We start from the raw sequence: 55,989 nt of genomic DNA, 5'->3' as shown, positions 1-55,989 counted from the left end.
CGGTGCTGGCCAGGGAATTTCACGTGCTGGCCGTCGATCAGCCCGGGTTCGGGCAGTCCGACAAGCCGACCGAGCACCCGCAGTACTTCGTGCACAGCTCCTCGGCGCTGAAGGATCTGCTCGATCACCTCGGCATCACCGAACGCGTGCACCTGCTGGGCAATTCGCTCGGCGGCGGCGCGGCCACCCGTTTCGCGCTGGACTACCCGGATCGCGCGGGCAAACTGGTGCTGATGGGTCCCGGCGGGTTGTCCACCAACCTGTTCGCGCCCGACCCCACCGAGGGCGTGAAGCTGTTGTCCAAGTTCAACTTCGAACCCACGAAGGAGAACCTGGAGGCGTTCCTGCGGATCATGGTGTTCGATCAGTCGCTGATCACGCCGGAACTGGTCGAGGAGCGCTTCGCCTCGGCGTCGCAGCCGGAGTCGCTGGCCGCCACCCGCGCCATGGGCAAATCGTTCGCGGGCGCGGACTTCGCCAAGGGCATGATCTGGCGGGACGCGTTCAAGCTGCGGCAGCCGGTGCTGATGATCTGGGGCCGCGAAGATCGGGTGAACCCGATCGACGGCGCGCTCGTAGCCTTGAAGATGGTCCCGCGCGTGCAGCTGCACGTGTTCGGCGGCTGCGGGCACTGGGCGCAGTTGGAGAAGTTCGACGAATTCAACCGCCTGGCAACCGACTTCCTGCTCGGCGTCAAGGAGAAGTGACGATGGGGATCAAGGCCCTCGGCTATATGCGCATCGAGGCCACCGATATGGCGGCCTGGCGCGAGTACGGCCTGAAGGTGCTCGGCATGATGGAGGGCTCGGGCAACAATCCCGACGCGCTCTACCTGCGGATGGACGATTTCGCCGCCCGCCTGGTGATCGTGCCCGGCGAAAAGGACCGGCTGCTGGTCTCCGGCTGGGAGGTCACCGACGCGCCTGCGCTGCAGGACCTTCGGGACACCCTGTCCAAGGCGGGCGTCTCCTTCGTCGAGGGCACCAAAGAGGAGAAGCTCGAGCGTCGCGTCGAGGGCCTGATCCGTTTCGAGGATCCCTCCGGCAATACGCTCGAGGCGTTCCACGGTGCGCAGTACCTGGGCCGGCGTTTCGTCAGCCCGTACGGCCACAAGTTCGTGACCGCCGAACAGGGTCTCGGGCACGTCGTGCTCACTTGCACGGATGATGCTGCGGCACAAGCCTTCTACCAGGACGTGCTCGGCTTCCGCCTGCGCGACTCCATGCGCCTGCCCCCGCAGATGGTGGGCCGGCCCGCCGACGGTGATCCGGCCTGGCTGCGCTTCTACGGCTGCAATCCGCGCCATCACGCGCTGGCGTTCCTGCCGCTGCCCAACCCGACCGGCATCGTGCATCTCATGGTCGAGGTGGAGAACTCCGACGACGTCGGCCTCTGCCTGGATCGCGCCAATCGCAAGAAGGTCAAGATGTCGGCCACCCTGGGCCGCCACATCAACGACAAGATGCTCTCCTTCTACATGAAGACGCCGGGCGGGTTCGATATCGAATTCGGTTGCGAGGGACTCGAAGTCGAGGACGAGTCCTGGATCGCGCGCGAATCCACGGCCGTCAGCCTGTGGGGGCACGACTTCACCGTCGGATTCAAGTAATGAGCGACAGGGTGGACATGACCACTGACGAATACCCCGCCATCGACGGGCGGCAGTTCCGGAACGTGCTGGGCAGCTTCTGCACCGGCATCACCGTGATCACCACCTTCGACGACGACGCCGAGGGCGGCCCCGCCCCCATCGGCTTCGCCTGCCAGTCCTTCGCCGCCCTGTCCCTCGACCCGCCGCTGGTCCTCTTCTGCCCCACCAAGGCCTCCCGCTCCTGGGCGGCCATCGAGAAGTCCGGCATGTTCTGCGTCAATATCCTCGCCGAGGAACAGCAGCCCGTCTGCGCCCGCTTCGGCTCCCGCGAACCCGACAAGTTCGCAGGAGTCGCCTGGCACGCATCGGATCTGCGACTCCCGGTCCTGGACGGCGCGCTGGCCACGATCCAGTGCAAAGTGGACAGCGTGCTGGACGGCGGCGATCACTACATCGTGATCGGCCGCGTCCTGGCCCTGTCGGAGTCCACCGGCTCCGACAGGCCACTCCTCTTCTACCGCGGCCAATACACCGCGATCGAACCCGAGAAGTCCACCCCCGCCCCCTGGCGAGCCGACCTCGAACACTTCCTTACCACAACCACCCTCGACACCTGGTTGTGAGGTAGCAGCGGTACGAAAAGGCCCCGTGAGTTCGACTCACGGGGCCTTTTCGTGCGTACCCGAGTCCGGGAACGAGACTGGGCCGCTACCGAATTCGGTAGCGGCCCAGCGTTGTCACCCCCAGAGTTGGTTGTCCCTCCGAGCTCAGGCGGTGACGGTCTGCTGTTCGCGCTGGAGTTCCAGGGCGATATCGATGAGCTGGTCTTCCTGGCCGCCGACGAGCTTGCGCTGGCCGGCCCGGACGAGCATTTCGGCGGCGGAGACGCCGTAGCGCTCGGCCTGGCGTTCGGCGTGGCGCAGGAAGGACGAGTAGACGCCCGCGTAGCCCATCATGAGGGCCTGGCGGTCCAGCAGGCACTCCGACGGCATGGTCGGGCGGACAACGTCTTCCGCGGCGTCGGTGACGGCGAAGAAGTCGACGCCGGTCTTGATGTCGAGCTTGTCGCAGACGCCGATGAAGGCTTCGACGGGGAGGTTGCCGGCGCCGGCGCCGAAGCGGCGGGCCGAACCGTCGATCTGGGTGGCGCCGGCGCGCACGGCGTAGACCGAGTTGGCCACGGCCAGGCCGAGGTTCTCGTGGCCGTGGAAGCCGACCTGGGCGTCGTCACCGAGTTCGGCGACCAGCGCGGAGACGCGGTCCGAGACCTGCTCCAGCACAAGGGCGCCCGCGGAGTCGACCACGTACACGCACTGGCAGCCCGCGTCGGCCATGATGCGCGCCTGCTTGGCCAGCTTCTCCGGGGTGGTGGAGTGCGCCATCATCAGGAAGCCCACGGTCTCCAGGCCCAGGTCCCGGGCGAGCCCGAAGTGCTGGATGGAGACGTCGGCCTCGGTGCAGTGGGTGGCGATGCGGCAGATGCTCGCGCCATTGTCCTGCGAGATCTTGATGTCTTCCTTGACGCCCACGCCGGGCAGCATCAGGAAGGCGATCTTGGCCTGCTTGGCGGTCTCGGCCGCGACCTTGATCAGTTCCTGCTCAGGGGTTTTCGAGAACCCGTAGTTGAACGAGGAACCGCCCAGGCCGTCACCGTGGGTGACCTCCAGGACCGGCACGCCGGAAGCGTCCAGGGCCGCAACCACATTGCGCACCTCGTCCACCGTGAACTGGTGGCGCTTGTGGTGCGAACCGTCACGCAGGCTGGTGTCGGTGACGCGGATGTCGAGATCCGCCGAGAACTTCTTGAGAACGTTCGGATTGCTCACTGTCGGAACTCCTTACACCCGAGTCGAGAGGATCTGGGACGCCATCACGTCGCCGACCTTGGTGGCGGCGGCCGTCATGATGTCGAGGTTGCCCGCGTACGGCGGCAGGAAGTCGCCCGCGCCCTCGACCTCGACGAAGATCGAAACCTTCGCCATGCCACCGGAAATCACCGACGGCGCGTCGAACTGCGGCTCGTTGAGCAGGCGGTAACCGGGCACGTACTCCTGGATCGACTTCTCCATGCGGTAGATGGAGTCGGCGATGGCATCGTGATCGGCATCCTCGGGGATGGCGCAGAAGATGGTGTCGCGCATGATCATCGGCGGCTCGGCCGGGTTCAGGATGATGATGGCCTTGCCACGCTTCGCCCCGCCGATGGTCTCGACGCCTTTGGAGGTGGTCTTGGTGAATTCGTCGATATTGGCGCGGGTTCCGGGCCCGGCCGACTCCGAGGACACCGAAGCCACGATCTCGGCGTACTCCACCGGGACGACGCGCGACACGGCAGCTACCATCGGGATCGTCGCCTGACCACCACAGGTGATCATGTTGACGTTCGGAGCGTCGGACAGCGAATCCAGGTTCACCGGCGGGATGACGGCCGGGCCGACAGCGGCGGGGGTGAGGTCGACGGCGCGGATACCCGCCTCCGCGTACTTGGGCGCGTACGCCCGGTGCACATACGCCGAGGTCGCCTCGAACAGCAGATCCGGCTTCTCGTCCAGCGCCAGCAGCCAATCGGCGCCCTCCGCGGAGGTTTCCAGGCCCAGGCCCCGGGCGCGCTTGAGCCCCTCGGAGTCCGGATCGATACCGATCATCCAGCGCGGTTCGATCTTGTCCGAACGCAGCAGCTTGTACAGCAGATCGGTACTGATATTGCCGGACCCGACGATCGCGGCGGTGACTTTGCTTGCGGTCACGGCTTTCTCCTACTCGGTGAGCTCAGCTGAAAGACAGGTGGACGGAGCCGAGCCCGGTGAACTCGGCGATGAACTCGTCACCCGGACGGGCGTCGATGGCGCGGGTGCAGGATCCGGGCAGGATGATGTCGCCCGCCTTGAGCCGCACGCCGAAGGAAGCGACCTTGCGGGCCAGCCACGCCACGGCAATCGTGGGATCGCCGAGCACGGCATCGGAGCGGCCCTCGGCGATGCGCTCGCCATTGCGGGTCAGCACGGCGTCGATCGCCTTGATATCCAGCTGATCCGGCACGACACGCTCCTTGCCGAGGACGAACCCGGCGGAGGAAGCGTTATCGGCGATGGTGTCGCACAGGCCGATCTTCCAGTCCTTGATGCGGGTATCGATCAACTCGATCGAAGGCGCGTATGCCACAGTCGCTTTCAGCACGTCTTCTTCGGTGCAGTCCTCGCCCGGCAGATCCGCGCCCAGAATGAAGCCAACCTCGACCTCGACGCGCGGGTACAGGTACTTGGAGGTATCGACCGGAACGTCTTCGTAGACTTCCATTTCCGCGAGCAGATGCCCGTAGTCCGGTTCGTCGACGCCCATCATCTGCTGCATGGCCTTGGACGAGAGCCCCACCTTGTGGCCTACCACTTTGGCTCCGCCCGCGAACCGCCGGCGCATATTGATCAGCTGGATCTCGTAGGCATCGACCACGTCGATGTCGGGATGCCGCACGACCAATGGGTCGAGGGCCACGCGATCCCGCTCTGCGACGGCGAGCTCTTCCGCCAGTTCCTTCCGTAGCGCGTCGGTCAGCACGCTGTGTTCCTTCCATCGGGGGTACCGGCCGGTGGCCAAGACCTTACGAGACTAGAAACTGAAACGAGTTTTTGTGAAGAACATCGCTTCAGCAGTCCCATCTGCCAGACCAACATAGACCAAACCAGGATTGATTCTATAACGTGTTCTACATGACTGATCGGGATTACGACGTGGTGGTGGTCGGCAGCGGTGCCGCCGGAATGACCGCCGCCCTCACCGCCGCGCACCGCGGTCTCCGCACGGTGCTCATCGAAAAGGCCGCTCATTACGGCGGTTCTACCGCGCGCTCGGGTGGTGGCGTCTGGATTCCCGGAAACAAAGTGCTCAAGGCCGCGGGCAAGGGCGACGACCTCGACGAGGCGCGCACCTACCTGTACAGCATCATCGGCGACGTGGTGCCCAAGGAGAAGATCGACACCTACCTCGACCGCGGGGCCGAGGCGTTCGACTTCGTGCTGGAGAACTCGCCGCTGAAGATGACCTGGGTGCCGGGCTACTCCGATTACTACCCGGAGGCACCGGGCGGCAAGGCGGACGGCCGCAGCTGCGAGCCCAAGCCGTTCAACACCAAGATCCTCGGCGACGAGCGTTTCAAGCTGGAGCCGCCCTACTCCAAGGCGCCGCTGAACGTGGTCGTCATGCAGGCGGACTTCAAGAAGCTCAACCTGATTCGCCGCCACCCCGTCGGCATGGCCCGGGTGCTGCGGGTCGGCACGCGCTGGGCGTGGGGCAAGGTCACCGGCAAGGCCCTGGTCGGCATGGGCCAGGCCATCATCGCGGGCCTGCGCAAGGGGCTCATGGACGCGAACGTGCCCGTGCTGCTGAACACCCCGCTCACCGGACTGGTCGTGGAGAACGGCGTGGTCACCGGCGTCGAGGCCACCCAGGACGGCGAGGCCGTGCGGTTCAACGCCAAGTACGGCGTGGTGCTGGCCGCGGGCGGGTTCGAGCACAACGCGGAGATGCGGCACAAGTACCAGCGGGAGCCCATCACCACCGAGTGGACCACCGGCGCCAAGGCCAATGAGGGCGACGGCATCCAGGCCGGTATCGCGGTCGGCGCCGATATCGACTTCATGGAGGACGCCTGGTGGGGCCCCACCACCTTCAAGGGCGCGGGCAAGCCGTGGTTCGCGCTGGCGGAGCGCAATCTGCCCGGCAGCATCATGATCAACAACGCAGGTGCGCGATTCGGTAATGAGTCCGCTCCTTACGTCGAAGCTGTGCACACCATGTACGGCGGCGAATACGGGCAGGGTGAAGGTCCGGGCGAGAACGTGCCGTGCTGGCTGGTTTTCGATAATCGCTACCGGAGTCGCTACATCTTCGCCGGTTTGCAGCCTGGCCAGCGGATTCCGTCCCGCTGGATGGAAAACGACCTGATCGTCGTCGCCCCCACCGTGGCCGAGCTGGCCGAGAAGATCGGTGTGCCGGCCGATAACCTGGCCGCCACCATCGAGCGCTTCAACGGGTTCGCCGAGACCGGCAAGGACCTCGACTACAAGCGTGGCGACAGCGCCTACGACCGGTATTACGGCGACCCGACCATCAAGCCGAATCCGTGCCTGAACAAGCTCGAGGTCGGGCCGTTCTACGCGGTCAAGATGGTGCCCGGCGATCTCGGCACCAAGGGCGGCCTGGTCACCGACAACGACGGCCGCGTGCTGCGCGCCGACGGGTCGGTCATCGAGGGCCTGTACGCGGCGGGCAACAACTCCGCGCCGGTGATGGGCCACACCTATGCCGGGCCCGGCGCGACCATCGGCCCCGCGATCACCTTCGGCTACCTGTCCGCGCTCGATATCGCCGCCAAGGCGAAGAACGGTGCGCCGGTGGCCTCGGAAAAGGCGTCCTGAACCGTCCCAACCCGGTTCAGGATCGGGTTGGGCGCGAGTCCGGGTCACGTCGGAACCCGCGCCCAACCCACCCCGCGCCATCGGAGCTCTCACCCGGTGGCGCGGATCCGCACAACTGAATAATCACACTGCACGGGGGCGGTGGGATCCCCTGTTCCCACCGCCCGCGTGGCTATCCCGGGGGTGCGGACCGTGTCCCGCCGAGCGGACGCGCTGCTTGCGCGGGCCGCGCGCCACGCCGCACCATCGGAACCGAGTGCGCGCCGCACCATCGGACCCGGATTTCAGCGCGGTGGGTTCGCGCCCACCGATCACGAGGAGACTTCATGGCCATCGATCCGAATATCGCGCTCGGCGCGCAGCTGCCCTCCGTGGAATTCAGCTGGACGCCAACCGATGTGCAGCACTATCACCTGGCGCTGGGCGCGGGCGCGCGCTGGACCGATCCGGCCGAACTGCGTTACCTCGACGACCGTGAACCGCAGGTGCTGCCCACCTTCGCCACCGTCGCCCCCTTCTTCCACGAGACCGAACCGCCCAAGGTGCAGTTCCCCGGCATCGATATCGACCTGGCCAAGGTCGTGCACGGCAGCCAGGAGATCGTGGTGCACCGCCCGATTCCCGCCTCCGGCAAGGCCACCTTCGAGCGCCGCATCTCCGAGATCTGGGACAAGGGCTCGGCCGCCGTCATCTGGCAGGAGCACACCGCCACCAGCTCCGACGGCGAACTCCTGTGGACCGCACGCTCTTCCATCTTCGCCAAGGGCGAGGGCGGCTTCGGCGGCGACCGCGGCCCCAGCTCCAAGACCGAACTCCCCGACCGCGCACCGGATTTCGAGGTCCTGACCCCCACGCTCCCCCAGCAGGCCCTGCTCTACCGCATGTGCGGCGACCGCAACCCCCTGCACTCCGACCCCGAATTCGCCCGCAACGCCGGCTTCCCCAACCCGATCATGCACGGCCTCGGCACCTACGGCCTGGTCTGCAAGGCCGCCACCGACACGGTGCTCGATTCGGACGCCTCCCGCGTCAAGGGCATCCGCACCCGCTTCGCGGGCGTCCTCTACCCCGGCGAAACCCTCCGCTCCCGCATCTGGCAGCAGAACGGCGAACTCCTCATCGCCGTCACCGCCGTAGAACGCGACGACGCCCCGGTCCTGGCCGACGTGGTCCTCACCTACGCCTGATCGCTCCCCATGCACGCCTTCGGGCCGCAACCACACCGGTTGCGGCCCGATTCGCGTATATGGGACCGGCGGCTATGCTGGCCTCGCTTTATCGTTCGCGGGGAGGGGTTTTCGGTGGGAGACGTTCGATCGGTATGGCTAGGGGTGGATTTCGGCCGGACCGAAACCACGGCGGCATTGCTGGCCCCCACCGGCGGCTCGTGGCCACTGCGTCTGACCGACCAGGCGGCGGGTATTCCGTCCGCCAGTCTGCTCTCGCCGACCGCGAGCCTCGAAGTCGGTGCGATCGCCTCCCTGCTGCGCACCGCCATCGCACGAGCGCAGACCGAATGCGGCGGGCAACTGCCCGAGGGGCTGGTGTTGTCCCATCCGAGCTGGTGGACGGTTGATCTGACCCAGCCGTTGGTGGCCGCCGCGGGCGAAGCCGGATATCCGCCCGAGCGCGTCCGGCTGATACCCAAGGCCATCGAGAGCGTTTCCGCCGCAACGACCTTCGAGCCTGTCCACACCACGGTACCGACGCCTGCCGATGCTCCGGCGGTGGGAGGATCCTCGGCTCGGGCCTGGCTGATCGTCGCCGCCGTCATCGTGCTGATCGGTTCCGCGATCGTCGGCGCGGCGGTACTGCAAACGCGGGATTCCGCCGATGCCGCTGCCGCGCAACCGAAGACCATCGAAGCCGGAAGTTCACAGGGAGTCGGATACACGGCCGTCGATCCGGACAACCATCGGCTCTACACCTCCGACACCCTCGATTACACCATCTCGGTCATCGACACGGCGGCCGAGAAGCGCGTCAAGACACTGCCTTTCGCCTCCGTGACCGGGATGGCGATGGATCCGGCGATCCGCGCCCTCTGGGTGCTCGGCAAAGTGCAGAAGACGGACACCGTGTCGCTGATCAGGGTCGACACCCGAACCGACACTGTCGTCGGCAGCGTATCGATACCCACGAACACGCGCACCATCGCCGTCCACCCCACTACCCACGACGTGTACAGCAGCCAAGCCAACGGCGACGTGGTCGACAAATCGACCGGCGCCAAGGTCGTGGCCACCGTCGTCGATGCCCTCACCATGCGGGTCAGCGCCTCCATCACCGCGCCCGGCCACGGCGTCGATATCGCCGTCAATCCGGTAACCGGCCTCGTCTATCTCAATGCGGGCGGCAGCTTGCGTGTCATCGATCCGATGACCAAAGCACTGCTGGGACTCATCGATTCGCCGGTCGGCGGCGAACTGCTGGCGGTGGATTCGCGCACCAACACCGCCTACCTCTCCTCCGGAACCACAGTCTCGGCCTTCGATCTCGCCAAAGGGACATTCCTACAGTCCATCGACATCGGCTATCAGTTCTACTGGATCGCAAGCGATTCCGGCCTCGGCTACATCTACGCACCGGAATCCGGCGCCGACGGCACCCCCCGGCTGAGCGTGATCGACACCGCCACCCGCACCGTCGTGAAAGTAATCGACATGGCCGCCTCGGCCGAAGGAATCACCGCGGACCCGCTGACCCACCGCGTCTACGTACGCCCCCTGCGCGACTACGTCCAGGTCATCGACATCTGCGCCGAAGTCGGCTGCAACTGACAACTCCGAAGCAGGCACGTCGGCTCCTGATTCAGGGGAGATCAGTTATCCGCATGGCACCGGTCGCGAACGCGCAGGGGGGCGTGGATGACTCCGTCAGCGCTTGGGCCGGCGTCGATACCGGTACCGGGTGCTTGCCGCTGGGGTGATACTTCCAGTCTTCGTAGGTATACGGATGGATAAAAACGGGAGACTGTAGGCTATTCATCGTCTTGCTGATGCTGCTTAACGTTGTTGTTGTTCGGTTCGGCAGAGGGCCGGTGACGGAGCGTTCAGGAGGAGAAGACGATGCGTGCGGTGATTCAGAAGTCGTTCGGCGGGCCCGAGGTGCTGGAGGTGGCCGAGGTGGAGAAGCCTCGGTTGCTGTCCGGGGAGGTGCTGGTGCGGGTGCGTGCCAGTGCGGTCAATCCGGTGGATGTGGCGGTTCGGTCCGGGGCGTTTCCGTTGCTCGGGCAGCCGCCGTTCGGGGTGGGGTGGGATATCTCGGGGGTGGTCGAGGAAGTCGGGCCGGGTGCGCGGTATGAGGTGGGGGACGAGGTGTACGGGATGCCGTTCTTTCCGCGTGCCGCAACGGGTTACGCGGAGTACGTCGCTACGCCGTCCCGTCAGGTTGCTCGAAAGCCGAAGTCGCTCAGTCATATCGAGGCTGCCGCGCTGCCGCTGGCCGTGCTCACCGCTTGGCAGGGGCTGGTGGATCGGGCCGGGGTGAAGGAAGGCGATCGCGTGCTGATTCATCGTGCTGCGGGCGGTGTCGGGCATCTGGCCGTGCAGATCGCGAAGGCGCGCGGCGCGTATGTGATCGCGCTGGCCAGTGCGGCCAAGCACGACTACGTGAAGAGCCTCGGCGCGGACGAGGTGATCGATTATCAGGCAGTCGATTTCACCGAGGTCGTGCGGGACGTCGATATCGTCTTCGATTCGGTGGCCGATGCCGAGAACAATCTGAAGGTGCTGAAGCCGGGCGGGGTGCTGGTCAGCATTCTGGAGCATATGAAGCCGGAGGTGGCCGCCGCCGTGAACGCCGCGGGGCGCCGGTTCGCCGGGGTTTCGGTCGAGCCGGATTACGCTGCGCTGGAGGCTATCTCGGAGCTCGTCGACGCGGGCAAGCTGCGGCCCACCGTCGCGAACACGCTGCCTTTGGAAGAGGCCGGCAAGGCGCACGATCTGGTCGCCTCGGGGCAGACCATCGGCAAGGTAGTACTCACCGTCAACTGACCACTGCCACAAGGAGATCGGCATGGACGTCCTCAGCGAGGCCCTGGCCTCGATGCGCACCGCCGCACCCAGCTCGGTGCGCACCGAAGGCCGGGCCCCCTGGGCCATGCGCCTGCCGGACGTCCTCGGCGCGGGCTTCCACGTCGTGCTGCACGGCAACTGCTGGTTCTTCCCCGCCGCCGGATCCGACCCGATCCCGCTCAATCAGGGCGATGTGATCTTCCTCCGGCACGGGGCCGGTCATGTGCTCGCCGACCATCCCGACACCCCGGCCGAAGTCCCGCGCCCCGACCAATACGACCGCTGCCCGCCGGTGGGCGCGGTCCGGCTGGGCGCTGCCGGCGCGCCGACCACCGCCCTGCTCTGCGGCAACTACCACCTCGACGGCCAGCGCCCCCACCCGCTGCTCCGGCAGCTCCCGGAGGTCATCCACCTCCCCGCCCGCCCGGGCCGCCACCCCGAACTGCACGCCGCCATCCAGCTCCTGGCCGCCGAACTCGACAACCCGCGCATCGGCTCGCACGGCATCGTGCCCGCCCTCATCGACGCCCTCCTGCTCTACATCCTGCGCGCCTGGATAGAAGACCGGCCCCAGTCCGAAGCGGTGGGATGGGCTGCGGCCCTGCGCGATCCGGTGGTAGCCCCCGCCCTCGAAGCCATGCACACCGACCCGGGCGCTGCCTGGACCGTCCAATCCCTGGCCGACCACGCCGGCCTCTCCCGAGCCGCCTTCGCCCGCAAATTCACCACCATGGTCGGCGAACCCCCACTCGCCTACCTCACCCGCTGGCGCCTCACCACCGCCGCCCGCCTGCTGCGTGAGGACGACCTCCCCATCGAAAAGGTGGCCGCCCGCGCCGGTTACAGCTCCGAATTCGCCTTCGGCAAAGCCTTCAAACGCGAATACGGGCAGGCGCCGGGACAATACCGCCGCCTGGCCCGCGCCGCCGCCTGACGATCCGCGCCCGATCTCTCAGCGGCGGTGTCCGGCCATCCAGCCGCCCGACGTGATGCCGCTGTGGCGCAGCGCGGGCGCTGGGACGGCGCCGCGGCGCCTGCTGTCCGTGGCGCCCAAGGTCGCGTACTCGAGCGCGGCGGCGATGTCCTCCGGTTCCAGCTCCGGATGGTCGGCGAGGATCTCGGCGGTGGGGATGCCGGCGGCCAGCAGGCCGAGCAACAGATCGACCGGGAAGCGGCGACCGCGCAGGACCGGCACGCCCTGGCAGATGGCTGGGTCATGGGTGATGCGGTCCAGGTGGGGCATACCGGCAACGCTACGAGGGGAGTGTGGTCGGCGGGTGTGGGGTTTTTGGCGGGCGTCTGTGGATCGCGGGATCTCTCGGGCAAACCGGACACTCGGCACCGTGATCAGCGGAAATCCGGGGTGTGGCAGAGTCGGGCGAATGGACGAGAACGTGCGGATGTACGGGGCGGACTGGTGCGGCGATTGCCGGCGCGCGAAGACCTGGCTGCGGGAGCAGGGCGTGGCGTTCACCGAGATCGACGTGGAGCACGACGAGGCGGCGCGGAACGAGGCGATCCGGCTGGCGGGCGGGCGGAAGAACATTCCGGTGATCGTGGTGCCGAGCGGTGCGGTGCTGGTGGAGCCGACGAATGCGGACCTGGCGGCGGCGCTCGGGCGCTGATGCCGCGGCTCGCCCCCGGTCATTCCGGCGAGAGTGTGGCCCGGGCGTCAGTTGCGGGCTGAGAGGCGGCCGCGGTTCGCGCGGGCGAACTGGCCCGGGGACTGGCCTTTCCACGAGCGGAAGGCGGAGGTGAAGGCGGACACGCTGGCGTAGCCGAGACGGGTCGCGGCCTGTTCCACGGTCATTCCGGTGACGAGGAGTTCCTCGGCGAGCAAACCGACTGTCTCGGTTGCCAGTTCACGGAAGGTGGTGCCCTCGTCGGCGAGGCGGCGGCGCAGCGTGCGGACGCTGACGTCGAGATCGGCGGCGACGCGGGATTGGTCGGCGACGCCGCCATTGCTGATCAGCAGCTGGCGCACGCGACCGGCCAGGCCCTGCCGGCGCTTGCGGCGCTGCACCAGGTCCGCACACTGCTGCTCGTAGAAGCGCGCGGTGGCCGAATTCGCCTGCGGCAGCGGCATTTCCTGGAAGTTGAGCGGGCCGGTGACGACGGAGCGGGGCGCGTTGAAGACCACTTCCTCGACGCCGAGCATGGCGCCGAACATCTCGTAGACCGGATGCGGCGGAAACGCCACCGCCACCCGGGACAGCGGGGTGCGCACCGGCAGCACGTCCTGCTGGATGGTCCAGATGGCCGCCACATCGCGTTCCACGGCGAAGCGGCGCAGCTCGGGCGGGACGGCGCTGTCATCGCGCACGATGGAGGCCTCCGCGCCGTCGATGACGAGGGTGTGGCGCGCCACGGTGAAGGTGAGGTCGGCGTAGCGCAGCGCCAGATCGACCGCCTCGCGCACGGTGGGACAGCTCATGAGCGCGAAGCCGAGCACGCCCAGACTGGGTGGGTGACAGAGCAATCCGGCCATCAGGCCCATGCCGGGTTCGTCGCCGACTCCGGTCACGACATTGCGCATCAGGGCCAGTTCCTGCCCCATGGTGATCTCGGCGGTGGAGTCCAGTAGGTCCGATTCGCGAATTCCGGTCCGGCGCAGCATGTCCGCCTGCTCCAGGCCGCGACCGAGGGCGAACTCGACCAGCAGTGCCGCACTGGTAATGGAGCGCAACTGGCCCTGCCCGTCGGTCACCGGGAAATCGTCGCAAACTTTCGGCGTGCTCGAGGCGAAACCAGCAGGTAAGTTGATGGAAGAGGCCGAAATTCACCTGTTTCTGACCGATTCGGTACTGGCACAAGTAACACCGAAAGCCGTACGGTGAATATCTAGCGAACCATTACCACCGATTGACGACGGAGAAGGTGAGCCAATGGCCGGTTGGCAAGTGTTCACGGCCACTCTCGCAATGCTGACGGTCACCGCTGCGGTGTTCCTCAGCTTGCATCACTACCCACATCGCATCCCGGACGACAGATTGTCGGTCGACCGCATCAGGGAGCGAATCAACAACGAGCACAACATTTCCCCCGACCCGGTGATCGTTTCCTCGGCGTGGTCCCATGTGGCGCCGGATCATCCGCTCGGAGTACAGGAGGCGCATCGGACCATGCAACAGCATCGCCGCTGCGTGGTGGCGGAGTGTGCGCGCAAGGCCGCGGCCTTCAAAGCGCTCATCGACGCCGGGCGAATCAAACCGACCAGAATGCCACCCGCCCTCCAATAGCGGATTCCCGCACCGGAAGCGGGTTTCGGGGGCTCGGGCCCCGAAACCGGGCGAATGCTCGGACCTTTGGTCCGGGCATTCCGGCCATTTCAGGCAAACACCCGCGGCAGAGCCGACCGCTCGTGCCCCGGTACCTGCCCAGGACGTTCAGAGGCCCGTCAGGTAGGCCGGCGGCACCGCGTCCACCAGCCACACCCCGTTCGTGCTCACCCGGAACTCGTGCCCGTCGCGGTGCATTCCCGCGGCATCGACCGTGAGCACCACCGGCTTACCGCGCCGAGCGCCCACGCGCGTCGCGGTCTCGGTATCGGCCGAGAGGTGAACGGCGTGCCGGGCCATGGGTTTCAGGCCCTCGGCGGAGATCGCGGGCAGCACGGCGGCCACGGTGCCGTGATACAGCACGTCCGGCGGCACGGTGACCGCGTAGTCCAGCTCGACCGCCACGGTGTGCCCCTGGCTGGCCCGGATCCGGGTGCGGCTGCCGTCGAACTCGAAGCGCCGCTTGTTGTTCCGCGCCACCACCTCGTCCAGTTCGGCGGGCGTGACGCGATGCCCGTGTCGGCGCAGCGCGGCCAGCAGCTCGCTCACCGGCACCCACCCGGCGGCGTCCAGGGCGATGCCGATCTCCTCCGGCGCGTGCCGCAGATGCCGCGACAACCGTTTCGAGGTGCGCACCAGCTGCTTCTCGTCCATGCGCACAGTGAACCAGCACCACTCCCCCGGCCGGAAGAGATTATTCGGCCAGCCCGCGAATCACCAACGCGTACAGCAGGATCACCACGATCGGCGCGGCGACCGGAATCCAGGCCAGCCCGGCGGGCACCAGGGTGGCCGCCCCGGCGGCGACGGTGAAGACCAGCGCGCCCGCCACCGAGGGAATCGTGGTGGGCACCACGCCGACGGGCGCCGAAACGGTGGCCGTGTTCAGCAGGTAGGTGGTCGCGACCAGGCCGATGGATCCCGCCACCAGCGCGCCGGTGTCCACCACCGCCAGCACGCCCAGCGCGACCAGCACCGACCCCACCGCCGCCACCCGCCAGCGCCAGCCCAGCACGGCCAGCAGCAGCACCGGCAGCGCCGCCCAGGGCTCCACCAGGCCGACGGCCAGGGCGAGCAGCAGACCGGCGAGCACGGCCAGGAATCTGGTCATCGCCGCACCCGCACCGTCCGCCGGTGCTCGGGCACCAGCCGCATGGCCTGATCCAGCCGGGTGTCCTCCGGCCAGGAGACGATATCCACGCCGACGGTCCCCATATCGCGATACATGGACGCCCGCTCCAGCTGCCACATGCGGGCGAGTGTCGGATCGAGTTCGTGGAACGGCGGCCCGCGCAGCACGTCCACCACCACGACCACGTGCCCGCGCTTGCGCAGATCGATGAGCGAGAGCGCGAACTGGGTGTCGAGCAGCGTGGAGAAGGCCACCACCACCGCCCCGATCGGCACCGCGGCGTGCGGGGCGAGGGTGCCGGAGGTTTCGATGTGCTCGTCGCCGACGTCGAGCACGGTGTCCACGATGCGATAGAACTGCCGCCGGCCGATATCGGGGCGCAGCCAGCGCGGCGAACGGCCCAAGCACACCACGGCCGTGCGGTCGCCGGATTGCAGCGCGGACTGCGTCACCTGCGCCGCGCCGCGCACCGAGCGTTCCAGCGCCTCGGTGGCCGGGCCGGGCGCCTGCATCGAAGTGTCCACCAGCACAACCACATCCGCGGCGCGATTGGTGAAGCGCTCGGTCACGAACAGCCGGCCGCGGCGGGCGCTGACGGCCCAGTTCACGGTGCGCAGCTGATCGCCCGGGGCGTAGGCGCGCACATCGGCGAACTCCACGCCGGGCCCGTGCCGCCGGGTCAGGTGCGCGCCTATGCGTTCGGGAAGTTCGGTGCGCGGCAAGCGAGTTCGCTGTGGGTCGGCGATCGGGTACACGTACACCTCACCGGCGGGCAGCCGCACCGAGGCCACCGCCAATCCCGCCGGGCTCAATGCCGTCACCCGCAAGGGAATCGGGTAACGCCCCCAGCGGTCCGCCGTCAGCGACAGCCGCAAGCCCGCAGGCGCGGATCCCGAATCCACCGCCTCCTCGACGCGTAAATCCATGCCGGGCACCGTTTCCCGGTGCAATCGCAGCAGCGCGTGCCCGCTGTCCACGTACGCGGCGGCGTTCAGTTCCACCTCTTCGGTCTCGAAGCAGCGCAGCACGCCCGCGCCGTCGACCTGAATCCTGGTGCGGGACATCTGCAACGGCGCGGTGGCCAGCACGCCCAGCATGGGCGCGCCGAACACCACCAGCTGCCATCGGCCCAGCGCCACGGCCAGCACCAGCGCCACGCCCGCGCAGGCGGCCAGCATGAACACCAAAGGCGCGGGCCGCCAGCGCAGTTCGGTCTCGGCGGCGGTGGTGGTATCGCGATGCCTCATGCGCGCCTGCGACTCACGCGGTGGCGCGCGGCACCGGCAGGCGGCGCAGCAGTTCGGAGATCACATCCTCGCCGCGAATGCGGCGCACCCACATTTCCGGTCGCAGCGTGATGCGGTGCGCCATGGCCGGAACGGCCAGCGCCTTCACGTCTTCCGGCACCACGTAGTCGCGGCCGTTGAGCAGCGCGCGGGCGCGGGCCATCTGCACCAGGTCGAGTTCGGCGCGCGGGCTGGCGCCCACCTCCACCTGCGGATGGCCGCGGGTGGCGGCGGCCAGCGAGACCACGTAGCCGACCACGTCCGGGTGCACGGTCACGAATTCCACGCTCTGGCGCATCTCCAGCAGGCCGTCGGCGTCGACCACCTGCCCGATCTGCGCCGGGACCGAACCGCGTTCCAGCCGGCGCCGGATCATGTTCATCTCATCGGATTCCGAGAGGTAGCCCAGGCGCAGCTGCATGGCGAAGCGGTCCAGCTGCGCTTCCGGCAGCGGATAGGTGCCCTCGTACTCGATGGGGTTGTCGGTGGCGAACACGATGAAAGGGTCGGGCAGCGGGAAGGTTTCGCCGTCGATGGACACCTGGCCCTCGGCCATCGCCTCCAGCAGCGCGGCCTGGGTCTTGGGCGGGGTGCGGTTGACCTCGTCGGCCAGCAGCATGTTCGTGAACACCGGGCCGCGGCGGAAACTGAAACGGCCGGAATGCATGTCGTAGATGGTGGAGCCGATCAAATCGGCGGGCAGCAGGTCCGGGGTGAACTGCACCCGGGTGAAGTTCAGGCCCAGCGCCGCGGCGAACGACCGCGCGATCAGAGTCTTGCCCAGACCGGGCAGGTCCTCGATCAGAATGTGCCCGCCGGACAACACCGCGATCATGATGAGCTGCAGTTCGTCCCGCTTGCCCACCACCACGCGGCCTACCTCGCGGAGCACCGCGTCGGTGCGCTTGACGGTCACGTCCATCGGTGAAGTCATTTTTCAAGTCCCGGTGTCGAAGTCACATGGTCTGGAGGCGGCGCAGGATCTCGTCCAGCGCCGCTCGCCCGGGCGCGCGGTTGACGTTATCGCGCAGTGCCGAATTCGCCGGATCCACCCAGCGCCATAATTCCGGCCCGAACTGCAGTTGCCCGGCGATCTCGAGCGCCCGCCGGTTCTTGGCCATGCGATGGCCGCTGGTGAGCTCGAATTCCTTGGCCAGCAGGGGCCGTAGGTGCCGGTCCCAGTCGGCGCGGGTGCCCTCGGAGCGGTCGGCGAGCATGGTGGCGCGGGCCTGCCAGCGGGTCAGCATCTCGGCCGGGCCATTGTCGATCTCGTTGTCGGCGGGCGGGATCTCCAGCCGCCGTGCGCGTTCCACCAGCGACCAGATCAGCAGCGCCAGCGCGCCCGCCACCGGAATGGCGGCCACCGCCAGCAGGCTGTCGCGCCGATTGCCGAAGGCCAGCAGTTCGAAGAACCCGGCCAGCACCAGCGCGCCCGCCACGATCGCGACCCGATTCATCGCCGGGCCTCCGTCCGGTAGTTCGAAAGACGCTGTGCGCCAATGGTGTTCATACCGCCTGCCGTTGCAGGTCGGCCAATACGATGCGGAGCAGCTGCTCGGCCCGCATGCGCTGCCATTCCAGCATGGCGTGCGGGCTGAACCGCGCCTCCTCGAACAACGCCACCAGCTCGCGCGCCGAGGCGTCGTGCAGGAAGCCGCGGTCGAAGGCGCGCGCCAGCACTTCCGACGGGGTGTCGGAGATCAGCGGGGCCACCTCCCGCGCCGTCGCCAAGCCGCTCTCCATGGCCACATAGCAGGCGATGATGGCGGTGCGCGGGTCCTGGCCGGGCGCGATCATGGCCGCCAGGCCCATGGCCGCCACCTTGGCCAGCGAGACGGCTTCCTTCGGGGACGACGGCGCGTGCGGGGTCCGGGCCGGCGGCACCCGGCGGCTGGAGCCGAGCGCGACCGCCACCAGTCCGGCCATGGCGACCAGCACCAGGGCGCCCGCGCCGATCGCGACCAGCAGCAGGGCGGTGCCGCTGAGCGCGGGCGCGTGCAGTGGATCCGTGGGCGGCGGAAGCGGTTCCGTCGTCTCGAGCACCGCTCCGCTCGGCGCGGTGGTGGGCGTGGTCGCCGACGGTTCGTCACGACCCGGCCCCACCAGGTACACCGACAGGAACGCGGTGACCAGCAAAGCCACGGCCGCCAATCCGATGATCACCAGCAACCCGAGCGCACCCATCCGGACCGATCGCTTGTCCGGATCGCGATCGGGTTCCGGCATGGACAACGGCAGCCGATGCTGGCTGTTGATCACCCCCGCCGCCAGGATCACGATCGATACCAGCAGCAGCACCGGCATCAGCGCGATGGTCACCGCCGACGGCGGATGCGGCGTGGACGGCCCCCCGGTCCCCGGAATATGCCCGCGCAGAGCGACGACGGCCAGCACCAGCAGCGCGATCAACCCGATCGCGCGCGTAGCCACCGTCCCCACCCCAGTCATATTCACCCCCAACCGGAGTCCAGCAGAAAATCAGGCACATAGTTACATGCCAAGCGGTCCGTCGGGCCGGATTCACAAACACCGAAGCCATACGGTTCCGGCATGACTCGCCGCCACCCGCGCCGGCAATCAATCAGCCGACAAACGCAGGTGTGCGAGTGACCGCCGGGCGAACGCCTCGGGGATACGACGACGGACCCGGCGGCGCGCGCTGCTCGCGCGGGCCACCGGGCCCGGTCGGGAAAGCTCAGGCGCTGCGGCGGACGCGGGCGCGGAGGCGGGTGAAGGGCGACGCGACGAGCGCGGGGTCCGGTTCGGGGATGGCGCGGACAGGCACGGCGGCCGGGTCCGGGGCGGGGACCGGGCGGACCGGAGTGCGGGCCGGGTAAGCCGGGGCCGTGGATTCGATTGCGGAAGTGCGGGGTTCGACCAGGCGGCCGAGCGCCCGGAAGTCCCAGCCGGCCGCCAGCCAGGTATGGGGATCGAGGGTGTTGCGGGCGTCGAGGATGACGCGACCGCGGGCCACCGTGCGGAGGAAGACCGGGTCCAGGTCCCGGAATTCGCTCCATTCGGTGAGGTGCAGGACGATGTCCGCTTCGTGCAGGGCCGCGGCGGGGGTGGCGGCGTAGGTGAGTTGCGGGGCCACGGCCCGGGCGGTTTCGGTGGCGGCGGGGTCGAAGACCGCTACCTCGAGGCCGGCGGCGTGCAGGCGGGTGGCCACGTCCAGGGCCGGGGAATCGCGGACGTCGTCGGACAGCGGTTTGAAGGCCGCGCCGAGGATGCCCACCCGCGCCACCCGGCCGGATCCGTCGGATGCAATGCCGTTTACGGGAAGAGATCCATTGGCGCGCAGGATGTTCAAGGTCTGGCTGACCACGCGGTCGCGGCGGCGCAGGTTCACGGCGTCGACGTCGCGGAGGAAGGCCACGGAGTCGCCGGCGCCCAGTTCACCGGCGCGGGCGATCAGGGCGCGGATGTCCTTGGGCAGACAGCCGCCGCCGTAACCCAGTCCGGCGCCGAGGAATTTACGGCCGATGCGGTCGTCGTGGCCGAGCGCGTCGGCCAGCTGGGTGACGTCGGCCCCGGTCAGTTCGCACAGTTCCGCCATCGCGTTGATGAACGAAATCTTCGTGGCGAGAAAGGCATTGGCCGAGACCTTGATGAGCTCGGCGGTGGGCAGGTTGGTCACCACCACCGGCGCCCCGGCCGCGATCGGCGTCGAATACACCTGGCGCAGCGCCCATTCCGCGTCCGGGCTGGTGACACCGAAGACGAGCCGGTTCGGGTGCAGGGTGTCGAAGACGGCATGCCCCTCGCGCAGGAATTCCGGATTCCACGCCAGCTCGACCGAAATGCCTTCCGGCGCGAGCTCGGCGATGCGGGCGGTGAGCGCCTCGGCGGTGCCGACCGGGACGGTGGACTTGCCGACGATGAGCGTATTGCGGGTCAGATGCGGCACCAGGCCGTCCAGCGCCGAATGCAGCTGCGACAGATCGGCCGCCCCGTTCACGCCGGGCGGCGTTCCCACGCACAGGAAGTGGATGTCGGCGAAGCGCGCGGCCTCGGTGAGCGAGGTGCCGAAGCGCAATCGGCCGCCGGCCACGTGCCCGGCGAGCAGTTCCGGCAACCCGGGCTCGTGGAACGGCACCCGTCCCGCCGACAGCGCGGCCGCCTTGGCCGGATTGTTGTCCACGCCGAGCACTTCGAAACCCAGCTCGGCCATGCCCGCGGCATGGGTGGCGCCGAGGTATCCGGTGCCGATGACAGAGATGCGGAGCATCAGGAGGCCTCTTTCTTGCGCGGGAGCACACCCGAATCCGGGTGCAGCCGCTCCGCGATCACCTCGCGGTAGTGGCGGACGAGCAGATCGTTGACGGCCGCCCAGGAGCGGGATTGGACACTGCGCTGCGCGGTGGCGGCGGTCTGCTCACGCAGCTCGGCATCCTCGACCAGGCGGCGCACCAGCGTCACCATGGCCTCGGCATCGCCCGGGGGATAGAGGAATCCGGCGCCGGGCGCGACCACGTCGATCGGCCCGCCGGAGCGGGGCGCGACCACGGGCACCCCGGAGGCGAGGGCCTCCTGCGCCGCCTGGCAATAGGTTTCGTGCCGGCCGGTGTGCACGAACACATCGAGCGAGGCATAGGCCGCGCCCAGTTCCGCGCCGTGCAGCACGCCGAGGAACGCCGCATCGGGGAGCAGTTTGCGCAGCCGCTTCTCCTCCGGCCCGCCGCCGACGACGACCAGCCGGATGCCCGGCACCTCCCGCAGGTGGGCCAGCAGTTCGAGTTCCTTCTCGGGGGCGAGGCGGCCGATATAGCCGACCAGCGCTTCACCGTTGGGCGCCAGGCGCTTTCGCAGTTCCTCCGACCGCTGGAACGGCCCGAACTGCTGCAGGTCCACCCCGCGCGGCCAGCGCGCCAGCCCGGGCACGCCCATCAGCTCCAGCTGCCGCAGGCTCGCGGTGGAGGGCGCCAGGGTGCGATCGACCTGTAAATGAATGCGCCGGGTGAGCGCGGCCATGGTCCGCACCCCGCCCGGCAGGTCGTAGCGCTCCGCGAAACCGACTAGGTCGGTCTGATAGATGGCCACGGTCGGAACATCCAGTTCCCCGGCCACTCTCGCGGCCTGATAGCCCAGGGTCGCGGGCGAGGCGATGTGCACGACATCCGGCCGGAACTCCCGCATGATCTTGCGCAGCCGCCGCCGGGTCTCCAGCCCGATCCGGAAGTCCCGGTAGAACGGCAGCCGCGCGCCGCGCACCACGTGCACCCGGAAGCCGGCGTACCGGGCGGGCCCGGTGGGGGCCATCAGCTCGGCTTCGTGCCCCTTGGCGGCGAGATGGTCCAGCACCCGCCGCACCGAATTGGTGACGCCATTGACCTGGGGGAGAAAGGATTCGGCGACGACGAGCACCCGCAATCGGGTGCCGGGGACGCTCGCATCGCGCGGCCCGGAACCCCGTGCCCACTCGGGTTCGCTCGCCTGCTCGAGGTTTCGCATCGGTTCCCCTCCGGTTCGGTGCTACCTCCTCCCTGCACGGTAGAAAGCGGCCCGCAACACCCGACCGCGTCCGCGTGGACGGCAAATGAACCTCGAGAGTCGATCAAGTCGGCGCGTTCACGCCCCGGTCGCCCGCCGGACGCCCGGAGCTATCCGACCCGCTCGGCGCGCAACACCCGCAGTTCCCCGAGCCGGCTCAGCGTGCGGTACAGATCCGGCACGCGGCGCACCTGTTCGCCCAGCTCGTCCAGGTCGCGGTCGGCCCAGATCGACAGCGGCAGGTCCGCGTCGTAGAGCACGTCCACGAGGTTCACGAAACGCATGACCCAATCCGGGGGCACCGTGGTGAGATCCGGGACGCCGCACACCGTCCACACCTGGTATTCCGCCGCGAGTTCCAGGAAGTCGGCCGCCGACACCGGGATGCCGCAGATCTCCGCGAAATCGACGGTGATCGCCCCGTTCCCGGCCGCGCGGGCGTGCATGAGCCGGTGCGCCACCGGCACTTCGGCGGTTCCGGTGACCGGGCACGCGCCGACCACGTACTCCCCCGCCGCGAATCCGGTGTGCCGGCCGTGGATCTTGCGGTAGTCCTGCGGGCCGTCCACCGCCAGCACGTCCAGGTGCGCGACGATCTTGGCGATGGCCGGCTCGAACATGGGGTGGAACAAGGGGTTCGGCAGCAGCTGCTCCGGTGGGTAATTCGAGGTCACCACGAGCGTGATGTGCCGGGCGAAGAGCCGGTCCAGCAGCCGCTCCACCAACCGCGCGTCCCCGGCGTCGTGCACGTGGAACTCGTCGAAGCAGAGCAGTTCGGCATCGCCGAGCAGGGCGTCGGCCGAGGCGTCGATGGAGCCGTATTCGTGCACGCCCGCGTTCAACCGGGCGAAGAAGCTGTGGAAGTGGAAGCGCCGCTTGTGCTTCGACGGCACCGACGCGAAGAACCGGTCCATCAGCATGGTCTTGCCGCGCCCCGGGCCGCCGTACAGGTACAGCCCGCGCGGCCGCCGCCACCGCTTGCCCACCCGGGCCGCGATCTCGGCCAGCCGGTCCGCGGCGGCCTGCTGGTCCGCGTCGAGCACCACGGTCTGCGTGTCCATGACTACCTCCCACATCCTCTACATCAGTAGAGCTTCCTCTATAGTTGTAGAGGATTCCGCAGCCGCAAAGGAACAAAGGTGACCACTCCCACAACGGACCGCCGCTCCCTGATCGTGGAGAGCGCCATCGATCTGATTGCCGCCCAGGGACTCCGGGCGCTCACCCATCGCGCCCTCGATACCGCCCTGGAGCTCCCCGCCGGCTCGACGTCCTACTACTTCCGCACCAAACGCGCCCTGATCGAAGCCATCGTCGATCGCATCGCCGCCCGCTCGCGCACCGATTTCGCCGCCGCCCGGGCCGACGGCAGCACCCCGCCGCCCACCGGACTCGAGCCGCGCGACATAGCGCACGGCATGGCGGTGTGGCTGGATCGGCTACTGGCGCAACGCCGTAATCATCTGATCACCCGCCACGCCCTGATCGTCGACCTGCTCGCCGACCCCGGCCTGCACGAGAAGCTGGTCGGTTCCCTCTTCTCCCACCACCACGCCGCCGGACTCTTCCGCGCGCTGCACGCCGACGACCCCGATACCGCGGCGGCCGATCTCATCGCCGTCATCGAAGGAGCGATCTTCGACCGCTTCGCCGGCGCCCGGACCGAACTCGCCCCGGGCACCCCGGCCAGCGTGAATCAACTGGCCCGCATCCTGACCGCCCAGCTCAGCGCGTCTTCGTGATCCGCACGTCCGGCCACGGCGGCCGCCGCACCATCGCCGCGGTAGCGAGGGCCGCCGCCACCAGCCCGGTCAGCACCCCGAGGATCGCCACCCGCCCGGCATCCACCGCCGCCTCGAACTTCACCTGCCCCCCGTGCACCACGAACACCCCGATCGCCCGGTTCCCCAGCAGGCCATGGGAACTCACGGTGATCACCGTGGAGCCGTCCGGCGTCTCCACCGGCTCTCCGAACGCCATTTCCTGACTGGCCACCGAATACTTGTTCAATCGACTCGGCAACTTCATGCCCGGCCTCCCGATCTAGTTCCTGCGGCCCAATCTACGCCGGACCCGGACCCGGAACTCGCGTTCCGCGCCCGGGCCCGTCTGCTCAGCCGGCCTGCGGCAGCAGCACGACTTTGCCGGTGACGGTGCGGGATTCGGCCAGGGCGAGGGCGTCACCGGCGGCGGTGAGCGGGAAGCGAGCGGCGATCTGGGGGTCCAGTTCGCCGCGGGCGGCCAGGGCGAGCACCGCGGTCAGATCCTCGGCCAGGCGGGCGCGGAAGGCGGAGCGGCGGCGCAGACCGGCCCAGATGTTGTAGAAGTACGCGGAACGCTTGTTGGGCAGGGTGTTCCAGAGCAGCAGGCGGGCGAAGAGGGCCAGGACCGGGAGGCGGGAGTTGCCGGTCTCGTTCTTGGTGGAGGCGCTGCCGTAGGCGACGAGGGTGCCGCCGGGGGCGAGCAGGCGGAACGAGTCGACGATGCCGGGGCCGCCGACATGGTCGAAGACCGCGTCCACGCCGTTCGGCGCCAGGGCTCGCACCTGGGCGGTGACGTCGCCGCGATAGTCGACCGGGGTCGCGCCGAGCGCCGCCACGGCTTCGGCATTGCGGGCCGAGGCGGTGCCGATCACCCGGACGCCGGCCAGGCGGGCCAATTGCACCAGGGTCGAGCCCACTCCCCCGTTGGCGCCGTGCACCAGGATGGTCTGCCCGGCAAGGACTTTCGCGTGGCGGTGCAGCAGCTGCCAGGCGGTGATGCCGTTGACGACGAAGGTCTCGGCGGCGGCCGGATCCAGGTTCTCGGGGACGGGGACCAGGTCGGCGGCGTCCACCAGTACCCGGGTGGCCCAGCCGCCGATCTTGGTGAGCGCGGCGACGCGGCGGCCGAGGAGCGCGGGATCGGTTCCGGGACCGAGGGTTTCGACGGTGCCGACCAGGTCGTAGCCGGGGACGAAGGGGAAGGCGGGCTGGTCGTAGTACTTGCCGCGGCGCATCTGCTGTTCGGCGAAGGAGACGCCGGTGGCTTCGACGCGGACGAGGGCCTGGCCGTGGGCGGGCGGCGGGAGTTCGCGCTGGACGGTGCGCAGTTCGTGCGGTTCGACGAGGCCGGGGAGCAGGATTTCGGTGGTGGTGGACATGAGGTTCCTCGATTCGATGGTGAGTGACTACTCAGTCACCCGATAGGTGAAAGAAAGGCCCCGAGTGTCGGGGCCGGAAAAATCAGGCCGTGTAGGCGGTTTCCGCCGTCTTCACGACGGCCGACGCCCCGGGCGTTTCCGGGTAGTGACGAATCCCGGCGGTGAGCACCGCGGCCCAGCCGCCTTCGCCGCCTTCCAATCCGAGCGTGGTGATGAGATGGCACAGCTGGCCGTAGGCCATGAAACGCTGCACCGCTTCGTCGGACGCACCGGAGCGGGTCTTGGCGTAGTCGGTGACCCGCGCCAGTCCACGCCGCACCGCGTCGGCGATATCGGCGATATCGGCCGCCGACTGGGCGTGCACCTGGAGCATGAGCAATCGCTTGTCGGCGATGAGTTCGGCGTAGGCCCCGCCCATTTCGTGCAGGACGGCTTCGGGATCCGCGCCCGGAACCCGCGCAGCACCGGTGGCCAGGGACTTCTCGACCAATTCGAAGCAGCGATCGAGCGCCGCCACGAACAACCCCACCTTCGACGGGAACAGCTTGAACACATAGGCGGTGGAGATGCCCGCACCCGCCGCGACCGCCGTGGTGGGCGTGCCGTGGTACCCGGTCCGGGCGAATTCGGTGATCGCCGCGTCGACGACCGCCTCGCGCCGCACATCCGAGGTGGAGAGGGAAACTCCGCGCTTTGCCATGTGAGTGACTGTACACTCACTCTTGTCGGCGGCACAACCCCCGCAACGCGGAACACCCCCGAGCGCCGTCCGGAGCGCTCCGGGGTGTCTGCGAATCACCCTGCGGGCGAAGCTAGTTCGAGGTCAGCACCAGACCGGAGGTGGGCACGCCGGTACCGGCCGTGACCACGATGTTCTCCAGGCCCTCGACCTGATTCACCGAGGTGCCGCGAATCTGGCGCACGCCCTCGGCGATGCCGTTCATGCCGTGGATGTACGCCTCGCCCAGCTGACCGCCGTGCGTGTTCAACGGCAGCTTGCCGCCGATCTCGATGGCCCCGTCCTTGATGAAGTCCTTGGCCTCGCCGCGGCCGCAGAACCCGAGCTCCTCGAGCTGCATGAGCACGAAGGGCGTGAAGTGGTCGTACAGGATGGCGGCCTGCATATCGGCCGGGGTCAGCCCGCTCTGCGCCCACAGCTGATCGCCGACCAGGCCCATTTCCGGCAGGCCGGTCATGGCATCGCGGTAGTAGCTGGTCATGACGTACTGATCGGCTCCGGAACCCTGTGCGGCCCCGGCGATCAGCGCCGGCTTGTTGGGCAGATCCTTGGCCCGCTCGGCACTGGTGATGACGATGGCCACGCCGCCGTCGGTCTCCTGGCAGCAATCCAGCAGGTGCAGCGGCTCCGCGATCCAGCGCGAGGCCTGGTGCTCTTCCAGGGTGATCGGCTTGCCGTAGAAGTGCGCGGCCGGGTTCACGGCGGCGTGCTTGCGATCGGCGACCGCGATGCGGCCGAAATCCTCACTGCGCGCGCCGTATACGTGCATGTAGCGCCGCGCCACCATCGCCACCTGCGCGGCCGGGGTGCCCAGGCCGTGCGTGTAGGAGAAGGCGTTGTCGACGCCCGAGGAGCTCGGGTTGCCGGTCGCGAGGTGAGTCGCGAACTGCCCGAACCGATTTCCGGAGCGCTCGTTGAAAGCCCGGTACGCGACAACGACATCCGCGACGCCCGAGGCCACCGCGAGCGCGGCGTGCTGCACGGTGGCGGCGGCCGCGCCGCCGCCGAACGGGATGTTGGAGAAGAACTTCAGGCTCGGGATACCGCTGGCCCGGGCCACGGCGGCCTGGGTGTTGGTGTCCATGGTGAAGGTCGTCAGGCCGTCCACGTCGGCGGGCGTCAGGCCCGCGTCGGCGAGCGCCGCGGTGACCGCCTCGGCGGCCAGGCGCAGTTCACTGCGACCGGAGTCCTTGGAGAAATCCGTCGCGCCGATGCCGACGATCGCGGTCCGGCGGCTGGTGCCCGTCACTGCTGGGCCTCCTGAAGAGAGATAACGGCTTTCGCCACGATGTGATCACCGAGGCTGTCGCTGCCGGTGACCTGGATGGTGACGTCGGATCCCGCGATCTCGGTCACGGTGCCGGACAGCGTCAGCGTGTCACCGGCGTACAGCGGCACGCCCAGGCGCAGCGAGATGGACTTCACCCGCGCGGCCGGACCGGCCCAGTCGGTGACGAAGCGCTGCACCAGACCGGTGTCGGTGAGGATATTGACGAAGATGTCCTTGGACCCGCGCGCGACCGCCTTGTCCCGGTCGTGGTGCACGTCCTGGAAATCCCGCGTCGCCAGCGCGGTGGCAATGATGAACGTGGGGTCGGCGTGAATCGCCAACTCCGGCAATACCGTTCCGACGGCGACGGTGGCCGGTTCGATGGTGGATGTCATCGGACAGCCTTCCAGTAGGGCACGGTGTTGTCGTCGTCGATCTTCAGGAACGCGGCCTCGACCGGCAGTCCGATCTCGACCTCGGACGCGTCGATGCCGGTCAGCTCACCGAGCATGCGCACGCCTTCTTCCAGCTCGACCAGGGCGATCACGTACGGCAGCTGCCGTCCCGGCACCTTGGGCGCGTGGTGCACCACGAAGCTGAACACGGTGCCGCGGCCGGACGCCACGACGTAGTCGGTCTGCTCCGTGTGGTCCTTCCACAGCGCCGGCACCGGCGGATGCTGGAGCGAACCGTCGGGGCGCTGCTGGATGCGCAGCTCCCCGAGCTTGGTGCCCTCCCAGAAGAATTCGGTGTCCTTGGAGACCGTGGGCCGCACCCGCTTGGCCAGATCCTCCGCCGAAACCTCGCCGGATTCCTTCGGGGCGGCCGTCTTTCCGGTCCCGGGCGCGAACTTAAGCATCCGGAACTTCATCTCGGTGACGAGCTCGTCGCCGACGTACCAGTTGGTGAGGTAGGTGGTGAACCACCCGTCGCCGAGCCCGGTCTTCTTGGGCCCCACGATGTCGCCGATGCTGGTGCGCACCGTCACCTGCTCGCCCAGCTCCAGGTACCGGTGGTAGACCTGATCGCAGTTGGTGGCCACGACCGAGGTGAACCCGGCCGCGTCGAACAGCTCGTTGGTGCGGGTCATCGGGTCGTCGTCGGCGCGCACGCCGCCCAGTCCCAGCATGGTCCACACCTGCGCCATGGCGGGCGGGGCCACGATCCCGGGATGCCCGGCCGCCTTGGCGGCGGCCTCGTCCACGTAGATCGGGTTGGCGTCGCCGAGCGCCTCGACCCAGTTGTTGATCATGGGCTGATTGATCGGATCCCGCCCCGCGCGCGGCGCGGACTCACCGTCGGCCTTGATCTTCTCCAGGCCCGCGCGGATCTCGTCGGCCGTGAAACTCGTTGTCACGCTGAAACTCCTATCGCGGCACGCGGGGCAGCCGCAGGCCCATCTGGGCGATCAGCTCGCGCATGATCTCGTTGACGCCGCCGCCGAAGGTGACCACCAGGTTCTGCTTGGTGCGGCGGTCCAGCCACACCAGCAGGTCCGCGGTGGCGGGCTCGGCGGGATCGCCGTAGCGGCCCACGATCTCCTCGGCGAGGCGGCCGGCCTCCTGCAGCGCCTCGGTGGAGAACACCTTGGTGGCGGAGGCATCGGAGATGACATCGGCCGGATTCGCGTCGGGGCGTTCCATATTGGACGCCACCTGCCAGTTCAGCAGTTCGTTCAGCCGCACCATGGCGTGCAGGCGGCCCAGCGAGCGGCGCACTTCCTGCTCACCCAGCACGCCCTGCTTCTGCGCCCATTCCCGCACCCGCTCGTAGAGCTGCTCGATCTTGCCCGACGGGCCGAGGCTGACGCGCTCGTGATTGAGCTGGGTGGTGATGAGCTTCCAGCCGCCGTTCTCCTCCCCGACGATCATGTTCGCGGGCACGCGCACATTGTCGAAGTAGGTGGCATTGGTGTGATGCGCGCCGTCGGCGGTGATGATCGGCGTCCAGGAGTAGCCCGGATCCTTGGTATCGACGATCAGGATCGTGATGCCCTTGTGCCGGGACTCCACCGTCCCGGTGCGCACCGCCAGCCAGATGTAATCGGCCTCGTGCGCACCGGTGGTGAAGATCTTCTGCCCGTTGACGATCCAGTCGCCGTTTGCGTCCTTGACCGCGCTGGTGCGCAACGCGGCCAGGTCGGTACCCGCGTCCGGCTCCGAATACCCGATGGCGAAATGCACGTCACCGGTGAGGATTCCGGGCAGGAACTTCTGCTTCTGCTCCGGCGTGCCGAAACTCTGCAGCGCCGGGCCGACGGTCAGCAGGGTGACCAGCGGCACCGGCACGTCCGCGCGCACGGCCTCGTTGTAGAAGATCTGCTGTTCCAGCGGGCCGAAACCCTGCCCGCCGTATTCGACGGGCCAGCCGAGGCCGAGCTTGCCGTCCGCGCCCATCCGCTTCACCACCGCGCGATAGGCATCGCCGTGGCGGTTCACCAGCATCTCGGCCTCCTCTTCGGGAGTCACGAGACCGGTGAAGTACGAACGCAATTCGTCGCGCAGCTGCCGCTGTTCCGCGGTCAGTTCGATGAACATCTGGCTCCCAAGCGATCCAGCCGGAACGATTCGCCGCCGAGCCAGCGCGCGATGTCCTTGGCCTGTGAGTAGTAGCGGTGCAACGGGTGGGTCATATCGACGCCGAGACCACCGTGCAGGTGATGGCACTTCTGCATGGCCGCGGGCAGCTCGGAGGCCACCGTATAGGCCAGCACGTCCAGATCGTCGTCGATGCGGTCCAGGTGTTCGGCGGAGTCGTCGTCCTGCGCGAGCGCCCAGTTGGCCGAGGTGTTCGCGGCGTGCAGCGTCCGCGAGACCACGTAGACATCGGCGATCTGCTGTGCGACAGCCTGGAATTCGGCCAGCGCGCGGCCGAACTGCTGCCGGGTGCGGACGTGTTCGGCGGTCAGCGCGATGACGCCCTTGAGCAGGCCGTCGGCCACCGAGCCGATGCTCGCCAGCGCGAAGCGGTGCAGTTCGGTCAGCCCGCCGGGCAGCAATTGCTCGGCCGGGATCTGCACCCCGTCGAAGGCCACCGAGAACTCCGGCACGCCATCGGAAGTGGGGCTCGCGGTCTTGGTGATGCCGGGGGCGTCACCGTCCACCACGGCGATACCGCTGTCGGTGGGCACCAGCAGCCAGCGCGCGGTGTCCGCGTACGGCACCGCCACCTTGCGACCGGTGATGCGCACGGTGACGCCGTCCGGCGTGGCCGTGGTCTCGGGCTTCACGGTGAACGGCGAGCCGGTCTCGTGCAGGGCGGCGGTCAGCACCGCACCCTGCGCGACGGCCGGAAACACCTTCTCCGCCAGCGCATCCGGCACCCCGATGGCCAGCAAGGGCAGCACGCCGAAGCCCAGGGTGCTCAGCGCCGGGGTCTGCACGGCATCGGTGGCCAGCTCGGTGAGCAGCGTCGACACCTCCAGCAGCCCCATCTCGTCGCCGCCGAAGCGTTCGGGCAGCGGCAGCGCCAGCAGTCCGGACTCGGCAATGACCGGCCAGAGCTTGATATCGCGCGCGCTATCGTGCTCCAGCAAACTTACGACAACCTCGGCGACAGCATCCTGGCTCTCGTCCCGCGTGAAGTCCAATTCCATACTCCCGGTTGAAGGGTGGGCTAGCCGTGCGACTCGCGAGGCAGTCCGAGGATCCGTTCACCGGCAACGGTCAACAGAATCTGCTCGGTACCGCCGGCAATCGACAAACAGCGTGTGAGCAGGAATTCTTTCACCACATCGGTCTCGAGAGCACCCGCCGCACCGGACAATTCGACCGCAAATTCGGCGACCGCCTGGCGGTGTCTGACACCGACCAGCTTGCGCACGCTGGACTGCGGTCCAGGATCTCCACCGGACAGCAGCTTCTGCGCGGCACGAGCTTCCAGCAAAGTTCCAGCGACTGATTCGGAGATGAGTCCTCCGAGTCGGTCCGCCACCCGTTCGGCGCCGGGACCGGACTTCGGAGCGGCGGCGATCATGGCCTCCAGCTCGTCGCCGATTCCCTTGCCGCCCATGGCGACCCGCTCCGCCGACAGCGTGGAACGGGCGATCTTCCACCCATTGCCGAGCTGACCGACCAAGCAATCGTCCGGGACGAAGACATCGTCCAGGAAGACCTCGTTGAAGCGCGCCTCGCCGGTGATCTCCACCAGCGGGCGGATATCGATCCCGGCGGACTTCATATCCACCAGGAAGTAGGAGATGCCCTTGTGCTTCGGGGCGTCACCGTCGGTGCGCGCCAGGCAGATGCCCCAGGTCGCCTTGTCGGCCAGCGAGGTCCAGACCTTCTGGCCCTGGAGCTTCCAGCCGCCCTCGACCCGGGTCGCCGTGGTGCGCAGGGCCGCGAGATCGGAACCCGCGCCCGGCTCGGAGAACAGCTGGCACCAGAGCACGTCACCGGTCAGCGTCGGCAGCGCGTAGCGCTCGATCTGCTCGGGCGAACCCCATTGCAGCAGGGTCGGAATCGCCCAGTTGGCAATGGCCAGCTCGGGCAGTTCGATACCGGCCTTGCGAACCTGATCGTCGAGGAAGGTGCGCAGGATCGGGCCCGCGCCCCGGCCGTACGGCTTGGGCCAGTGCGAGGCCAGCAGACCGGATTCGGCCAGCGCGACGCGCTGCTGCTCGGGCGGCAGGGCGGCGATCTTGGCGAGATCGGCGGCCAGTACGGCCGCTTCACCGGCATCCAAACCGACGGTGTCCCAATCGGCTTCGCCCTCGCCGTCGCCCAGGGCCAGGCCCACGGTGCGCCGCTGGCCCGCCAGGGTCAGTTCCGCGACCCGGGCCCGCCAGCGGGCGCTGCCGCCCAGCAACTGGCGGATGGCGGTGGCCTTGCGCAGGTACAGGTGAGCGTCGTGCTCCCAGGTGAAACCGATTCCACCGAGCACCTGAATGCAGTCCTTGGCGGTCTCGACGGCGGCATCGAGCGCGACCACCAGGGAAATGGCGGCGGCCAGCGGCAGTTCCGGGCTACCGGTGTCGACGGCGTGCGCGGCATCGGCGGCGACCGCGCGAATCTGCTCGGCCCGGCACAGCATCCAGGCGCAAATGTGTTTCACCGCTTGGAATTCGCCGATTTTCTTGCCGAATTGCTCACGCACCTTGGCGTATTCGACGGCGGTCTCCAGGCACCAGCCCGCGAGGCCGGCGGCCTCGGCGGCAACCAGCACGGCGGCCAGATCCAGCACGCTCTGCTGCGGCTGGAAGATCTTCTCCGGCGCGACAGCAACATCCGAGCAGCTGACCTTGGCCAGCGGGGTGCTGCGGTCGATGGCGTCGAGGGGCTCGATGCGCAGACCGGCGGCGTCGGCGTCGACCAGACACCAGAGCGACCGGTCGCCATCGACGATCGGGAGCAGGACGGCGGTGCCCGGGGCAGCGCCCAGGACCGAGTCCCATTCACCGGACAAGATCACACCGGATTCCCCGGCGGATATTGCGATTTCGCCCCCGAGAGCCACGCCGCACGGCGTATCCTCGTCGAGCATCTCGCCGGCAACGAGACCAGCCAATGCCGTCGAGAGCACGGGACCGCCGACCAGATCATGCGCCGCCTGCTCCACCAGGACAGCCAGATCCCCGACGGAACCACCAGCTCCGCCGTTCTCCTCCGGGACCGCGACCCGGAAAATTCCGAGTTCGGCCAGGCGCGACCAATATTCGCGCCAATATTCCGGTGCTCCGGTTCGCATTGTTGCAATTGGACGCACCGCCGCGGCCCATCCGCGCATCGACTCCTGAACGGCTTTATGCTCGTCAGTGGTGGCTATGGTCACACTCCATACCGCCTTTCCGGGGTGACTTCCGCTCCTAGAACATGTTCTAATGTTCAGGCCGGGCGGAAGTCAAGCGCCGTCAGGTCGCGGTACGAACTCGTAGCCCACCGCCACCGGACGACTGGGTGAGATGACCGAACGATTCGTGCAGGAAAGGACTTTCAACCGATGGCCAGTCCCTCCCGATCGCAAGCAGCAGCCGATCAGGTGGCCGCCGCGCGCACCGCGCCCGTGACCACGCTCAGCGAGGAGGACCTCAGCTCGGCCGCGCAGCGCGACCGGCGCAAACGCATTCTCGACGCCACCCTCGCGCTCGCCTCCAAGGGCGGCTACGACGCGGTGCAGATGCGGGCCGTCGCCGAACGCGCCGATGTCGCCGTCGGCACGCTCTACCGGTACTTCCCGTCCAAGGTGCACCTGCTGGTGTCGGCCCTGGCCCGGGAATTCGAGACCTTCGAGGGCCGCCGCAAGCCGCTGGCCGGCGCCACCGCGCAGGAGCGCATGCACCTGCTGCTCACCCAGGTCACCCGCGCCATGCAGCGCGACCCCCTGCTCACCGAGGCCATGACCCGCGCGTTCATGTTCGCCGACGCCTCGGCCGCGGCCGAAGTGGACCGGGTGGGCAAGGTCATGGACCGGTTCTTCGCCCGCGCCCTCGCCGACGAGAACCCCACCGAGCGCCAGCTCGCCATCGCCCGCGTCATCTCCGACGTCTGGCTCTCCAACCTGGTCGCCTGGCTCACCCGCCGCGCCTCCGCCACCGACGTCACCGAGCGCCTCGAGCTCACCGTCGACCTCCTCATCGGAGACAGCAAGAAGTAGTACCGCGCGAACGCCCGGCGGGCGTTCGCCGGGTGTGACGAAGGTCCGTCCACTGCCGGAGAGTGGGCGGGCCTTTTCGTTGTTGCTACAACGTGACTGGTCAAGGGGGGTTCGCACAGCGGAACCGGACAATCGGTGAACGAGACGCAAGTGTCTTGTAAACGCTATGTATCACCACACATACGAAGGGGAAACCAGTACCCAGTAGCATCACTCGCGCCCTGAAAAATCTCCTCCGATCATTAGGTTGGATGCGTGAGCGCACAGGATTTGCCACTCGAACTTCGCCGTGCGTTGGCGGCCATCGCCCGCGTGCCACGGCTGCTGGTCGCTTCGGACTACGACGGGACGATCGCGCCCATCGTCTCCGACCCCGCGAAGGCCTATCCCCATAGGGAATCCGTCAGCGCCCTGCGCGCCCTGGCTTCCCTCACCGGCACCACCGCCGCCGTCATCTCCGGGCGTGCCCTGCGAGATCTCGCGGCCCTGTCCCGGCTGCCCGTCGAGGTCCAACTCATCGGCAGCCACGGTTCCGAATTCGATGTCGGCTTCGTGCACGCCATCGACAACGACGCCAAACAACTACTGCAAGAGGTCACCTCGACCCTCACCCAGATCGCGCAGGACAATCCCGGCGCGACGGTCGAGATCAAACCCGCCTCCGTGGCATTGCACGTCCGCAATGCCAGCCCCGAAATCGGCCGCCGCGCACTGGTTCAGGTCCGGCAGGGCCCCGCCAGCTGGGTGGGCGTGCAGATCACCGAGGGCAAGGAAGTCATCGAACTCGCGGTCGTCGAGACCGACAAGGGCGCGGCCCTCGACATCGTCCGGCATCAGCAGGGCGCTTCGGCGGCGGTGTTCATCGGTGACGACGTCACCGACGAGAAGGCCTTCAAACGGCTCTCCGGGCCCGATGTCGGCATCAAGGTGGGCGACGGGGAAAGCCTCGCCAAGTACCGAGTCGCCAGCACCGAGGAGGTGTCGAAGGCGCTGGCGTTCCTGCTCGAGGAACGCCGCACATGGTTGGCAGGTGCCAGCGCCCCTCGAATCGAGCGGCTGACCATGCTGGCCAGCCCGCGCTCCAAAGCCCTTGTCACCCCGGACGGCACCATCACCTGGCTGTGCCATCCCGAACCCGATTCGGCGGCGGTGTTCGCGCACCTGCTCGGCGGGCCGGGCGCGGGCCACTTCACCATCCAGCCGGAGCGCGCGGGCCTGCCGCTGTCGCAGCGGTACGTCGACGGCACCATGACCGTCGAAACCCGTTGGTCCAGTTTGCAGGTGGTGGACTACCTGCCGCACGATGTCGTCCCCGAGCGCACCGACCTGACCCGCGTCATCACCGGTGACGCCAAGGCGGTCATCACCTTCGCGCCGCGACCGGAATTCGGTCAGGTGCCGGTGCGCATCGTGCACGCGGCCGGCGGGCTGAAGGTGCAGGGCACCAACGATCCGATCGTGCTGCGCTCCCCCGGCGTGGAGTGGGAGATCCTCGACGAGGGCAACCATCACACCGCGCGGGCCGTGGTCGATCCCGCACAGGGCCCGATCGTGCTCGAAATGCGCTGCGGCACCTCCGATCTCGCCCCCGCCATGACCCCCGAGGCGGACCGGCGGCGGGAAGCCGAGCGGTACTGGTCGGAATGGGTCGGCACGCTGGAACTGCCGCCGCTCAAGCCCGATCTCATGAAGCGGTCCGCGCTCACCCTGCGCGGGCTGGTGCACGCACCGTCCGGTTCCATCCTGGCGGCGGCCACCACCTCGCTGCCCGAGGACATCGGCGGCGTGCGCAACTGGGACTACCGCTACTGCTGGCTGCGCGATGCCTCGCTGACGGCGTCCGCGCTGGTCTCGCTGGGCTCGGTCGGCGAGGCCGAGGAACTGCTGGCCTGGGTGCACCGGGTGCTGGAGACCCTGCCGGGACCCGAACGGCTGCACCCGCTCTACACGCTCTACGGCGAGACCCTGCCGCCCGAGGCCGTCATCGACCAGCTGCCCGGCTATGCCGGATCGCGGCCGGTGCGCGTCGGCAACGCGGCGAACATGCAGGTGCAGCTGGATGTTTTCGGTCCCATCGTGGACCTGATCTCGCAGCTGGCCCACGCGCGCGAGCGCAAGGGCATCACCGATCCGGCCAAGGCGCTGCCCGACGCCGATTGGGAATTGGTGCACGCCATGGTTTCCGCGGTGCAGCGCCGCTGGCGCGAACCTGACCACGGCATCTGGGAGATCCGCGGCAATCCGCGGCATCACGTGTACTCCAAGGTGATGGGCTGGCTCACCGTAGACCGTGCCCTCACCCTCGCCCGGCAGTTCGGCCGTCCCGCCGATCTGGACTGGGAAGCCCTGCGCGACACCATCGCCGACGAGGTGAAGTCCGAGGGCTGGAACGAGGAAGTGCAGTCCTACACCGCCGCCTACGAGGGCACCGACCTCGACGCGGCCACCCTGCACATCGGCCTGAGCGGTCTGATCGACCCCTCCGACCCCCGCTTCGCGGCCACCGTCGTCGCGACCGAAGCCGAACTCCGCAGCGGTTCCACCGTCTACCGCTACCACCACGACGACGGCCTGCCCGGCGGCGAAGGTGGCTTCCACCTGTGCGCCGCGTGGCTGGTCGAGGCGTATCTGCTCATCGGCAAGCGCGAGGACGCGGAAGCGCTCTTCGCCCAGCTGGTCGATGTGGCGGGTCCGACCGGTCTCCTCTCCGAGGAGTACGACCCCGTCGCCGAACGGTCCCTGGGCAACCACCCGCAGGCGTACAGCCACCTCGGCCTGCTGCGCTGCGCGCAGCTGCTGAGCCAGCCGGTCGCCGCACTGACCACGTAGGTCCACCGGACCTGAGAGAGATGGCCCCCGCGAACTGACGTTCGCGGGGGCCGTCCGCGTTTCGGGGGCGGGGTGCCACCCACGTGTCCCCCACCACAACCGGGCGGTCGGATTACTGCCCTGCTGGACACTTGCGCTACATTTTAATGGCAATCGTTTTCGTTTTAGTTAAGCGTCAGGTTCCAGGAGTTACCGCGTGAACAAGAGATTTGCCCGAGGATTCGCGTTCTTCGCCGCAGGGCTCGCCGCAGTGGCAACCCTGACCGCTTGCGGGAGCTCGAAAAACGCTTCCGATCAGCTCACCGTGCTGGCCTCCACCAATGTGTGGGGCGATATCGCCAAGACCGTCGCCGGCTCCGATGCCAAGGTCGAGTCCCTGATCTCCGATCCCAGCGCCGACCCGCACTCGCACGAGGTCAGCCCGCTGGAAGCCACCAAGATCCAGGATGCCTCGCTGGTCGTCTACAACGGCGGCGGCTACGACGAGTTCATCGACAAGGCCATCAGCGGCAAGAACAAGAAGACCGTCAACGCCTTCGAGATCGCCACCGGCCACGACGAGCACGCCGAGGCCGCGAAGTCGCAGCCGACCGAGACCGCGGGCCACAACCACGGCGATACCAACGAGCACGTCTGGTACGACCCGCACACCGTCGGCCACGTGGCCGAGCAGATCGCCGACGCTCTCGGCGAACTCGACCCGGACCACAAGCAGGGCTACGCCGATCGCGCCACCGCCTTCGTCACCCAGCTGGCCGGTATCGAGGCCATTACCGCAAAGATCGCCGCCGAGCATCCGAACCAGCCGGTCCTGCAGACCGAACCGCTGGCCTACTACCTGCTCGTGGACGCCAAGGCCGACGACCGCACCCCGCATTCCTTCCAGGAAGCCGTCGAACAGGGCACCGACCCGTCCCCCGCGGATGTCGCCGTCGTGCGAGACCTGTTGAACGGCAAGCAGGTTCGCGCCCTCGTCTACAACATCCAGACCGAGGACAAGGCCACCAAGGACCTGCGCGCCACCGCCGACAAAGCCGGCGTCGCCGTCGTCGAGGTCACCGAAACCCTGCCCGAGGGCCAGAACTACGTGCAGTGGATGACCGCCAACGCCCAGTCCCTGGCCAAGGCGCTCGGCTAGGCCCGCGCCATGCCCACCGTTCCGCTCAGCGAGGACATCGCCGCGACCGCATCCCGGTCCCGGCGGAATTCCCCGGACGCCCACTCGGCGTACGGGGAATTCCCTGCTCCCGGAACCGGTTCGACAGCCACGACCCCCACCCGGACCGCAACCCCCACCGGGAGCACCGCCATGAACGCGCACCACGCTGTATCACCGCCGCTCGCCCGCCCCGACGTAGCGGCAGACGAAGACGCAACGCCCGCAACCGAATCCGTGAGCCCCTCCGACACGACTCCGCCCGTCGCCGAAATCCGCACGCCCGCCGCGGGAGCCGCGATTCCCGCGGTTCGGCTGACCGGGGCGCGGCTGGCGTTCGGGGAGCGCACGCTGTGGCAGGACCTGGATCTCGAGGTGCGGCCGGGCGAGTTCATCGCGGTGCTGGGGCCGAACGGGTCCGGCAAGACGTCGATGCTGAAAATGCTGCTCGGGCAGGTGAAGTTGTCGGCGGGGACCGTGGAGATCGCGGGCTCCGCGGCGCACACCGGGAATCCGGATATCGGGTATGTGCCGCAGCAGAAGACCATCGACGGCGGGGCGCAATTGCGCGGCGTCGATCTGGTCGGGCTCGGCGTGGACGGGCATCGGTGGGGATTCGGGCTGCGCGGCCGCAAGGAACGCAAAGCCAAAGTGGCGCAGGCCATCTCGGACGTCGGGGCGGAGCGGTTCGCGTACGCGCCGCTGGATGTGCTCTCCGGTGGCGAACAACAGCGGCTACGGGTGGCGCAGGCGCTGGTCGGGGATCCGCGGGTGCTGCTGTGCGACGAGCCGCTGCTGTCGCTCGACATGGCCAATCAGCGGCTGGTGTCGGAGCTGATCGACAAGCGCCGGCGCAGCCACGACACGGCCGTCCTGTTCGTCACCCACGAACTGAATCCCATTCTGCCGCTGGTGGATCGGGTGCTGTACCTGGTCGACGGCAAATTCCGGATCGGCACACCGGACGAGGTGATGACCTCCGAGGTGCTCTCCGAGCTCTACCGCACCCAGGTCGACGTACTGCGCGTGCGCGGGCGGCTGGTCGTGGTCGGCACCGGCGACAGCATGGACGCGCTCGGCTCGGCCGGGCACTGCCACGGCGAGGATCCGAACTGCCACGAGGACAAGGCATGATCGACAAACTCTCCGGCGTCTTCTCGAAGATGTTCGACTTCTCCACCACCGGGCACCTGCTGTCCTACGACTTCGTACAGCAGGCGGTGCTGGCGGCGGCGCTGCTCGGCCTGCTGGCCGGGGCGATCGGCCCGCTGATCATCAGCCGGCAGATGTCGTTCGCGGTACACGGCACCAGCGAGCTCTCGCTCACCGGCGCGGCGGCGGCGCTGCTCGCCGGCATCGGCGTCGGCCTGGGCGCGATCATCGGCTCGGTGGTGGCGGCCGTCCTGTTCGGCGTGCTGGGTTCCCGTGCCCGCGAACGCGATTCGGTGATCGCGGTGGTGCTCTCGTTCGGCCTCGGCCTGTCGGTGCTGTTCCTGTGGCTCGGCCCGGAACGCGCGGGCTCCAAGTTCTCGCTGCTCACCGGCCAGGTGGTGAGCGTCGGCAACAGCGGGCTCACCCTGCTGGCGACCTGCACCGCCGGGGTGCTGATCGTGCTGGCGGCCATCTACCGGCCGCTGCTGTTCGCCAGCACCGATCCGGAAGTGGCGGTGGCGCGGGGTGTTCCGGTGCGCGCGCTGTCCATCGTGTTCGCGGTGCTGCTCGGCATCACGGCGGCGTTCGGCGTGCAGATCGTCGGCGCGCTGCTGGTGCTCTCCCTGCTGATCACCCCGGCGGCCGCGGCGGCACAGCTCACCGCCAGCCCGGCGCGCGCGGCGATCCTGGCCATCGTGTTCGCCGAAACCGCGGCGGTGGGCGGCATTCTGCTCTCGCTCGCGCCCGGCGTGCCGGTATCCACCTTCGTCACCGGCATCTCGTTCACCATCTATCTCGTCTGCCGCGTCGTCGGCTCCCGGACGCGAGCCCGCCGCCGCGCGCTCGTTCCCGCCTGACCTCACGCTCTTCCACCCATCCGGCGCAGCTGAGCCGCCCAGCCGGATGCGGCACGACCCCGGAAGAGCGTGGGGCTGCCATCTGCCGCATGAGGGGCGGCAGATGGTGCCCCGCCGCACCCCTTCCCGCGTGACGCCCCCTCGTCCCGTGTGGGGAGGGGTGCGCGCATTTCAGGCTTCGCCCGCCAGGGCGAACAGGCCGTCGGCGGTCTGCTCGATCAGGCCGTCGACCAACAGCGAGTCGAGGGCGCGGTCACGCTGGCCCGGATCGCGAGTCCAGGCCAGGTCCAAGCGGACTCGTTCGACGGGGCCGGTGGCGGCGCGGAGCACATCCATGAGGCGGCCTCGGGCCTGGCGATCGGTGCCCTCGTACTTCTGGACGCGGCGGACCACGTCGGACGCCGGGCGGCCCGCGGAAACCCAAGCGCACGAAGGCAATGGGCATCGGGCGCAATCCGGGGTGCGGGCGGTGCAGACGGTCGCGCCGAGCTCCATCAAGGCGGCGGAGAAGACGGCCGCGCGATCCACCTCGGCGGGCAGCAGCGCTTCGGTTTCGGCGAGGTCGCGCGCGGCCGGATTGCCCGCTTCGGCGCGGCCGTGCACGGCGCGGGCGACGACGCGGCGAACATTGGTGTCCACCACGGGGACTCGCTGGCCGTAGGCGAAACAGGCCACCGCGCGAGCGGTGTACGCGCCGATGCCGGGCAGGCTCAGCAAGACATCCACGTCGGTCGGCACCTCATCACCGTGATCACGTGCGAGCACCTGGGCGCATTCGTGCAGCCGCAGCGCGCGGCGCGGATAGCCGAGTTTGCCCCAGGCCCGCAGCACCTCGCCTTGGGATTCGGCGGCCATGGCCGAGGGCACGGGCCAGCGCGCTACCCATTCCCGCCAAATCGGTTCCACTCGAACCACCGGGGTCTGCTGGAGCATGATCTCGCTCATCAAGATCTGCCACGCCGTCACCTCCGGCCGCCGCCAGGGCAGATCACGGGCGGTTTCGCCGTACCAGTCGATGAGCACGTCGCTGTCCACGAAGACCTCCTGCCGGCAACCGGAGCCGGGATTCCCCCACGAGCTCACGCCAGCGATGGTATCCATGGCGCACGACAGCATTCCCGCCCGCCCGCACCCGGGCACGCGGCAATCGGCCATCCGGGACGAATCGGTGAATCCACCGTCTCACCGGGGGCCGTGTGAGGTGGTCGGTCCCTCTTTGCCCGACCGTAACTTCGCAGACTCGCCGGTAACCGACGACGTATGGAAAATGGGACACATGCCGCATTCCAACCCGATCAGCGCCTGGAAATCCCTGCGTGAAGGGAATGAGCGCTTCGTCAACGGCGCGTTGCAGCACCCTAGCCAGGGGGCCGCCGATCGCGCCAAGCTCGTTTCCGGACAGCAACCGCAGGCCATTCTGTTCGGCTGCGGCGACTCGCGCGTGGCCGCCGAGATCATCTTCGATCAGGGCCTCGGCGATATGTTCGTGGTCCGCACCGCCGGTCACGTGGTGGACAGTTCGGTGCTCGGCTCCATCGAGTACGGCGTGCAGGTGCTGAACGTGCCGCTCATCGTGGTGCTCGGTCACGACAGCTGCGGGGCCGTGCGCGCCACCATCGACGCGCTCGACCACGGCAATGTGCCGGGCGGGTTCATTCGCAGCGTGGTGGAGCGGGTGACGCCGTCCATCCTGATCGGGCGGCGCGAGGGCCTGAGCGAGGTCGACGAGCTGGAAGCGCGCCACGTGGAGGAGACCGCGCGCCTGCTCATGCAGCGTTCGATGATCATCTCGCAGCGGGTGGCCACCGGCGAGTGCGCCATCGCCTGCGTCACCTACAACCTGGGCGAGGGCCAGATCAAGCTGCACCGCGTGATCGGCAATATCGGCGAGGTCGTGTAGCACCGGACCAAACGGACACCTTGCGGAGCTCGCGGACGATACCGACCGCGCCGCAAGGTGTTTCGTCTTTCCGGGGCCCGCCACGCCGCCGCCGGGCGCGGAAATGTACCTGTCGCGTAGGCCGTTTCACCTCCGACACGCCGAGACCCTGCCGGGGATGCGTCCGACGGTGCCCTTACCGTTGTCAGCGTGCTGGAACCGAATGGACCGCTGCCGCCGGAAATCTACTGGCGTCGTCGCGCACTCGCGATCGGCGCACTGGTGGTCGCCCTCGCGATAGTGATCTGGGTGGCTTTCGCACTGCTGCGCGGCGGCGGTGGCGACGACGCCAAGGCCGACGGCAAGACCACCACGTCCGCGGGCGCGACCAACAAGCCCGCCGGAAGCTCCTCCGGCGCACCGGAGTCGAGCGCGCCCAAGCCCAGCGGCAGCGGCGCCAGCGCGGCGCCCGCGGCCTCCGGGCAGTGCCCGGACCAGTCGCTGGCCGTGAAGGTGAATGTCGGGCAGCCGACCTACAAGACCGGTGAGCAGCCGGTGTTCGGCATCGTCATCACCAATATCTCCAGCAGCGCCTGCGAGCGGGACATGGGTTCGGGGCTGCAGCTGGTGTCGGTGCAGTCGCTGGACGGGCAGCGCAAGCTGTGGGCCTCCACCGACTGCTACCCGGACGGCACGCCCGACGTGCGCACCCTCAATCCGGGCCAGCAGGCCGCCTTCACCGTCACCTGGTCCGGGGCCACCTCCGCGCCGGGCTGCGCGGGCGAGCGCGTCGCCGTGTCGCCGGGGCCGTACACCGTTGTGGCACAGCTGGGTTCGGTACGCAGCTCCCCGGAACCTTTCAATATCGCCTGAACTGTTCCGCCTCCCCGCGACTTCGGCGCACGGCTGAGAGCCGTCGCCAGTTGGCATGCGGGGCGGCGGTTCGGAGCCGAACCGATTCTGGGCGTACCCGATGAGTTACCCCGGTCGTCCCGAAATCAGCTGTCGCGTTCGCGTACGGAACGGTCCGCCTTCGTCGTTCCGGCTCGGCTCACGGGTGGCGGTGGTCGCCGAGCCGGGCCACACCCTCACGAATGCGGCGCGCCAGTACGGGATTCATGCCCTCCACCGCTTCCAGATCGGCCGGAGTGGCCTCCAGAAGCGCGCGTAGCGTACCGAACACGGCGACCAAGGGTTCGACCCGCCGGAAGGGGACGCGCGGGATCTGGGCGAGCAGGCGGTAACCGCGCGGCCCGACCGCGGTCTCCACGGCTTCCGGGGTGGCCGGATAGCCAAGGGGCGGAGCCAGATTCGCCAGCTCCACCAGATCGGCGTCGTCTAGCCGGTCCAGGCGGGCCAGCGCCCGGTCCACCTGGGTCTCCCCCGCCGCCTCGGCGACCAGGTAGTCGCGCACCAGCAGGCGGCGCAGGTTCTCGGTGTCGGCGACCAGTTCGGTGAGCTGCAGGGCCAGCTGGCGGCCGTCCACGCCGAGCTCCAGGACATCCTGTTCGATCTCGCCCGCGGTGCGGCGCAGGAGTTCCAGGCAGTGCAGGACGGTGAGCACGTCGCGCAGCGTCGCGAAGTCCTCCAGCTCCAGCGCGGACAGCCGGCGGGTCAGCTCGTCGAGCCGGAAACGGTAGCGCTGCAACGTGGCCATGGCCTGATTGGCCCGCGACAGGATGGTCGCCGAATCCTGCACCAGATGCCGGCCGCCCTGCATGTACACGGTCACCAATCCGGTGGAACCGCTCACCGACACCACCGGATATCCGGTCTGCAGCGCGGTGCGTTCGGCGGCTTTGTGCCGGGTCCCGGATTCCACCGTCGGCAATCCCGGATCGGGCACCAAATGCACATTCGCGCGCACGATCCGCATACCGTCGGTGGAAAGCACCACCGCACCATCCATTTTCGATAATTCGCGCAAGCGGGTGGGCGCGAATTCGGCATCCAATTCGAATCCGCCGTCGCAGATTCGCTCCACTCGATCGTCGTATCCGAGCACCACCAAACCACCGGTGCCGGCCCGCAGAATTCGATCGATTCCATCGCGCAATTGCGTGCCCGGCACCAGGCGCGCGATCACGTCCCGGACCACTTCCGCCGAATTCTCCTGACCAGCCGCGGAATCGCCGGCACTCGCGAGCACCGGCATCGAACGACCGAGCAGCCCGTTCATCCAGCGTCCCGCCATCACCCGCGCCCTCTCCGGCTCGCCCCCGCCACGATCGTCATTCGGCCAATTCCTCGCGCGGCCGTTCCCGCCGCCGCCCGCGCAGCCCGGTGATGGCCAGCGCCGCACCGAGATCCGCGACCTCGCGCAGCGTCATGCTACGGCCGGCGCGGTCCACGCCCGGCGGCACCAGCGCCTCGGTGAACCCCAGCCGCTCGGCCTCGGCCAGCCGCCGCGACAGCCCGGTCACCTGCCGGACCTCGCCCGCCAGCCCGACCTCGCCGAGCACCACCATGCCGCTGGGCAGCGCCCGGTCCATGCCCGCGCTCGCGATGGCAAGCGCGACAGCCAGATCCGCCGCCGGTTCCACCAGCCGCATGCCGCCCACGGTGGCCGCGTACACGTCCTGCTTGCCCACGTAGACGCCGCCACGGCTCTGCAGCACGGCCAGCACCATCGAAACCCGGTTGTAGTCCAGGCCGCTCACGGCGCGGCGCGGCGCGGGCGCCTGGGTGTCGACGGTCAGGCCCTGCACCTCGCCGAGCATGGGCCGCTTGCCGTCCATGGCGACGGTGACCGCGGTGCCCGGCACGGCCGCGCCCCGGTGATGCAGGAACAGGCCCGACGGATCGTCCACGCAGTGGATGCCGGCCTCGCGCATCTCGAAACAGCCGACCTCGTCGGTACTGCCGAAACGGTTCTTGATGCCGCGCACCATGCGCAGCGAGGAATGCTTGTCGCCCTCGAACTGCAGCACCACGTCCACCAGATGCTCCAGCGTGCGCGGCCCGGCCACCGCGCCGTCCTTGGTGACGTGCCCGACCAGCAGCACCGCGATACCGCTCGCCTTGGCCAGCGAGGTGAGCGCCGCCGTCACCGACCGCACCTGGGTGACGCCGCCGATCACGCCGTCCGCGTCGGCGGCCAGCATGGTCTGCACCGAGTCCACCACCAGCAGTGTGGGTTTCACCTGCTCCACGTGCCCCAGAATGGTCCCCAGATCGGATTCCGCGGCCAGGTACACCTTTTCGTGCACCGCGCCGGTCCGGTCCGCCCGCAGGCGCACCTGCCCCGCCGATTCCTCGGCCGTCACGTACAGCGCGATCTCGTCCCGCACCCGCGCCCACCGATGCGCCACCTCGAGCAAGAGCGTCGACTTGCCCACCCCCGGCTCGCCCGAGAGCAGCACGACGGACCCGGGAATGATCCCGCCGCCGAGCACTCGATCGAGCTCCGAAACCCCCGTCGACCGGGCGAACGTCTTGTTCGCGTCGATCCCCGTGATCGGCACCGCCGCGGTGCTCGGCAACATGGCCCGCCGCCCCACGGACACCGCCGCCGCCGAGGCAGCCACCTCCTCGATGGTCCCCCAGCCCCCGCACTCCGGGCACCGGCCCACCCATTTGGCGACCTCGTGCTGGCAGTCGGCACAGCGATACAGCGATTTCACCTTGGCCACGCGGGCAGCCTAACCAGCCGCCCCGACAGGTCCGGGCAGCCCGCCCCCGGCAAAAGATCGCGCCCCGCTTCGGTTTCCGAAGCGGGGCGCGATCGAGGCTGTGGGGCGGGGCTCAGTGGCCGCCCTTCTTCTCACCCTCGGCGGAGACGGGCTCCGGGCGCGGGTGGTCCGGGCCGGCGTCGACCGGGACGTTGACGACGACGGTGCCGGCGTCCTTGAAGTTGAAGGTGACCGGGTAGGTCAGGCCGGGGGTGACGTCCTTGGTCAGCCCGATGACCTCGATCAGGACCGGCTTGGCGTCCGGGTCGGCGACCTTCTCCGACGCGGGGGCGGCCGCGGAGGTGGTGGCGCCGTGCGAGTCGTGCCCGGCCTCGGCCGCGCCGTGCTCGTCCTTCTTGGCGGCGCTCTCGGCCTTGTCGGCGACCACGGTGGCCTGCGGCTTGATCTCGACCTTGGAGGCGATCTTGACCGGGCCCAGGTCGGTGGTGATGCTGACCAGCTCGTCGGTCTTGTACTCGCTCATATTGACGGCGCTGAAGGCGAGCACCGCCTTGCCACCCTTGGCGTTGTTGTACTCCTCGGTCTTCGGCAGCAGGAAGCGCACGTCACGCAGGGCGATATTGCTGACGTTGGCCGCGTTGCCGTTGACCGCCGCGACCTGGCTCGCGGTCTGCGAGATCTGACCGGCACCGCAACCCGACAGCGCGAGCACCGCACCCGCGGCGAGTGCGGCAACGGTCACGGCACGCCGCCGCTTCTTCGACGCAGTGGTGGCTTTCAGGGCAGTCACGGGGTCCTCCATGTCGACCGGGCTCACTCCACTATGGAGAGTAGTAGTCAAAGAGAGTAATCCGTGTCTCGCCGCGCCACACAGGCGGGCGGTGTTGTGGGTGGGACGCACGGGGCGCGTCCGGGCGCGATGATCGAGTGCGCACATCCACATGATCGATTCCGAGTTTGCGTCGTTGCGTTCGCAGCGGATGCAATGTCGTTTATGGGAGGTGCGCACTCGCGTATGCGTGAAGCGCTCCCGCATATGCGTCCGTTTGTAACTCCTTATGGCACAACGGGATGCATACGAATCGCGTTCTGTCAACCCCCGCCGCCGCCTCGTTGTGGCCCTGACCTGCGCCGTTGATCGCGCCGTTACCGAGTCGCATGTTAAACTGTGAACATCGAAAGGGGCACGGGACACATGATTTTTAAGGTCGGAGACACCGTCGTTTACCCCCACCACGGAGCGGCGCTGATCGAAGCTATCGAAACCCGCACCATCAAGGGTGTACAAAAGGAGTATCTGGTCCTGAAGGTCGCACAAGGCGACCTGACCGTTCGGGTTCCCGCTGAGAACGCGGAATACGTCGGCGTCCGCGACGTCGTCGGCCAGGAGGGCTTGGATCGAGTCTTCCAGGTACTGCGCGCTCCGCACACCGAAGAGCCCACCAACTGGTCTCGCCGCTACAAGGCCAACCTCGAGAAGCTCGCCTCCGGCGATGTGAACAAGGTGGCCGAGGTCGTTCGTGACCTGTGGCGCCGGGAGCAGGACCGCGGCCTGTCCGCCGGTGAGAAGCGCATGCTGGCCAAGGCTCGGCAGATCCTCGTCGGTGAGCTCGCGCTCGCGGAAGGTACCGACGACGTGAAGGCCGAGACCCTGCTGGACGAGGTTCTCGCCGCGGCGTCCTGACCGTGAACAGATCAGCCGGCGACTCTCGTGTCGTCGCACTGGTTCCTGCCGCCGGCATGGGTGTTCGCCTCGGTGAAAACAAACCGAAGGCGTTCGTCCACGTCGGCGGCAGTCCCATGCTCGCATTGGCGGTGCAGGGCCTGATCGACTCCGGGTCCGTCGACGAGGTTGTGGTTATGGTGCCCGCCGAACTCGTCGCCGAGACCCGCGCCCTGCTGCCCGACACCCCGACCCCCGTGCACGTCGTGCCCGGGGGCGCCGAGCGCACCGATTCCGTGCGCGCCGGACTCGCCGCCGCACCGGACGCCACCTACGTGCTGGTCCACGATGCCGCCCGCGCCCTCACCCCGCCCTCGCTCATCACGCGCGTGGTGGACGAACTGCGCGCCGGGGCGCAGGCCGTGGTGCCGGGGCTGCCCGTTTCGGACACCATCAAATCGGTGGACGCCGCAGGCGCGGTGACCGGCACGCCCGACCGCTCCGCGCTCCGCGCGATCCAGACGCCGCAAGGCTTCGACGCCGCACTCCTGCGCTCGGCCTATGCCACCGATACCCAGGCGACCGATGACGCGGGCCTGGTCGAACTGCTGGGCGCTATCGTGCGCACCGTGCCCGGAGACACCCTCGCCTTCAAGATCACGACACCGCTCGATCTGATCTTGGCCAATACGCTTGCCGCCCAGCGTGATACCGCCGACACCGTCAGCACCCTTGACCGGACACGCGAGGCGGTGACTGCGCCGTGATCGATCCCGCCTCGATGCGCGTGGGCATCGGCTCCGATGTGCATCCGATCCAGCCCGGCCGCCCCTGCTGGATGGCGGGCCTGCTGTTCGACGGCGACAGCGGCTGCGAAGGTCACTCCGACGGCGATGTCGCCGCCCACGCGCTGTGCGACGCGCTGCTCTCCGCCGCAGGTCTGGGCGATGTGGGCGCGGTCTTCGGCACCGGGAAACCGGAGTGGGAAGGCGTCTCCGGCGCCGCCATGCTGAAGGAAGTCCGGCGGCTGCTGGACGAGGCCGGCTTCACGATTGTCAATGCGGCTGTACAAGTAATCGGGAATCGCCCCAAGATCGGCCCGCGCCGGGCCGAGGCGCAGCAGGTGCTGGGCGAGATCCTGGGCGCACCCGTGTCGGTCTCCGGCACCACCACCGACGGCCTGGGACTCACCGGCCGCGGCGAGGGCATCGCCTCGGTGGCGACCGCCCTGCTCTGTTGTCGGTCCTGATACGCCCTCGGTCCAGAAACCGATTCGAGTAAAAACCTGTTCGCGGCCGACCTCGAAGCCGTATCCGCCCGTAATCCGCTATATCTCAACAGCTAGGATGCTCTGTCGTGACTCTGCGCCTTTTCGACACCGAGACAAGGACCTTGCGTGACTTCACGCCGCTGGTCCCCGGTCATGCCTCGGTGTACCTGTGCGGCGCGACCGTCCAGGGGGAACCGCATATCGGCCATGTGCGCAGCGGCGTCGCGTTCGACGTCCTGCGACGCTGGCTGGCCGCCAATGGATTCGACGTCGCCTTCATTCGCAATGTCACCGATATCGACGACAAGATTCTGAACAAGGCCGCCGAACACGGCCGCCCGTGGTGGGAATGGGCCGCCACCCACGAACGCGCCTTCGACCGCGCGTACGAGGCCCTGGGCGTGCTGCCGCCGTCCGCCGAACCGCGCGCCACCGGGCATATCACCCAGATGGTGCAGATGATGGAACGGCTCATCGAGCGCGGCCACGCCTACCCGTCCGACGGGAACGTGTATTTCGATGTGCTGAGTTTCCCGGATTACGGGAAATTGTCGGGACACAAACTCGACGACGTGCACCAGGGTGAGAGCGCCGGGACCGGTAAGAAGGATCCGCGCGATTTCACGCTGTGGAAGGCCGCCAAGCCGGGTGAGCCGAGCTGGCCGTCGCCGTGGGGTCCGGGCCGCCCGGGCTGGCATCTGGAATGCTCCGCCATGGCCGAGTTCTATCTCGGCGCGGAATTCGACATCCATTGCGGCGGTATGGATTTGATCTTCCCGCATCACGAGAACGAGATCGCCCAGTCACAGGCGGCCGGGGACGGGTTCGCCCGGTACTGGCTGCACAACGGCTGGGTGACCATGAGCGGCGAGAAGATGTCCAAGTCGCTGGGCAATGTGCTCTCCATTCCCAATGTGCTGCAACGGGTCCGGGCCGTGGAACTGCGCTACTACCTGGGCAGCGCGCACTACCGCTCCATGCTGGAGTACTCGGACAAGGCGCTGGCCGAGGCCGCGACCTCGTACCAGCGGATCGAGGCGTTCGTCGAGCGGGTGCGCGAGCGGGCCGGGGAGATCCCGGTCGGCACCTGGACCGACGCCTTCGCCGAGGCCTTGAACGAGGACCTCGGGGTGCCCAAGGCGCTGGCCGAGATCCATCACGTGGTACACGAGGGCAACCGGGCCGTCGAAGCCGGCGACCTCGAGGCCGCGCGCACGCTGGCCGGTCAGGTGCGGGTCATGCTCGGCATTCTCGGGGTCGATCCGCTGGACGCGCACTGGGTGACCCCGGCCGACGACACCTCGGCCATCGCGGCCCTGGACGTGCTCATCGGGGCCGAACTCGAACGGCGTCAGCAGGCCCGCAAGGACAAGGACTGGGCCACCGCCGACGCGGTCCGCGACCGGCTCAAGGCCGCGGGCGTCGAGGTCACGGACACCGCGCAGGGTGCGGAGTGGACATTGACGAAGGACAAGTGAACTTTCCGCCCCCGGGCGGAACGGGTGAGGTTCGGTCGCCGCGTGCGGCAGGACAGTGGAGGCGCTGCCCCCGGGCAGCGCGGATTGACAGGGGCGCAGCCGTTTCGCTGCGCCGACCGGATGCAGGTTTCCCGCAGTGATCGACGGAGCGCGGGTTCTCCCGTGACCGGCGAGTGCGGGTTTCCCGCGTGATACGGAAGGCGAAGTGATGGCAGGGAATTCGGCACGGCGCGGCGCGGTGCGTAAGTCGGGCACCAAGAAGGGGCAGGTCGTCGGGTCCGGCGGCAAGCGCCGCCGCGGGCTCGAGGGCAAGGGCGCGACCCCGGCGGCGGTCGATCGGCCGTACCACGCGGCCGCCAAGAAGGCCAAGGCCAAGGCGAAGGCCGAGAACGCCGCCGCGACCACCCGGTCCCGCAATGCGAGCCGGCCGCTGGCAGGCCGTAAGGACAGCGACGGGCCGGAGCTGGTGCTCGGGCGCAACCCGGTCGTGGAATGCCTGCGCGCCGGAGTGCCGGCGACCGCGCTGTACGTCGCGGTGGGCACCGAGAACGACGACCGGCTCAGCGAGGCCGTGAAGATCGCGGCCGAGACCGGGATCTCGATTCTCGAGGTGCCGCGCACCGACCTGGACAAGATGAGCCACAACGGGCTGCACCAGGGGCTCGGGCTGCAGGTGCCGCCGTACAAGTACGCGCATCCGGACGATCTGGTGGACCGGGTCAAGCAGAGCGCGGAACCGGCGCTGCTGGTCGCCATGGACAACATCACCGATCCGCGCAATCTGGGCGCGGTGATCCGTTCGGTGGCGGCGTTCGGCGGGCAGGGCGTGGTGATCCCGCAGCGGCGCAGCGCCAGCGTGACCGCCGTGGCCTGGCGGACCAGCGCGGGTGCGGCGGCGCGGCTGCCCGTGGCGCGGGCCACGAATCTGACTCGCACGCTGAAGGATTGGGCGAGCCAGGGGTACCAGATCGTGGGCCTGGACGCGGGCGGGGACACCACCCTCGACGAATTCGACGGCAGCGCACCGACGGTCATCGTGGTCGGATCCGAGGGCAAGGGGCTCTCGCGGCTGGTGCGCGAGAACTGCGATTCGATCCTGAGCATTCCGATGGCGGGGCCGGTGGAATCGCTGAACGCCTCCGTCGCGGCGGGCGTGGTGCTCGCGGAAGTGGCGCGGCAGCGGCGCAAGTAGGGCCGAACTCGCCGATCCCGGCGGGGTTTCCGCCGGGAATCAGGTAGTCGATCGTCCAGAAACGGTGTCGCGCAAGCGAACACCGCGCGTCAGCCTGCCGAGTCGGGGCTTGCGAACGTAAAATCGCACGGTGGTCATCCCTGAGCAGCCGATCGGCGCACCTGTTGAGCACGAGCATGCGACGACGGTGTTGCTGCTCGGCGTGCTCAGTCTGTTCTGTTGCGGGGTGCTCGGGCCGCTGGCCTGGGTGCTCGGACGGCGAGCCCTGAACGATATCGAGGCATCCGGCGGGGCCTACGGCGGCCGCGTGCAGGTGATGGTGGGCTACGTGCTCGGCATCATCGGCACGCTGTGGATGATCGCCCTCGCCATCCTGTTCATCCTGATGATCATCGGCGGGAATGCCTGAGGGTCAGTCCAAACCGGGACGTTTGCCGTCGGTGACGGCGTCCCAAGCCGGCCATTCGGTGCTGACGGTGCCGGTCCATTTGGGCTGGCGGCGGTCCTTGAGGGCGGCTACGCCTTCACCGCCGTCGGTGGATTTGGCCACGTAGTCGTTGAGTTCGGTCTCCAGGCGGCCGACGGTCTCCGGGGTCATGGTCGGGGCTTCCCAGAGCAGGCGCTTGGAGAGTGCGACCGGGAGCGGGGCCGAGCCGTGGGCGATGTCGTGCGCGACTTCCAGCGCGGTGGGCAGCACTTCGGTGGCGGGCAGGCAGGCATTGGCGATGCCGAGCGCGCGGGCTTCGTCACCGTCGAAGGTGCGGCCGGTCAGCAGCAGATCGGCGGCATTGGCGCTGCCGATCAGCCGGGGCAGAGTCCAGTGCGCGTAGCCGTCGGCGAGCGCGCCGCGGCGAACCTGGTTCAGCGCGTAAACGGCATCGCGAGCGATATACCGCAAATCGCACTGCAGCGCGATGGTCAGCCCGATCCCGACCGCATGCCCGTTCACGGCCGCGATGACCGGCTTGCGAATCCGGAACGGCGGCGGATCGATCAACCCGTTGACCTCGCCGACCTTCAACGACAGATCCGCCCCCGCACAAAAGGCCGGCGGCGTCCCGGTGATCACCACCGCACCGATGGCGTCGTCATTGTCGCACCGGCGCAGCGCCGCACCGAGTTCCGACGCCATGGCGGGTGTGAGCGCGTTCTGCTGGGCAGGCCGGTTGAGCGTGAGCACCGCGACCCCACCGGACACATCAACATGCAGTTCCGAACTCATGGCCACGAATCCTAGTCGCTGCCCCCGACTTGTCCCGCCCCTTCGGCCAGGGCAGATGCAGGCCGGGGCAGGTAGGCCTACAGGCACCGAGCGGTCCGGAGACGCGTGACCGCTCGTTCGAGAGTGGACTTCCGAGCCCCCGGGTGTGGCGGAGACCAAGTCCCCGAGACGCGGAGGGGCCGGCCAGCAGCCCTCCGACTCTGGCGGGTTCGGGATCGAAGCCCTCCAGGAGTTACGAGAGTTGCTCTCGCCCCCAGCCCCCCGGGGGGTTCGGGGGCGAAGCCCCTGAGAGTTACGAGAGTTGTCTAACCGCGGAGCAGTTTGCGGCCGATGGCGTACTTGTGGACCTCGGTGGGGCCGTCGTAGAGGCGGAAGGCGCGCATATCGCGGAAGATCATTTCGACTACGGTCTCGTCGGAGATGCCGATGCCGCCGAGCACCTGAACGCAGCGGTCGGTGACCTTGAACAGTTCCTCGGAGACGTAGGACTTGGCGATCGAGGATTCGTGCCGCGCCTTCTCACCCTGATCCATCAGCCAGCAGGCATGCCAGATGGTCAGCCGGCACTGGTGCAGCGCGATCTCGTTGTCCGCCAACATGAACGACACGCCCTGATGCTCGCCGATGGTCTTGCCGAAGGCGGTCCGGGTCTTGGCGTAGTCGACGGCGATGGCCTGCGCCCGCTCGGCCGCGCCCAGCCAGCGCATGCAGTGCGTCAAACGCGCCGGCGCCAGCCGCAACTGGGCGTACCGCAGCGCCTGCCCGGTCTCGCCGAGCACGGATTCGCGCGGCAGCACCAGGTTCTCGAAGTTCACGACCGCATGCCCGCCGACATAGTTGCGGTCCATGGTGTTCATGATCCGCTCGATGACGATGCCCTCGGCGTCGCCGTCGCACAGGAACAGCGTCGGCCCCTCGGGCAGGTGCGGGTTGGCGGCCAGGCGGGCCATGATGATCCAGGTCTTGGCCCCGTCGGCGCCGGTGATCAGCCATTTGCGCCCGTTGATGGTGAAGTTCTCGCCGTCGAACACGGCTTCGGTGGCGAGCTGGTTGGGGTCCGAGCCCGCGCCGCCGGGTTCGGTCATGGCGAAGACCGAGCGCTGGTGGCCGTCGATGACCGGCTGCAGGTACTGCTTGGTCTGCTCCGGGTTCGCGATCTTGGAGAGCAGGAACATATTGCCCTCGTCGGGCGCGGCGCAGTTCATGGCGACCGGGCCCAGGGTGGACCAGCCGGACGCCTCGTACAGCACGGCCTGTTCCACGTGGGTCAGCCCGCGACCGCCCAGTTCCTTGGGCGCCTGCACGGTCAGCAGGTTCTCGGCGCGCGCCAATTCGACCAGTTCCTGGCGCAATTCGTCATTGGGCCCGTGCGCGGTCAGGCGCGGGTCGCGCTCGAAGGGGACGATCTTGTCGATGACGAACTGGCGAACCCGATCGCGTTCGGCGGCGAGTTCGGCAGGAATCGTGAAGTCGATCATCGGTGGTCACCATTCACTCTGGGATGCGTCGAGCCGAGCATACGACGGACGCGCCCAGAGACTGAAGGCACCCGCCTTCAATCGAGGACGCGCCGCAGAAAAGCTTCGACTTCGGCCCGGTAGGCGGCGGGTTGGTCGTCGTGGACCAGGTGCCCGGCGTCGGCGATGACCACGTGCCGGGCGTCGGGGTGCACGGCCGCCATCTCCGCCATCTGCCCCGGCGGGGTGATGGTGTGCTCGCCCTCGAGCAGCAGCGCGGGCACGGTGATGGATTTCCACTGCGCCCAGAAGTCCCGGCTCCCCCATTCCTCGGAGATGTCCCGGAAGGTCGGTATATCACCGTGCAACCGGAACCCGTCCGACCCCTGGATGAACGACGCCAGGAAATACCGCCCCGCCACCGGACCGAAGAACTCCAGCACGGCTTCCTCGGACGGAAACGGTTGCGGCCAAGCCGAAATCACGGCCGCCCAATCCGCCGCGGTCCGGCCCCGGAAATCCGGTGCGATGTCCTCGACCACCAGCGCCCGCACCCGCTCCGGATGCGCCGCGGTGAACATCCACCCGTGCAGGCCGCCCATCGAATGCCCGATCACCACCATGGGTTCGGCGATATCCGCCGTGACCGCCGCCAGATCCGCCACGAAGGCCTCGGTGGTCAGCTCGGCCGGTGCGGGCCGCCCGTGCCCCGCCGCGTCGAAGGTGTACACGTGCCCGAACTCGCGGATCCAATCCAATTGGGAATCCCAGGTCCGAGCACTGCCCATCAACCCGTGCAGGAGCAGGATCGGCACGCCGGCGCCGCCTTCGTCATACAACACATGATCAATCTATGGGCAAACGGCAGGTCGGGGGCGCGGGGTAGCCTCGCTCCCATGGCAGTAGTCAAGATCAATGCAATCGAGGTCCCGGAGGGCGCGGGCCCCGAGCTGGAGAAGCGCTTCGCCGCCCGCGCGCACGCCGTGGAGAACTCCCCCGGCTTCCTGGGCTTCCAGCTGCTCCGCCCGGTCTCCGGCGACAATCGCTATTTCGTTGTCACGCAGTGGGATTCCAACGAATCCTTCGAGGCCTGGCGCGACGGCCCGGCCCGCGAGGCGCACGCCGGCGAGGCCCGCAAGCCCGTGTCCACCGGCGCGTCGCTGCTGGAGTTCGAGGTCGTGCTCGACGTCACCGGCAAGAACGCCTGATAGACCCCGTATTGACGCCAGGCCAGCGTGGATGTCACTCTTCGGAGTGAAGTAAGCGATGGTGACGTGTAACCCGGTGTGATTCCGGGGCGGTCGCGCCACTGTTATCCACGCACAAGTCCCGAGTGGGGCGGGTGCCGGAGAGCCAGACACCCGGCACCGTCGCAACCCGACTCGAGGGGGACGCGAAATCCCCAAGGAGGACTCGCATGGCCATCGTCCACAATCCCAGCCGGAGTGGTGACGCGCTGAACGCGCTGCTCATCTCCGCGGCTGCCGTTCTGCTCGCACTGCTCACCGTGTACCTGGTCGGTTTCGATCAGGGCGCCATCTCCCGTACGGGGATGTACATGCACGAGCTGATGCACGATGGACGGCACCTGCTGGGCGTCCCGTGTCACTGAGCGAAACCAAACCCCTCGCGGGTTCGCTCAAGACGCTTTTGCTGCGCGGCCTGCTGGCCGGCCTAATCGCGGGCCTGCTGGCGGGCACCGTGGGTTTCCTGATCGGGGAATCCAAGGTGGACGCGGCGATCGCCATCGAAGAAGCGCAATCCCAAACGCATTCCGATGCCCATGGCACGGCCGAAGCGGCCGGTGGGCATTCGCACGGTGACGAGGAGGAACCCCTCGTGAGCCGTACCGGTCAGAAGTTCGGCCAGTTCCTGGCATTGGGCCTGTTCGGCATCGCCATGGGCGCGCTGCTGGCCACGGCCGCCAATGTGGCCCGGCGCTATACCGAATGGTCGGGTCCGCAGCTGGCGCTCGGGCTGGCGGCGGGCGGCTGGCTCGCCATCGTCGCCGTGCCGTTCTTCAAGTACCCGGCCAATCCGCCCGCAGTGGGTGATCCGGACACCATCAACCAGCGCACCTGGCTGTGGCTGGCGGTCGTGATCCTCGGCTTCGCGGCCGTGGGCGCGGGCGTGTACGTGTTCAAACTGCTTCGCACGCAGCTGAATACGGTGCGCGTCATCGGCGGCGTGGTGGCGTTCCTGGCGGTCACCGCCGTCGGATACGTGGTGCTGCCGGGCATCAACGAGGTCAAG

58 protein-coding genes (2 of these 58 running past the window's edge) are annotated in these 55,989 nt (G+C 68.4%); 27 read left to right on the top strand and 31 right to left on the bottom strand.

Annotated elements, in window-relative coordinates:
• The 3 genes in view from hsaD to hsaB are tightly spaced (at most 17 nt apart) and all read left to right on the top strand, a layout consistent with a single transcriptional unit that may run on beyond the window.
• A protein-coding gene (gene hsaD / locus NY1_RS26615; protein WP_067718903.1) for a 4,5:9,10-diseco-3-hydroxy-5,9,17-trioxoandrosta-1(10),2-diene-4-oate hydrolase crosses the window boundary here: on the top strand, nucleotides 1-707 show its 3' portion. Its footprint begins 172 nt before the window's first position; only the last 707 of its 879 coding nucleotides appear in the window; its start codon lies off the left edge, out of view; it ends in the stop codon at nucleotides 705-707.
• A gap of 2 nt (nucleotides 708-709) precedes the next feature.
• Nucleotides 710-1,609 (top strand): iron-dependent extradiol dioxygenase HsaC, encoded by a 900-nt coding sequence (hsaC, locus tag NY1_RS26610; protein WP_067718901.1) that lies wholly within the window; start codon nucleotides 710-712, stop codon nucleotides 1,607-1,609.
• Nucleotides 1,610-1,626: 17 nt separating this feature from the next.
• On the top strand, nucleotides 1,627-2,214 hold the full coding sequence (hsaB, locus tag NY1_RS26605) for a 3-hydroxy-9,10-secoandrosta-1,3,5(10)-triene-9,17-dione monooxygenase reductase subunit (protein ID WP_067719091.1): 588 nt from the start codon (nucleotides 1,627-1,629) through the stop codon (nucleotides 2,212-2,214).
• A 144-nt stretch (nucleotides 2,215-2,358) separates the two neighbouring features.
• Here the strand turns inward: hsaB and dmpG are convergent, their stop codons facing one another.
• From dmpG to NY1_RS26590, 3 genes are read right to left on the bottom strand one after another with little or no spacing between them, the layout of a single operon-like run.
• Nucleotides 2,359-3,417, bottom strand: a complete 1,059-nt coding sequence (gene dmpG / locus NY1_RS26600) for a 4-hydroxy-2-oxovalerate aldolase (protein ID WP_067718898.1) — start codon at nucleotides 3,415-3,417, stop codon at nucleotides 2,359-2,361.
• 12 nt (nucleotides 3,418-3,429) lie between these two features.
• On the bottom strand, nucleotides 3,430-4,338 hold the full coding sequence (locus tag NY1_RS26595; RefSeq protein ID WP_067718895.1) for an acetaldehyde dehydrogenase (acetylating): 909 nt from the start codon (nucleotides 4,336-4,338) through the stop codon (nucleotides 3,430-3,432).
• A gap of 22 nt (nucleotides 4,339-4,360) precedes the next feature.
• Nucleotides 4,361-5,146, bottom strand: coding sequence for a 2-keto-4-pentenoate hydratase (locus NY1_RS26590; RefSeq protein WP_067718892.1), 786 nt, complete (start codon nucleotides 5,144-5,146; stop codon nucleotides 4,361-4,363).
• A 143-nt stretch (nucleotides 5,147-5,289) separates the two neighbouring features.
• On the opposite strand from NY1_RS26590, the gene kstD reads away from it, so the two are divergent.
• The 5 genes from kstD (at nucleotide 5,290) to NY1_RS26565 (ending at nucleotide 11,955) form a co-directional block, all read left to right on the top strand.
• Nucleotides 5,290-7,005 (top strand): 3-oxosteroid 1-dehydrogenase, encoded by a 1,716-nt coding sequence (gene kstD / locus NY1_RS26585; RefSeq protein ID WP_067718889.1) that lies wholly within the window; start codon nucleotides 5,290-5,292, stop codon nucleotides 7,003-7,005.
• A gap of 326 nt (nucleotides 7,006-7,331) precedes the next feature.
• Nucleotides 7,332-8,192, top strand: a complete 861-nt coding sequence (gene chsH3, locus NY1_RS26580) for an enoyl-CoA hydratase ChsH3 (RefSeq protein WP_067718886.1) — start codon at nucleotides 7,332-7,334, stop codon at nucleotides 8,190-8,192.
• A gap of 9 nt (nucleotides 8,193-8,201) precedes the next feature.
• Nucleotides 8,202-9,785, top strand: coding sequence for a YncE family protein (locus NY1_RS26575; protein ID WP_157762487.1), 1,584 nt, complete (start codon nucleotides 8,202-8,204; stop codon nucleotides 9,783-9,785).
• Nucleotides 9,786-10,073: 288 nt separating this feature from the next.
• The gene (locus NY1_RS26570) at nucleotides 10,074-11,000 is read left to right on the top strand and encodes an NADP-dependent oxidoreductase (RefSeq protein WP_067718881.1); all 927 of its coding nucleotides are present in this window, start codon (nucleotides 10,074-10,076) and stop codon (nucleotides 10,998-11,000) included.
• Between the two features lie 22 nt (nucleotides 11,001-11,022).
• A complete protein-coding gene (locus NY1_RS26565; protein ID WP_067718878.1) occupies nucleotides 11,023-11,955 on the top strand; it encodes an AraC family transcriptional regulator in 933 nt (310 codons plus the stop codon).
• 18 nt (nucleotides 11,956-11,973) lie between these two features.
• On the opposite strand, the gene NY1_RS26560 is transcribed toward NY1_RS26565, so the two are convergent.
• A complete protein-coding gene (locus tag NY1_RS26560; protein WP_067718876.1) occupies nucleotides 11,974-12,264 on the bottom strand; it encodes a DUF433 domain-containing protein in 291 nt (96 codons plus the stop codon).
• A 139-nt stretch (nucleotides 12,265-12,403) separates the two neighbouring features.
• Between NY1_RS26560 and NY1_RS26555 the strand changes: the two genes are divergently transcribed.
• Entirely contained in the window at nucleotides 12,404-12,646 is a 243-nt protein-coding gene (locus tag NY1_RS26555; RefSeq protein WP_067718872.1) for a glutaredoxin family protein, read from the top strand.
• Between the two features lie 47 nt (nucleotides 12,647-12,693).
• On the opposite strand, the gene NY1_RS26550 is transcribed toward NY1_RS26555, so the two are convergent.
• Complete coding sequence (locus tag NY1_RS26550) at nucleotides 12,694-13,728, bottom strand: AraC family transcriptional regulator (protein WP_067718869.1); 1,035 nt, start codon at nucleotides 13,726-13,728, stop codon at nucleotides 12,694-12,696.
• Nucleotides 13,729-13,942: 214 nt separating this feature from the next.
• Here NY1_RS26550 and NY1_RS26545 point away from each other — a divergent pair, with 214 nt between their 5' ends.
• Nucleotides 13,943-14,260, top strand: a complete 318-nt coding sequence (locus NY1_RS26545; protein ID WP_157762486.1) for a hypothetical protein — start codon at nucleotides 13,943-13,945, stop codon at nucleotides 14,258-14,260.
• A 147-nt stretch (nucleotides 14,261-14,407) separates the two neighbouring features.
• Here the strand turns inward: NY1_RS26545 and NY1_RS26540 are convergent, their stop codons facing one another.
• From NY1_RS26540 to zapE, 9 genes are all read right to left on the bottom strand, one after another.
• Nucleotides 14,408-14,953, bottom strand: coding sequence for an RNA 2'-phosphotransferase (locus tag NY1_RS26540; RefSeq protein ID WP_067718864.1), 546 nt, complete (start codon nucleotides 14,951-14,953; stop codon nucleotides 14,408-14,410).
• A 40-nt stretch (nucleotides 14,954-14,993) separates the two neighbouring features.
• On the bottom strand, nucleotides 14,994-15,410 hold the full coding sequence (locus NY1_RS26535; RefSeq protein ID WP_067718861.1) for a hypothetical protein: 417 nt from the start codon (nucleotides 15,408-15,410) through the stop codon (nucleotides 14,994-14,996).
• A complete protein-coding gene (locus NY1_RS26530) occupies nucleotides 15,407-16,678 on the bottom strand; it encodes a DUF58 domain-containing protein (RefSeq protein ID WP_067718858.1) in 1,272 nt (423 codons plus the stop codon). The genes NY1_RS26535 and NY1_RS26530 overlap by 4 nt, the downstream gene beginning before the upstream one ends.
• A 13-nt stretch (nucleotides 16,679-16,691) precedes the next feature.
• Nucleotides 16,692-17,651 (bottom strand): AAA family ATPase, encoded by a 960-nt coding sequence (locus NY1_RS26525; RefSeq protein WP_067718855.1) that lies wholly within the window; start codon nucleotides 17,649-17,651, stop codon nucleotides 16,692-16,694.
• Between the two features lie 22 nt (nucleotides 17,652-17,673).
• Nucleotides 17,674-18,174 (bottom strand): hypothetical protein, encoded by a 501-nt coding sequence (locus NY1_RS26520; protein WP_067718852.1) that lies wholly within the window; start codon nucleotides 18,172-18,174, stop codon nucleotides 17,674-17,676.
• A 49-nt stretch (nucleotides 18,175-18,223) separates the two neighbouring features.
• The gene (locus NY1_RS26515; protein WP_233434491.1) at nucleotides 18,224-19,147 is read right to left on the bottom strand and encodes a DUF4129 domain-containing protein; all 924 of its coding nucleotides are present in this window, start codon (nucleotides 19,145-19,147) and stop codon (nucleotides 18,224-18,226) included.
• A 265-nt stretch (nucleotides 19,148-19,412) separates the two neighbouring features.
• Nucleotides 19,413-20,945 carry a UDP-glucose dehydrogenase family protein gene (locus tag NY1_RS26510; protein ID WP_067718847.1) on the bottom strand — a complete coding sequence of 511 codons (1,533 nt, stop codon included), beginning with the start codon at nucleotides 20,943-20,945 and terminating at the stop codon, nucleotides 19,413-19,415.
• Nucleotides 20,945-22,087 (bottom strand): glycosyltransferase family 4 protein, encoded by a 1,143-nt coding sequence (locus tag NY1_RS26505; RefSeq protein WP_067719089.1) that lies wholly within the window; start codon nucleotides 22,085-22,087, stop codon nucleotides 20,945-20,947. Before NY1_RS26505 ends, NY1_RS26510 begins: the two co-directional genes overlap by 1 nt.
• A 230-nt stretch (nucleotides 22,088-22,317) precedes the next feature.
• Nucleotides 22,318-23,268 carry a cell division protein ZapE gene (gene zapE / locus NY1_RS26500; RefSeq protein WP_067718844.1) on the bottom strand — a complete coding sequence of 317 codons (951 nt, stop codon included), beginning with the start codon at nucleotides 23,266-23,268 and terminating at the stop codon, nucleotides 22,318-22,320.
• Nucleotides 23,269-23,346: 78 nt separating this feature from the next.
• Between zapE and NY1_RS26495 the strand changes: the two genes are divergently transcribed.
• Nucleotides 23,347-23,949, top strand: coding sequence for a TetR/AcrR family transcriptional regulator (locus tag NY1_RS26495; protein WP_067718841.1), 603 nt, complete (start codon nucleotides 23,347-23,349; stop codon nucleotides 23,947-23,949).
• Here NY1_RS26495 and NY1_RS26490 read toward each other — a convergent pair.
• From NY1_RS26490 to NY1_RS26450, 9 genes are all read right to left on the bottom strand, one after another.
• Nucleotides 23,933-24,235 (bottom strand): hypothetical protein, encoded by a 303-nt coding sequence (locus tag NY1_RS26490; protein WP_067718839.1) that lies wholly within the window; start codon nucleotides 24,233-24,235, stop codon nucleotides 23,933-23,935. The two genes, NY1_RS26495 and NY1_RS26490, sit on opposite strands and share 17 nt — an antisense overlap.
• Nucleotides 24,236-24,320: 85 nt before the next feature.
• Complete coding sequence (locus tag NY1_RS26485) at nucleotides 24,321-25,349, bottom strand: medium chain dehydrogenase/reductase family protein (RefSeq protein ID WP_067718836.1); 1,029 nt, start codon at nucleotides 25,347-25,349, stop codon at nucleotides 24,321-24,323.
• A gap of 82 nt (nucleotides 25,350-25,431) precedes the next feature.
• The gene (locus tag NY1_RS26480) at nucleotides 25,432-26,049 is read right to left on the bottom strand and encodes a TetR/AcrR family transcriptional regulator (protein ID WP_067718834.1); all 618 of its coding nucleotides are present in this window, start codon (nucleotides 26,047-26,049) and stop codon (nucleotides 25,432-25,434) included.
• A gap of 112 nt (nucleotides 26,050-26,161) precedes the next feature.
• The gene (locus tag NY1_RS26475) at nucleotides 26,162-27,337 is read right to left on the bottom strand and encodes a lipid-transfer protein (RefSeq protein ID WP_067718832.1); all 1,176 of its coding nucleotides are present in this window, start codon (nucleotides 27,335-27,337) and stop codon (nucleotides 26,162-26,164) included.
• Nucleotides 27,334-27,753, bottom strand: coding sequence for a MaoC family dehydratase (locus tag NY1_RS26470; RefSeq protein ID WP_067718829.1), 420 nt, complete (start codon nucleotides 27,751-27,753; stop codon nucleotides 27,334-27,336). Before NY1_RS26470 ends, NY1_RS26475 begins: the two co-directional genes overlap by 4 nt.
• Entirely contained in the window at nucleotides 27,750-28,715 is a 966-nt protein-coding gene (locus tag NY1_RS26465; RefSeq protein WP_067718827.1) for a bifunctional MaoC family dehydratase N-terminal/OB-fold nucleic acid binding domain-containing protein, read from the bottom strand. Before NY1_RS26465 ends, NY1_RS26470 begins: the two co-directional genes overlap by 4 nt.
• Nucleotides 28,716-28,725: 10 nt before the next feature.
• Nucleotides 28,726-29,895, bottom strand: a complete 1,170-nt coding sequence (locus tag NY1_RS26460) for an acyl-CoA dehydrogenase family protein (protein WP_067718825.1) — start codon at nucleotides 29,893-29,895, stop codon at nucleotides 28,726-28,728.
• Complete coding sequence (locus NY1_RS26455) at nucleotides 29,880-30,947, bottom strand: acyl-CoA dehydrogenase family protein (protein WP_067719086.1); 1,068 nt, start codon at nucleotides 30,945-30,947, stop codon at nucleotides 29,880-29,882. The genes NY1_RS26460 and NY1_RS26455 overlap by 16 nt, the downstream gene beginning before the upstream one ends.
• A 26-nt stretch (nucleotides 30,948-30,973) precedes the next feature.
• Nucleotides 30,974-33,127: an acyl-CoA dehydrogenase family protein gene (locus tag NY1_RS26450; RefSeq protein ID WP_067718822.1), complete on the bottom strand. Its 2,154-nt coding sequence runs from the start codon at nucleotides 33,125-33,127 to the stop codon at nucleotides 30,974-30,976.
• 168 nt (nucleotides 33,128-33,295) lie between these two features.
• On the opposite strand from NY1_RS26450, the gene kstR reads away from it, so the two are divergent.
• The 3 genes from kstR (at nucleotide 33,296) to NY1_RS26435 (ending at nucleotide 37,916) form a co-directional block, all read left to right on the top strand.
• Nucleotides 33,296-33,949 (top strand): cholesterol catabolism transcriptional regulator KstR, encoded by a 654-nt coding sequence (gene kstR / locus NY1_RS26445; protein ID WP_067718818.1) that lies wholly within the window; start codon nucleotides 33,296-33,298, stop codon nucleotides 33,947-33,949.
• Between the two features lie 255 nt (nucleotides 33,950-34,204).
• A complete protein-coding gene (gene otsB / locus NY1_RS26440) occupies nucleotides 34,205-36,778 on the top strand; it encodes a trehalose-phosphatase (protein ID WP_067718815.1) in 2,574 nt (857 codons plus the stop codon).
• 196 nt (nucleotides 36,779-36,974) lie between these two features.
• Nucleotides 36,975-37,916: a metal ABC transporter solute-binding protein, Zn/Mn family gene (locus NY1_RS26435; RefSeq protein WP_067718813.1), complete on the top strand. Its 942-nt coding sequence runs from the start codon at nucleotides 36,975-36,977 to the stop codon at nucleotides 37,914-37,916.
• On the opposite strand, the gene NY1_RS45170 is transcribed toward NY1_RS26435, so the two are convergent.
• Nucleotides 37,913-38,047, bottom strand: coding sequence for a hypothetical protein (locus tag NY1_RS45170; RefSeq protein WP_267888447.1), 135 nt, complete (start codon nucleotides 38,045-38,047; stop codon nucleotides 37,913-37,915). The genes NY1_RS26435 and NY1_RS45170 overlap by 4 nt on opposite strands.
• Nucleotides 38,048-38,234: 187 nt before the next feature.
• On the opposite strand from NY1_RS45170, the gene NY1_RS26430 reads away from it, so the two are divergent.
• The gene (locus NY1_RS26430) at nucleotides 38,235-39,068 is read left to right on the top strand and encodes a metal ABC transporter ATP-binding protein (protein ID WP_439956042.1); all 834 of its coding nucleotides are present in this window, start codon (nucleotides 38,235-38,237) and stop codon (nucleotides 39,066-39,068) included.
• Complete coding sequence (locus tag NY1_RS26425; protein WP_067718810.1) at nucleotides 39,065-39,943, top strand: metal ABC transporter permease; 879 nt, start codon at nucleotides 39,065-39,067, stop codon at nucleotides 39,941-39,943. Before NY1_RS26430 ends, NY1_RS26425 begins: the two co-directional genes overlap by 4 nt.
• A gap of 171 nt (nucleotides 39,944-40,114) precedes the next feature.
• Here the strand turns inward: NY1_RS26425 and NY1_RS26420 are convergent, their stop codons facing one another.
• On the bottom strand, nucleotides 40,115-41,026 hold the full coding sequence (locus tag NY1_RS26420; RefSeq protein WP_305778656.1) for an HhH-GPD family protein: 912 nt from the start codon (nucleotides 41,024-41,026) through the stop codon (nucleotides 40,115-40,117).
• Nucleotides 41,027-41,219: 193 nt separating this feature from the next.
• Here NY1_RS26420 and NY1_RS26415 point away from each other — a divergent pair, with 193 nt between their 5' ends.
• Nucleotides 41,220-41,843 carry a carbonic anhydrase gene (locus tag NY1_RS26415; protein WP_067718807.1) on the top strand — a complete coding sequence of 208 codons (624 nt, stop codon included), beginning with the start codon at nucleotides 41,220-41,222 and terminating at the stop codon, nucleotides 41,841-41,843.
• A gap of 189 nt (nucleotides 41,844-42,032) precedes the next feature.
• Nucleotides 42,033-42,695 (top strand): DUF4232 domain-containing protein, encoded by a 663-nt coding sequence (locus NY1_RS26410; protein ID WP_067718803.1) that lies wholly within the window; start codon nucleotides 42,033-42,035, stop codon nucleotides 42,693-42,695.
• A gap of 178 nt (nucleotides 42,696-42,873) precedes the next feature.
• On the opposite strand, the gene disA is transcribed toward NY1_RS26410, so the two are convergent.
• The 3 genes from disA to NY1_RS26395 form a co-directional block, all read right to left on the bottom strand.
• Nucleotides 42,874-43,977 (bottom strand): DNA integrity scanning diadenylate cyclase DisA, encoded by a 1,104-nt coding sequence (disA, locus tag NY1_RS26405; RefSeq protein ID WP_067719078.1) that lies wholly within the window; start codon nucleotides 43,975-43,977, stop codon nucleotides 42,874-42,876.
• 76 nt (nucleotides 43,978-44,053) lie between these two features.
• Complete coding sequence (radA, locus tag NY1_RS26400) at nucleotides 44,054-45,454, bottom strand: DNA repair protein RadA (RefSeq protein ID WP_067718800.1); 1,401 nt, start codon at nucleotides 45,452-45,454, stop codon at nucleotides 44,054-44,056.
• 112 nt (nucleotides 45,455-45,566) lie between these two features.
• On the bottom strand, nucleotides 45,567-46,244 hold the full coding sequence (locus NY1_RS26395) for a copper chaperone PCu(A)C domain-containing protein (RefSeq protein ID WP_084535370.1): 678 nt from the start codon (nucleotides 46,242-46,244) through the stop codon (nucleotides 45,567-45,569).
• A 405-nt stretch (nucleotides 46,245-46,649) separates the two neighbouring features.
• Between NY1_RS26395 and carD the strand changes: the two genes are divergently transcribed.
• The 6 genes from carD to NY1_RS26365 all read left to right on the top strand — a co-directional run bounded on the left by carD (nucleotide 46,650) and on the right by NY1_RS26365 (nucleotide 51,466).
• Nucleotides 46,650-47,138, top strand: a complete 489-nt coding sequence (gene carD / locus NY1_RS26390; protein ID WP_019931623.1) for an RNA polymerase-binding transcription factor CarD — start codon at nucleotides 46,650-46,652, stop codon at nucleotides 47,136-47,138.
• Between the two features lie 2 nt (nucleotides 47,139-47,140).
• On the top strand, nucleotides 47,141-47,884 hold the full coding sequence (gene ispD, locus NY1_RS26385; RefSeq protein WP_084535354.1) for a 2-C-methyl-D-erythritol 4-phosphate cytidylyltransferase: 744 nt from the start codon (nucleotides 47,141-47,143) through the stop codon (nucleotides 47,882-47,884).
• A 14-nt stretch (nucleotides 47,885-47,898) separates the two neighbouring features.
• Nucleotides 47,899-48,366 (top strand): 2-C-methyl-D-erythritol 2,4-cyclodiphosphate synthase, encoded by a 468-nt coding sequence (gene ispF, locus NY1_RS26380; RefSeq protein ID WP_067719073.1) that lies wholly within the window; start codon nucleotides 47,899-47,901, stop codon nucleotides 48,364-48,366.
• Nucleotides 48,367-48,473: 107 nt separating this feature from the next.
• Nucleotides 48,474-49,865 carry a cysteine--tRNA ligase gene (gene cysS / locus NY1_RS26375; protein ID WP_067718796.1) on the top strand — a complete coding sequence of 464 codons (1,392 nt, stop codon included), beginning with the start codon at nucleotides 48,474-48,476 and terminating at the stop codon, nucleotides 49,863-49,865.
• Between the two features lie 208 nt (nucleotides 49,866-50,073).
• Nucleotides 50,074-51,057: a 23S rRNA (guanosine(2251)-2'-O)-methyltransferase RlmB gene (gene rlmB, locus NY1_RS26370; RefSeq protein WP_067718793.1), complete on the top strand. Its 984-nt coding sequence runs from the start codon at nucleotides 50,074-50,076 to the stop codon at nucleotides 51,055-51,057.
• Nucleotides 51,058-51,187: 130 nt separating this feature from the next.
• Nucleotides 51,188-51,466, top strand: a complete 279-nt coding sequence (locus NY1_RS26365) for a DUF4190 domain-containing protein (RefSeq protein ID WP_067718791.1) — start codon at nucleotides 51,188-51,190, stop codon at nucleotides 51,464-51,466.
• Nucleotides 51,467-51,469: 3 nt separating this feature from the next.
• Here the strand turns inward: NY1_RS26365 and NY1_RS26360 are convergent, their stop codons facing one another.
• From NY1_RS26360 to NY1_RS26350, 3 genes are all read right to left on the bottom strand, one after another.
• Entirely contained in the window at nucleotides 51,470-52,279 is an 810-nt protein-coding gene (locus NY1_RS26360) for an enoyl-CoA hydratase/isomerase family protein (protein WP_067718788.1), read from the bottom strand.
• Between the two features lie 305 nt (nucleotides 52,280-52,584).
• Complete coding sequence (locus tag NY1_RS26355) at nucleotides 52,585-53,757, bottom strand: acyl-CoA dehydrogenase family protein (RefSeq protein WP_067718786.1); 1,173 nt, start codon at nucleotides 53,755-53,757, stop codon at nucleotides 52,585-52,587.
• Nucleotides 53,758-53,834: 77 nt separating this feature from the next.
• Complete coding sequence (locus NY1_RS26350) at nucleotides 53,835-54,578, bottom strand: alpha/beta fold hydrolase (protein WP_067718783.1); 744 nt, start codon at nucleotides 54,576-54,578, stop codon at nucleotides 53,835-53,837.
• 54 nt (nucleotides 54,579-54,632) lie between these two features.
• Between NY1_RS26350 and NY1_RS26345 the strand changes: the two genes are divergently transcribed.
• From NY1_RS26345 to NY1_RS26335, 3 genes are all read left to right on the top strand, one after another.
• Nucleotides 54,633-54,944 carry an antibiotic biosynthesis monooxygenase family protein gene (locus NY1_RS26345; RefSeq protein ID WP_067718780.1) on the top strand — a complete coding sequence of 104 codons (312 nt, stop codon included), beginning with the start codon at nucleotides 54,633-54,635 and terminating at the stop codon, nucleotides 54,942-54,944.
• 209 nt (nucleotides 54,945-55,153) lie between these two features.
• The gene (locus tag NY1_RS26340) at nucleotides 55,154-55,348 is read left to right on the top strand and encodes a CbtB domain-containing protein (protein WP_067718777.1); all 195 of its coding nucleotides are present in this window, start codon (nucleotides 55,154-55,156) and stop codon (nucleotides 55,346-55,348) included.
• A protein-coding gene (locus NY1_RS26335; RefSeq protein ID WP_067718775.1) for a CbtA family protein crosses the window boundary here: on the top strand, nucleotides 55,339-55,989 show its 5' portion. The gene runs 141 nt beyond the window's last position; the window shows 651 of its 792 coding nt (coding positions 1-651); the start codon lies at nucleotides 55,339-55,341; its stop codon lies off the right edge, out of view. The genes NY1_RS26340 and NY1_RS26335 overlap by 10 nt, the downstream gene beginning before the upstream one ends.

The organism is Nocardia yamanashiensis NBRC 100130, assembly GCF_001613325.1.
GTDB lineage: Bacteria > Actinomycetota > Actinomycetes > Mycobacteriales > Mycobacteriaceae > Nocardia > Nocardia yamanashiensis.
This window is presented reverse-complemented; position numbering and strand designations above follow the sequence as displayed.

Excerpts from the sequence above, each read along its gene's own strand:
- NY1_RS26415 (WP_067718807.1), top strand. The coding sequence starts at position 41,220 with ATGCCGCATTCCAACCCGATCAGCGCCTGGAAATCCCTGCGTGAAGGG.
- NY1_RS26520 (WP_067718852.1), bottom strand. The coding sequence starts at position 18,174 with ATGAATCGGGTCGCGATCGTGGCGGGCGCGCTGGTGCTGGCCGGGTTC.
- NY1_RS26555 (WP_067718872.1), top strand. The coding sequence starts at position 12,404 with ATGGACGAGAACGTGCGGATGTACGGGGCGGACTGGTGCGGCGATTGC.
- chsH3 (WP_067718886.1), top strand. The coding sequence starts at position 7,332 with ATGGCCATCGATCCGAATATCGCGCTCGGCGCGCAGCTGCCCTCCGTG.
- NY1_RS26525 (WP_067718855.1), bottom strand. The coding sequence starts at position 17,651 with ATGACTTCACCGATGGACGTGACCGTCAAGCGCACCGACGCGGTGCTC.
- NY1_RS26485 (WP_067718836.1), bottom strand. The coding sequence starts at position 25,349 with ATGTCCACCACCACCGAAATCCTGCTCCCCGGCCTCGTCGAACCGCAC.
- NY1_RS26425 (WP_067718810.1), top strand. The coding sequence starts at position 39,065 with ATGATCGACAAACTCTCCGGCGTCTTCTCGAAGATGTTCGACTTCTCC.
- NY1_RS26340 (WP_067718777.1), top strand. The coding sequence starts at position 55,154 with ATGGCCATCGTCCACAATCCCAGCCGGAGTGGTGACGCGCTGAACGCG.
- NY1_RS26560 (WP_067718876.1), bottom strand. The coding sequence starts at position 12,264 with ATGCCCCACCTGGACCGCATCACCCATGACCCAGCCATCTGCCAGGGC.
- NY1_RS26460 (WP_067718825.1), bottom strand. The coding sequence starts at position 29,895 with ATGTTCATCGAACTGACCGCGGAACAGCGGCAGCTGCGCGACGAATTG.
- ispF (WP_067719073.1), top strand. The coding sequence starts at position 47,899 with ATGCGCGTGGGCATCGGCTCCGATGTGCATCCGATCCAGCCCGGCCGC.
- NY1_RS26530 (WP_067718858.1), bottom strand. The coding sequence starts at position 16,678 with ATGAGGCATCGCGATACCACCACCGCCGCCGAGACCGAACTGCGCTGG.
- NY1_RS26540 (WP_067718864.1), bottom strand. The coding sequence starts at position 14,953 with ATGGACGAGAAGCAGCTGGTGCGCACCTCGAAACGGTTGTCGCGGCAT.
- NY1_RS26510 (WP_067718847.1), bottom strand. The coding sequence starts at position 20,945 with ATGCTCCGCATCTCTGTCATCGGCACCGGATACCTCGGCGCCACCCAT.
- NY1_RS26355 (WP_067718786.1), bottom strand. The coding sequence starts at position 53,757 with ATGATCGACTTCACGATTCCTGCCGAACTCGCCGCCGAACGCGATCGG.
- NY1_RS26545 (WP_157762486.1), top strand. The coding sequence starts at position 13,943 with ATGCTGACGGTCACCGCTGCGGTGTTCCTCAGCTTGCATCACTACCCA.
- NY1_RS26470 (WP_067718829.1), bottom strand. The coding sequence starts at position 27,753 with ATGACATCCACCATCGAACCGGCCACCGTCGCCGTCGGAACGGTATTG.
- NY1_RS26480 (WP_067718834.1), bottom strand. The coding sequence starts at position 26,049 with ATGGCAAAGCGCGGAGTTTCCCTCTCCACCTCGGATGTGCGGCGCGAG.
- disA (WP_067719078.1), bottom strand. The coding sequence starts at position 43,977 with ATGCCGGTGCTCGCGAGTGCCGGCGATTCCGCGGCTGGTCAGGAGAAT.
- carD (WP_019931623.1), top strand. The coding sequence starts at position 46,650 with ATGATTTTTAAGGTCGGAGACACCGTCGTTTACCCCCACCACGGAGCG.
- NY1_RS26575 (WP_157762487.1), top strand. The coding sequence starts at position 8,202 with ATGCACGCCTTCGGGCCGCAACCACACCGGTTGCGGCCCGATTCGCGT.
- hsaC (WP_067718901.1), top strand. The coding sequence starts at position 710 with ATGGGGATCAAGGCCCTCGGCTATATGCGCATCGAGGCCACCGATATG.
- rlmB (WP_067718793.1), top strand. The coding sequence starts at position 50,074 with ATGGCAGGGAATTCGGCACGGCGCGGCGCGGTGCGTAAGTCGGGCACC.
- NY1_RS26570 (WP_067718881.1), top strand. The coding sequence starts at position 10,074 with ATGCGTGCGGTGATTCAGAAGTCGTTCGGCGGGCCCGAGGTGCTGGAG.
- NY1_RS26490 (WP_067718839.1), bottom strand. The coding sequence starts at position 24,235 with ATGAAGTTGCCGAGTCGATTGAACAAGTATTCGGTGGCCAGTCAGGAA.
- NY1_RS26345 (WP_067718780.1), top strand. The coding sequence starts at position 54,633 with ATGGCAGTAGTCAAGATCAATGCAATCGAGGTCCCGGAGGGCGCGGGC.
- hsaB (WP_067719091.1), top strand. The coding sequence starts at position 1,627 with ATGACCACTGACGAATACCCCGCCATCGACGGGCGGCAGTTCCGGAAC.
- NY1_RS26565 (WP_067718878.1), top strand. The coding sequence starts at position 11,023 with ATGGACGTCCTCAGCGAGGCCCTGGCCTCGATGCGCACCGCCGCACCC.
- kstR (WP_067718818.1), top strand. The coding sequence starts at position 33,296 with ATGGCCAGTCCCTCCCGATCGCAAGCAGCAGCCGATCAGGTGGCCGCC.
- NY1_RS26360 (WP_067718788.1), bottom strand. The coding sequence starts at position 52,279 with ATGAGTTCGGAACTGCATGTTGATGTGTCCGGTGGGGTCGCGGTGCTC.
- NY1_RS26535 (WP_067718861.1), bottom strand. The coding sequence starts at position 15,410 with ATGACCAGATTCCTGGCCGTGCTCGCCGGTCTGCTGCTCGCCCTGGCC.
- zapE (WP_067718844.1), bottom strand. The coding sequence starts at position 23,268 with ATGGACACGCAGACCGTGGTGCTCGACGCGGACCAGCAGGCCGCCGCG.